Below are 57,671 nucleotides of genomic sequence, written 5' to 3' on the forward strand. Positions count from 1 at the left end.
ACAATTAGATTATAACAGGAAAAAGAAATGGAAGCTCAAAGCCTTGTCAGCCACCAGCATAGCTGGTGGTTTTCTTGTTTTTCTCTACGAGAAAAACTGGCTCGAAGCCATAATAAAGGAAGCCTCCTCAGCCGGAAGCTTCCTTTTTAAATTTTCTTACCCAATCTGACTGCCGTTTGGCACAGATGGATCGACTGTTAAGAGTGTTAATTTGTCACCATGTTCAGCTGAGAGGATCATGCCCTGGCTGAGCAAGCCCATCATCTTACGTGGCTTGAGGTTGGCAACGATTTGAACTTTCTTACCGACCAACTCCTGCTCATTCGGATAGTACTTGGCGATACCAGACAGGATTTGGCGGTCTTGTCCGTCACCTGCATCCAGGCGGAACTTGAGCAACTTGTCAGAGCCCTCCACCTTGGCCACTTCCTTGACTTCGGCCACGCGGATTTCCACCTTGTCAAAGTCCTCGAACTTGATCGCAGCTTTTTCGTTTTTGAGTTCCACGTCAGCTGGGTTCCACTCCTTTTCTTCCTCTTGGGAAATAGCAGAGCTGCCACCCATTTGGGCTTGGATATAGGCGATTTCTTCTTCCATATCGAGTCGTGGGAAGATAGGCGTACCTTTTGCGACCACTGTCAAACCAGCTGGAAGACCTGCAAAGTCAAGGTTTTCAAGGTCAAATGCTGTTCCCAAACCAAGTTGTTCCATAATAGCATTAGATGTCGCCATCATAAATGGTTGAATGAGGTGCGCCACCACACGAAGACCTGCTGTCAAGTGAGCCATAACCGCTGCCAACTTGTCACGATCAGCTTCTTCTTTTGCCAAGACCCACGGTGCAGTTTCATCGATGTACTTATTGGTACGGGAGATGATATTCCAGACCGCTTCCAAGGCACGTGGATAGTCAACAGCTTCCATATACTTGTGGTAGCTTGCCAAGTTGTCAGCTACTACTGCCGCCAAGTCCGCATCAAAATCAGTCACGTTAGCAACAAAGGTTGGTACCTGACCGCCGAAATACTTGTTAATCATAGCAACCGTTCGGTTGAGCAAGTTTCCAAGGTCGTTAGCTAGTTCGTAGTTGATACGGCCAACGTAATCTTCTGGTGTAAAGGTGCCGTCAGAGCCGACTGGCAGACTACGCATGAGGTAGTAACGGAGTGGATCCAAGCCGAAACGCTCGACCAGCATTTCTGGGTAGACTACATTGCCCTTAGACTTGGACATCTTGCCGTCCTTCATGACAAACCAGCCATGAGCGACCAAGCGGTCTGGCAACTTCATATCCAACATCATGAGCATGATTGGCCAGTAAATGGAGTGGAAACGAAGAATGTCCTTGCCAACCATGTGGTAAACTGTTCCATTCCAGAACTTGTCGTAGTTGGCTGTTTCTTCCTGACCATAGCCCAAGGCAGTTGCGTAGTTGAGCAGGGCATCAATCCAGACATAGACAACGTGCTTTGGATTGGACGGTACAGGCACTCCCCAGGTAAATGAAGTACGCGATACGGCCAAATCTTCCAAGCCTGGCTCGATAAAATTTTTCATGATTTCATTGAGGCGGCCGTCTGGCTGGATAAAGTCTGGGTGAGCCTTGAAGAACTCAACCAATTTATCCTGATACTTGCTGAGGCGAAGGAAGTAGGATTCTTCTGAAACCCAGGCAACCTCGTGACCGCTGGGAGCGATACCGCCTGTTACCTTGCCGTTTTCATCTCGGAAGACCTCTTCTAATTGGCTCTCGGTGAAGAATTCCTCGTCCGATACAGAGTACCAACCAGAATACTCTCCCAAGTAAATGTCGTCCTGCGCCAGCAATTTTTCAAAAACAGCCGCCACCACTTTCTCGTGGTAATCGTCGGTCGTGCGGATGAACTTGTCGTAAGAGATGTCTAGCAAGTTCCAGAGTTCCTTGACGCCAACCGCCATGCCGTCAACGTAGGCTTGAGGTGTCAAACCAGCTTCTTTTGCCTTCTCCTCAATCTTCTGCCCATGCTCATCAAGCCCTGTCAGATAGAAAACCTCGTGGCCCATCAGACGCTTGTAGCGAGCCAAGACATCGCAGGCAATAGTCGTGTAGGCTGAGCCGATATGAAGTTTTCCAGACGGATAATAAATCGGCGTGGTGATATAAAATGGTGTTTTTGTCATGTTTTTTCCTTTCAACTCAGGGCAAATGAAACCCTGTTCTTGATAACACCCCATTTTATCATATTTTTGTGCAAAAACAAAGCGACTTCCCGTCCACAATCCTTCTAAGATATGTTATACTAGAAGAAGTTATGAAAAAGAATGGGGTTGTCTATGTTTTCACCTAAAAATCTCTTAATCCATCTATTTTTTGTTATCATCATCGTCGGAATGCTCTTAAATGACGTTCAAAACACCAGCCTGATGTGGAATATGCTCTGGGCCTTACTGGCCTTGGACTTTGCCATTCTGGTCCGACAAAATAATCACACCGCCAGCAAGCTTTTGATTACACCATTTTGGCTCTTCTTCTACCCCAATACCTTCTACATTTTGACTGAATTGGTCAACCTTCAGTTCACCAGTACAGCTCTTTGGGAAAGTAATAGCCTGCTTCTCTTTATGCTCTATGTGCCAGCTATTCTTTTTGGTATCATGGCTGGAGTAGAAAGCTTGGAAGCCATCTTTAAGAGTTACAATGTCAAATTCTACGGACTACGCTTGCTGATTATTGGTAGTCTGTCCCTCTTTTCTAGCTATGCCATTTACATCGGTCGCTACGCCAATATTCGCTCTTGGGACATTTTCACGCGCCCCCTTGCCGTCCTCAATAATATGCTTGCGGCAATGTCTTGGGAAACCTTTCCCTTTGTCTTTGGCTTCACCCTCCTACAAATCATGGTGCTAGTCTTTGCAGTAGATGAATAAACTCAAAAGAAACAGGTCCGCTGTTTCTTTTTTCTATCCCAAGACTTAAGCCTATCTTAAAAAGTCTCTAACAATTTAATGACATACTCCTATTTTTTAAGACAATATGATATACTAGCTCTTATATTTTACTGAAAGAGGTCTACCATGTTTACAAAGAAAAATATTTTTATCCATCTTTTTTTCCTCATCATTGCAGTCGGACTAAAACGGTACGGTGTGACGGCACCTGACTTGACTTGGAATATGTTTTTAGCCTTGCTGGCGCTTGATTTTGCCATTCTCACTAACCACAGCAAGTCCAAAATCATAAAGATTGCTGCTGGGCTCCTCTGGCTCTTCTTCTACCCCAATACCTTCTATATGGTGACGGACATTGTTCACATGCATTTCGCCAACACAGTCCTGTGGCAACGGGAAAGCATGATTCTCTTCATGCTCTATGTACCGAGTATTTTCTATGGGGTCATGACTGGCGTGGAAAGTGTGCGGCTGATTTTCTCTGCCTTTTCTATCCAGTCCTACTGGTTCAGACTGTTTCTGATTGGCGGCCTTTCCCTGCTATCCAGCTTTGCCATTCACATCGGACGCTATGCAAGGCTCAATTCATGGGATATCTTTACCCGACCAAGCCTGGTTGTCAGTGAAATGATCGAAGTCGTTTCCTGGGCTGCCTTGCCTTTTATACTAGGCTTTACCTTTATACAAATCATGGTCTTGGTATTCTCCATTGACGAATAGCGAAAAAACGGAAACAGTTTTAGTCTGTTTCCGATTTTTTTATTCTATATGAAGTTGTTCAAATACAGCTTCCAAATCTGCTATCATTTCTTGATGAAAGTCCAAATAATAGGTTTTCTGGTCAGAGGCTGGTAATTTTTCAATGTCAGCTAGAATAGCTCGATAACGTTGAAGAATACTCTTGCCAGCTTCTATATCCTGCTCATTCATTTGCCCATGACCTGCCGCAATAGCATCCAAATCGTCATAGGCTAACAAGATAGTTTCAGTCCACTCACGCTTGTCTTTGTTGAGGGTGACAATCTTTTCAGTCAACCAGTCTTCATAGCTTTCCTCTTCTGTCAAGGACTGGCTCGCAGTAGCCTTAGGCTCTTGGTCAGCTCTACTTGAACGGAGATAGTTGCGATAAAACCAGATCGCAAATAGAATGACTGAAATGATATTGATTGGGAAGACAAAGCTAAGTACAAAGAGTACGGTCAGCCACAAGATTAACTTTATATTCCTAGCTTCCTTTTCAGCTCTGCTATTTCTCACTTCCCAATCATCCAGTATCGTTTGGGCTTGGGCAGTATAGGTTTCAACCAATTTTGCCAATCGTAGCTTTTTCTCTGGGTCGTCTTCCAGCTCCATAGCCAGATAGGCTTGGTTGGCACGGGCCTTGGCCGCTTCGTAGGTCTGGACAGTCGCCAAATATTCCGCATTGCTATTCATCTGATTCAGCAAGCGATCCGTCTGCCCTTTGATAAAAGTCCGATCTCTTGACGTTAATTTACGGTAAGGCATCATCCTGTCCCCTTTACATATACACTATCTATTCCAATTTTACTATAGGTCGCGCTATTTTACAATACCTCAAGAACATCATTTCCTTCTACCAAATAAAAGACTTAAAATGACGAAGCCACCTGCCAATGCAACAATAATCACTGGTGAAGCCCAGAGCAAAATCAAAAACCAAATCACGAGTTTATCCATCTAGCATACCTCCTATTTCCTACGAAAGAACGAGTAGGCGATTGCTATGGCGATAATGCCAACCAGATAACAAATGGCGAATGTAAAAAACAGAAACGCACCCATAAATATGCTCCTTTGATTTGGCTAATGGCTGTTATAGATTCAGTAACATAAACAGCTCATTTATTTTTTGATCAATCTCTTCCAATTCTACCACAAACCATTCATTTACTGAAATTTTTTTGCCAGTTGGAGAGATAGTTTCCAGTTGGACACGTTTATCGCTAAAGGTGTCATGTAGGTATTTTTCGAGCTTATTGGCAGAAACATTTTGAATGTCATAACTGGCTACTAGATGAACTGGCGCAAACAGATAGGTTGCTTCGTTTTGACTATTGGAAAGCCGTTTTTTGATGTCTGTCGCCACCCCAATCTTGTAGAGATTATCCAATTCTATAAATCTACTATCGTTTCCTGCGTATTTGACAATATAAATGTAGCCAGTCGTATGGTATGTGGGAGCCTCCTCACCGAGCATCAAAATACTGTCCAGAGGTTCTGTCACCAGTCTACCCGAACGTTTTTTATCGTACAGAGAAGAAATCAAACTCAAGAGCCAAACATGGTTCTCCGTCCCATTTTCATAAACGATATGCACTTTGTACTTACGATCAGTCGACTGGTTGACTTCGACATTTGTTTGAGGATCGTAAATTTTGGCAACATACAGCATGACACCATTATCAACATAGAAATTTCCCTGTTTGATGGGATTTTTTCGACTGATACGGTTTCCTTGACTGGCTTCTTCAATGGATTTTATGTGACGTCTACCGCTGGCAATATCCGCATGAACCTGAGTAAATAAGTTCCGATAGACCTCAAATCCCGTCTGAACACGTTTGCGACTACTGGACCTACTCGAAGCCCTGACGGTTCCCTGATAACGTTTGGTGCTAAATAAGGACTTATCTGTCTCAAAGTTTTCAAACAACTCATCATCATTTAAAATATCATCTAAGTTATCAATCATGTCCAACTCCTAGCAAATCCAGCTCATCATAAGCAATAACCAATGTCTTTCTCTCCTCATCCGAACGGATAGCTTTTAAGCGACTGAATAACTGCCGTTCCTTAATTTGAGTGCTTCTTTGTGGCTCTCGACCATGTTCCTTAACCCAGTGAATAATTTCCATAAATTTCTCAATCTCCGGGTGTAGTTTTTCTCCTTTAAGGACACGAATACCAGCCACAAGACTTTCAAAGGCTTCATCAGCAAAAATATCATCTAAGGTTGCAAAATTTTCAATCATTTATTATCCCTTTCACGACGGAGTTCGTCCAGTTTAGCTAAGGCAAAATAAAGTCTTTCTTCTTCTAAATCTGAAGCATTTCGCCTTGGTGAGCGTCCATGCTCAGCTTGGAATGCCTTGATTTGAGGATAGAGCATACGCAATTCATCCGTCGTAAAGTCTACTTTTTTAGCATCAAATACCCGTGCAATCAAGCTCAAGGTCCGACTATCCACATCTCTTGATAGCACCTCATAGGCACTTTGGAAAGGATTGACACTATCAATCAAATCAATACTCAAGTCATCAATGTTGATAAATTTATCCGCCATTTTTAAGAGTTTCTTATTCTCACTATCTTTCTTGGCATTGGATAAGGTCAAATCAGCTACCAAATGCTGACGAACTTCTTCAACCTCATTCTGTGTCAGGTCTGGATAACGGGTCGCAATCACCCTTGGAATCAACTGTTTATTGATGACCTTGCTCTCTGCACCCGCAGAAATTGCTGCCTGCACCACATCATCTTGCAAGACAGAAGCCTTTAAGTCAGTAATATCTTGCTCGATGATTTTTTGGGTGCGTTCCGTTGATGGCTTGGTCAGACCCTTGATAAAGATTTCAGCTCCCTTGGCTTTCTGAGCTTCACTTTCTTTTCGCTTAAACTTGAAAGATGGCGAGAGGACATTTTCCATCAATAAGCTGGCTGTGATGGCTTTCATGATATTGTTGACGGAGAATTGGACTTCCTCGTCTTCTGCATCAGGTTCTGCGATTAGATTAGTGAATTGGGCTCTGGTTTTATTTGAACTGTCCCGTGTGACCCGTCCGATAATCTGGACAATCTCTGTCAGCGAAGAACGGTAGCCGATGGTCAGGGCATATTCCGCAAACGGCCAGTCAAACCCTTCCTTGGCCATCCCTAGAGCAATAATCATATCTAGCTCATCTTCGCTGTCCATTTTTGCCAAATAAGTGCTGACCAAGTCACGACCATCTTCTGTCACCAAGTCCGCAATCTTCAGGATTTTACCTGTCTTAGAACGCAGATGAATAATCCCATGCTCATCTTTATGCAGGTAATCCCCTAGACAATCTAAAATCTCATCCACTTCTCCATACTTATCCTTTGAAGACTCGCCAGAATTGACATTTGGAATGTGAATGATGGTCTTCTTGTCAATGAACTCTGGCAATAAATCTGGAAAGGCATCCGTGTAGCGACCTCGATAAAACTTGTAGTTCATGACGAAGGATTTGAGGTATTGATAGCCCTCCAACTGTTCATAGTAGGTATAGGTCACACGCTCAAATCGTGCCTCATCTGCAGGATCCAAGATAGGTACACTATCTCCACGGAAATAAGAACCTGTCATGGCAAAGACATGGGCAGTTGATTTTTGCAAGACCTCCCGCAGGGCATTTCCCAAGACAGAATTATCATCCTGTGAGACATGATGAAACTCGTCAATAGCAAGCAGGCAACCATCAAAATCGCTTGCATCCAGTTGTTCAGAAGCAAAGCGGAGCGTAGCATGGGTGGCAATCAAAACATCATCCGATTCATCTGTAGACTTGATGAAGTTGATAAACTTTTCTACCTTGCTTTTGGCGGTGCCTGATGTGGTTAGGTTGTTCTCCTCTTTGACGATCCAATCCCAATAATAACCAAAGTCCGAAAGCTTGGTCGAACGGAAAGACTTGCCAATGGACTTTTCAGGCACGGCTATGATAGCCTTTTTCAAGCCTTGGCGTTTCAGCTTATCCAAGGCGACAAACATAAGTGCCCTAGACTTACCTGAGGCAGGCGGTGCCTTGACCAAGAGGTAGGGGCTATTTCTTTTTTCATAGACACGCGCCTGCATCTCACGCATGCCGAGTTCATTGGTATTGACGCTGGTTTTCTTCTGACCATAGGTCACTTCAAAAAGCTGGCTCATGACTGCTCCTTTTTATATGTTCTTGCTAAATATTTGAGAATAGAGTAGGTTTGGTCAAGTACAAAAATAACTTCATTTACCGATAATTCTGTCGGGACATCATGCTTAATATGTTCATTTTGAACTCTAGAATACTTCGCAATACTTTCCCAAACCATGTTCTCAATCTCATTTGGTACATTTCTTTCACTTAGCCAACGTCCTAAATCTGCCCTTTGATTTTCCAAAGACTTGCTGTTACCTAATAAAGATTTCAAAAACAACTCCACACATAATCTCGCATTATCAAGGCTCTCACGATATTGAAAGGACTGGTAGTGACTTTGGGATTTTTTCCATAGCTCCAAACATTCTGGAAAATCAGATAACAAACGTTCTATTTCTGTAGTCTGTTTCCGTTCTTCTACAGTTAAAGTCACAGCACCATAGGAATCAGCCAAGCGATATAAAGATTTTTGTACCACCTCTAGCTGTTTTAATCGTTCATCTTGTTCAGCTAAATAAGCAATTAAACCTGCTTGTTCAACACCATCAAAGCAGAAAAAGAGTCTCCGACAATAATCGGATTTACTTTCGAGATTCTTCTTCTGAAACAAGTCCTTTTCCAAATCGTATTTTATACAATAGTCCGAAAAATGACGCTTGATTTGCTGGGCGGTGAACACATCTCCAATCGCATAACTCAAAGATAGTAAAATATCATTGCTTAGTCTTGGCATTCTGTCATCTCCTTATATAACTTTATAAGATGATTTGTACGCTCTTCATCACTTGTAAATGGTGTTGACTTATAGGCTCTTTCAACAATTTCATCAATTTTAAGATGTGCTTCCTTCAATCGAGCATTCATCGGTTTGTTAGCTCCACCGTACAGTTGGGCCAAGGTTCCACCTTCTTCCTCTCGGACATCAAACATATCCAGAACTGCTTCCTCTAGCATTGCTTTACGTCTTTCTGATAATTCAGGTATTGGAAACGTATTATATACTAAATCTGCGGAATACCTAAATCGGCTATCTAATTTGCCACCAACTTCTCTTAGCCAGCAAAGATGCATTTTTGAGCCAAGAACCCCAACTAGCCAAATAGGAGCATCAAATAATACGCAATTTGAGTTTGTTGTGATAATGCCTGCTTCAAGATAATCTACCGGTAAATATTCCCTACTTTCAGATGAAGTTACAGGTAGAACGAGTGCTGGTAGCTCTTTATGTCTAATTTCTGAAAATCTCCATGGCTGACTCGCTAATTTTTTTGTCCCTGCTCTCTTCGACGTTTCTCTAAAATATTTTACCTGTTCAATTTTTCTAGCAATATCAGGAATCTTTATAGCTTCAGTCCAATTCGAATCATTAAGCCATATAACATATGAATAAGTGCCATTCATTAAATCCGTAGCATTGATAATTTTTTTCAAAAATCCAGATGCATTTGGAAATTCACTAATTAACTTTAAATATTGGTCCACAGTGAAAAATAAATTATCGCCCCCTAACTCAACACTACCTTTAACCATAGTGCCCGGCAGCTTACTAATTGGCTCCTTAATTTTTTGGATATTGAAGAATTCACCTCCCCTTAAATATGCATTAATCTTTGGAACCTCAATTAATGAGCCATTTTCATACAAATATTTCGATGAAGAGATTGGATTTTGTAACCCTACAATAGCAACTGTAACCCCTGCATTTCCTTTTGCACTATTTGACCATTTAAATGATGGATAGGCAAAGCTGATTTCAAGATTATTTAAAATGTGGGTAGAAAAGAAAGCTACTTGTTCTCCTTGGAAAATGGAGTTGGTTGTTACAAAAGATAAACTAGCATTTTTTCCCTTAATAAAGCGACTACCTTTTACAAACCACCCCAATATATAATCAATTTTCTTTGCAATTATTGGAAAAATGCTGTTCCGAAGATCTTCTTTTTGTTCTAAACTTTGTCCTTTTTTTCCGACTGCCCCAATATAAGGCGGATTACCTATCAGATAGATTTCATCGGTTGGGGTATGAGGAACGACTGTAGCCCAGTCAAGTCTAAGGGCATTTCCTTGAGTGATATTTCCAGCATCACGCAGAGGGAGAAAAGCAGATTGTAAATTGATCTCGTTTAGTGCTTCTAAATTCATTTGATATTCAGCAATCCACAGAGATAATCTAGCTACTTCATGTGCAAAATCATCTAATTCAATTCCATAAAACTGATTCAAGCTAATTTTCGACGTTTCGAAGAAATCAATTTTTCCATCTTGTCGTAGTTCTCGTAGTATTTTTAATAGTCTTATTTCCAAACGACGAAGCTCTTTATAGGTGATAATAAGGAAATTCCCTGAGCCACAGGCAGGGTCAAAGAATTTTATCTTGGATAGGCGTTCGTGAAGTGTGGACACTTCTTTCTCGTAAGCTACCCTATTCTCTCGCCTGGTTCTCTCGGTTATGTCCTTGTCTTCGTTCTCATTGATTTTATCTACGATAGCCTGAAAATTGGCAGTCAGTTCATCGAGAAAGAGCGGTTTGATGACCTTCATGATATTTTCAACAGAAGTATAGTGCATACCAGAGCTTGAACGGTGCTCGCTGCTAGCCACTGTCTGAATCATGGCCCCTAAAATATCCGGATTGATTTCATTCCAGTTGAGGAGCTCCCCTGCTTCCAAGATTAATTTTCTAGTTTTCTTATCAAAAACTAGATTGGTTGATGCATCTGTAAACAGTTTTCCATTGACATAAGGAAATTCCTGTAACCAGCTTTCTTGGCTAAAACGATTAGCAATATCTAAGCTAGCAAATATCTGATTAAAAAGAGTATTTAAATCACTGCCATCTTCTCGCGAGCGTGTTTTGATGGCATTTGTAAAGATACCCTTTTTCATGATTTCTGTATCTTCAGCAAATAACAGAAAGAGAAGTCGAATCAGAAACAGGTTAAACTCTTTTTCCTCTTGACTTCGGTCATCAAAATGATTGATTTTCTTTAATTCATCATACAAACGTGTGAACCGTTCCGCAGCCTTTATATCCGCAGGATTCTCCTTGGCATAATCTACCTTCTCGACGCCATTCCAAGCCAAGAAGAAATCAGCATAGGTCGGCAAATCCTTAAAAGGGATCTGTAAGGTATCGAATGTCTTAGTATCCTTGGCCGCAAAGTCCACAAAGTTGGTCACAATGATATAACGGGGTTGTGATTTTTTATCCTTGATTGCTTCTTCAATCTCAGCAACACCTGCCACAACCGACTTGTCAGTGGGAACAGTCTTGAAATAGAGCTTATTCTTGATTTCACCACTTTGTTCTTTACGGATACGGGTGATAGTCGCTTTTGGAATATCATAAAAAGACAAAAATTCATAGATAAAAGAAGCTTGGTCTAAACCAACTTCCAATAACTGCTGAATCTTGTCTTCGATTGTAATAATATCAAACTTTGCCATAATATCTCCTACTTTTTCCTAACACATTTGTATTAGTACAAAAGGAGCGTTTGATGAAAAAATAACCCACGTTATTATACTAAACACACCATTCAGTTTCCTAATCTTATTTTGTGATAGGACTGTTGTTATTAGGGTTTGACTGAAAGTCAAACCCATGGTATACGTAGTATATCATGGGTTTGACTGAAAGTCAAACCCATGGTATACGTAGTATATCATGGGTTTGACTGAAAGTCAAACCCATGGTATACGTAGTATATCATGGGTGCATTTTTATATTTGTTATTATCTGTTCACCCTCCTCACCATCTCCTCCATATCATAGTCAAAAAGCAGGTCATGGCAATCTGTAAAGAGCTGACGACGCTTGCCATCATCCACCACCGCGATATCCACTCCCCTATCGTCATAGCAATGATACAGAACCTTTTCCTTGCTAGATAGAAAGATAAGAGAGGCAGAAAGGTAGTGAAAACCACCATGGTCAGCCTTGATAATCTCCCACAACAGAGCTTCCAAATCTTGGTCAGCGACCGGGAAAAGATAGCGTTCAAAGACCAGCACTTCTCCCGTCCAGTCCTCCACTTCTATTAGCTCAGGCTCAGGACACTTGTTAAAGTTAAATTTCGATGTAAAATGCCAGAGGTAGCTGGCTATATCCCTTTCTTCCTCTTGAAGAAGAGAGAGAACCACATAGTCGTATCCTGAACTAGCCCGCTCCAAAAGCTCAACCGCACGCGCATAAGCTCGGTCCAGATAAACTTTCTTAGGAAGGGTTTCAGCCTCCTCTGCAGGACCAACTTCAAATTTCAAAGCGAGCGGGGTTGCATAGAAAAATGGACCTACCAATTGGTGTTCACCAAATTGAAAATCTCTTAGCCAATCCATTAGTTTCATAGATATTCTCCTTTTATACTTTTGTATCATTATATCACGCTTAACAAAATTCTGTCTAGTTTTCCATAGGAAAATATGATAGACTAGTACTAAACACAAACTAGGAGAAAAATATGAAAACAGCATTCATTTCAGAAAAAGCCAAATCACGCTTTAACCTCAATTTTATCCTATCGCCTATCGTGGGCATTATCTTGATGATTCTAGCGGAAATTATCGGCTATATAGTCATAATGACCTTATTTTTCAACTACATCTATGACCCATTTGTATCACTAAGTTTGGAATTATTTTCCTTTGCCTTTATCAGCCTCGCTGTTATCCTCTGGGCAAGATTTGTAGAAAAAAGTCCTTGGCTTGGGCTTGGGATGACAAAAAAAGGAGCCCTAAAAGACTTCCTACTGGGTTGGGGACTTGGAGCCGCTATGTTGACTGCCTGTGTTTTGCTCATGTGGGGATTTGGGGCTGTGCAATTTACTAGCTTTCACATTTCACCCGCCTTTCTGGGAGAATTTCTCATTCTGGTCTTGGCCTGGTCCGTTCAGGGAACGACCGAAGAATTACTCACTCGGGGCTGGATGTTTTCATCCCTTTCTGCCAAGCACAATATCCCTGTCGGTATCCTTATTTCCTCCCTCTTCTTCACCTTTCTCCACTTGGGAAATAATGCCATTTCCCTCATTCCTATCCTAGACCTGACCCTCTTTGCCATTCTGGCCTGTCTGGTCATGTTGAAAACAGGCAATCTCTGGGTGATTGGTGGTATCCATGCTGCATGGAATTGTTTCCAAGGAAATGTCTTCGCCTTTCCAGTGAGCGGTAACCAGGCTGGTCAAGCCTTTATTGCAGTAGAAACCTCTGGCCCAGACTGGTTGTCAGGCGGTGCTTTCGGTGTGGAAGGATCCGTTATCAGCCTCATCGTCCAAGGTCTTGTCATCGCTTGGTTGGTTTACGACCTCTACTTTAAAAATAAAAATACAGCTCAATAATGAAGAAAGACTGTCGGCTATTCACTAGCTGACAGTCTTTCTTTTAAATCCTGATAAAAAATAGCTCTGCTGATTTGATAATAAGGTCTGACATAAAAAGATAGAAGGTTGAGGGTCAGGCATTCACTGATAAACCAGACAAAAAATGCCAAGTCCAAACAGAAAGCTTTCCAATAAGCTCCCTTCATCAATAGCTGACTTTCTTGAAAAACAGCCCTAGGCTGATGGTAGCGGTCCTCTGTTAGTTGATCATATAAAACAAATACGGTCTGGGAGAAGCGATAATGGATAAAGAAATAGATTAAACAGCCCAGGACCAGAAGAATGAAGCCTGTCTGTAAGAATTGGCTTGGATGATAAAGTGCCAGCTCTGCCATTGCCCCAGGCGATAAAATCATCAAACTATGCAAAACCAAACCGGCGATGAGATGGCCAATACCTAGGACCAGCGGTAGCCCCGCTAGAAAATCAATCAAGTAATGGAAAATCAGGGTGATTAAGACTGGTTTTGTCCACTCCTTTCTGGGAAGGAACAGACTGCCCTTTACATTAAGCTTATCCACTTCTCCTTTGAGAAAGGACATGAGCTGAAGGCTTGCTAGACCAAGGAGAATGTGTGTGATAGCATTCAATATCGAGCTAGTGACCAGGGCCAGAGAGAGATGGGCTACCAAACGTTCTACAACCAGACTGCTATCCTGCCTAAGCAGAAGAAAGCCTCGCAGAGCAGCAAGTAAGCCCCCGACAAGATGACAAATAGACAATACCACTACAGGCGAAAAGGCGACCGTCATGCCCTGGGTTTCCTCACGGATTAGGGTAGCTTCTGCCATCTTCTCCTTCATCCACATCATCATCCCTCCTTTCAACTCCCTACTTGTTAACTCAACTATTCACTCTACTAAAGAAAAAGCTAAACTACCGACGATGACATAAACCGATTGCTTTCTGAGAAAAGACTTTTAAAGACAAGAGGATTTTTTGCCTTCAAGTCCTCATAAAACAAGACCCTACAGGTCCAATAATATGGATAAACATGGAAAGCTAGCAATCCCAAAGTCATGAAAATACCGATAAACCAGCCCAGGAAAGACAGGTCTAGCAAAAACAAACGCCATCTATTTCCTTTCATCAATTGCCAACTCTGTCTGAATAAGACCAAAGGTGAGGAGTAGGTTCCAATTTCCAGATGGTCATAGAGTAGAAATTCGACCAGACTAAAACTATAGCCAATAAAACTGGTCACTAAGCCACCTATGATGAGCAAGGCTAGCCCTAATTGCATACTACTAGAATGAAATAAGGCACCGATGTCTGGTAGTAGTCCAAAATAGATAGCTCCTAAAGCTCCCTCATCTAACAGCGCCCAAGTAATCAAGCTGGTTCCAATCAAAATCGGTAGACTGCACACAAAGAGCAAGGCTCTTCGAATGATAACCGTTAAAACCAGCGGGAAGATATTCTTCTCATCCAGTCGGTTAAAACAATCCATGAAAGTCAGACGGCAACCTTCTTTTCGAACAAGTCGTATGAGCTGAAAACAAGCGGTGATAATCAGGCATTCTATAGCCAGATTAAAAAATATGCTTGGTGGAGATAGGTGGATGTGAAAGCTACGAACACTTCCAAATTCCTCAACCGTTTTGTTAAAAATAGGGATACCAGCCCAGCCATAAGCAAACTTCAAGTAGGATGTAACCAGAGTAGAGAGGAAAGAAATCAAAATGGGGGGCATAAACAAGAAAATCATCCCATCTGTTGTACTTCTAATATCTCTTGCTTTCGCACGAATATCACTATTTAGCATAGATTACCCCTTTCGTTTAGCCTTCGGGTCTAAGACCAGCAAGGAAAAATCTCCTTGAGTTGATACCTACTATTGATAAACTAGCCTTTAATTATATATATTATACTATTTTGTACAAGAAATTTCTATAAATTCTATAAAAAAATTGCAAAAAATCCTAGTCTGAAAACTAGGATTTGATAAAATCAGATTGCCATCCTTTCTCTACTCGATGACATCAGTTCTGTTCTTCTATTCTGTATTCCAAACCATACTGGTCACGCGATAGGTAGCCATAATCTACCAAGTAGCGTCTTAAAATAGCATAATCATCATAGATCTCAGCTAGAAAGGCATTGACATCTTTTTCTGTAAATGTCGAGCCCTTCTTAGCCAATTCCTCCTGCAAGTAGGCAAACAAGACCTGCTTACTTTTTAATTTCTTCGGAATGACAAGCAACTTCCCATCTCGAAAAAATTTTTCGTGAATATCTTGAGTGTTCATACTTCCCTCCAAAAAATCCTAGCCCGCTGACTAGGATTTAGTAGTATAGTCTTTCAGTTTGCTTTTAGTACTAGCTCCAAAGGTTTGGGAAACCTTTGGAGGTCGGAAATAGAGCGAATAAAGTTCGCATCAAAAGCTGCAGATAGCTTGCACAGACTAACAGTCTGTGCAAGGCTGAAAATATTACTTGCGATAGCAAGTCACAGCTGTCGAGTACGGCAAAGCGAGTTCAAATAATCTGAAATTATTTGAAGTTGGAGATAAGGAAACGGAGTTTCCTCATACGTCGAAGTAATAAAAGATAAAATGAAAGACTAAAGTTTAACGAATTTCAGCACCAAGCGCTTCGAGCGACTTACTGATTTTCTCCATGTACTTAGCCACTTCCTCATCCGTCAGGCTGTCCGCAGGATTCTGGAAGGTCAGGTTGTAAGCCATAGACTTCTTACCAGCCTCAATATTGCTGCCCGCATAGACATCAAAGAGCGTCACCTTGGTCAAGCGTTTCACGCCAGCAGCCGCAATGGCATCCAGGACATCCTGATGTTTGACATCACTGCTCAAGAGCAAGGCAATATCACGGCTAACCGCTGGGAATTTAGAAATTTCGGTAAAAGGCTGAGCAGGCTGGAGAGCTTCCTCAATCGCATCCAGATTGATTTCAGCCACATAGGTTTCAGGAATGCCGTAGTCCTTAGCCGTTTGAGGGTGTACCTGACCGACAAAGCCGATAACCGCCCCATTCAAATGGATTTCAGCTGTCCGACCTGGGTGCAAGGCAGCAATCTCACTAGTCGCCACAAAGTCAACTGCCAACTTGTAATGACCAAAGATAGCTTCCAAGATGCCTTTGGCATGGAAGAAATCAACTGGTACAGCTGGTGTCTGGAAGTCCTTTTCAGCTACCAAACCAGTCAAGACAAGGGCAAACTTGTTGATTTCTTGTGGCAGGTCCTCTTTTGGATTGCCAGACTGTTCAAAGATTTTACCGATTTCGTAAAGAGCCAAGTTCTTGTTCTTACGAGCTACGTTGTAGGCCACTGTTTCCAACATACCCGACACCATGTTCTGACGGAGGGCAGAACGGTCAACGGTCATCGGCCACATGAGTTCGGTGACTGTGGTTGGACGAGCCGCAAACTCCACAGCCTTTTCAGGCGTTGTCAAAGCATAGGAAATGATTTCTGTCAGACCTGCACCTTCTGCCAGGCTACGAACTTGGCGACGGATATTCTGAGTCAGGGTTAACTCACCTGCTGTTCCGTCCTCTTTCGGAAGAGTGGTCGGCAGATTATTATAGCCATAGATACGAGCGATTTCCTCTACCAAGTCTGCTGGAATACGAATGTCCCAACGGCGACGCGGTACTGCTACTGTGAACTGACTTGCATCGCCAGTTGTTTCCATACCTAAACGACGGAAAATATCTGCGATTTGAGCATAGTCGAGGTTGGTCCCGAGCGAGCGGTTAACGTAATCAATGGTTGCTGTGACTGGGACGTCCGAAGTGTCCACGCTGCCCGCAGAAACGATACCAGACAAGACCTGACCGCCAGCCAGCTCTGCAATCATAGCAGCGGCTGTGTCCATAGCCTCCGTCAAAGTTGCCACGTTGATGCCTTTTTCAAAGCGAGAAGAGGACTCGGAGCGAAGATTGAGGCGACCTGATGTCTTGCGGATAGACTTGCCGTCAAAGAGGGCCGCTTCCAGCACGACGGTCTTAGAGCTGTTGTTGATTTCTGTATTGGCACCACCCATGACACCACCGAGGGCAACTGCCTTGTCCCCAACGGAAATGACGATGTCATCGGTAATCAAGTCACGCTCTTCACCGTCAAGGGTCACTAGGCTCTCACCCTCTTTTGCCTGACGAGCCACAATTTTCTTGCCGTCAAACTTGTCAAAGTCAAAGGCGTGCATTGGCTGACCGAAGTAGAGCAAGATGTAGTTGGTGATATCCACCACGTTGTTAAGCGAGCGAATACCTGCGTTCATGAGCAGATTTTGCAACCACTGTGGGCTTGGTGCGATAGTCACATTTTCAATGACACGGGCCGTGTAGGCAGTCACCTTGTCTGACTCAATAGCCACTTCAATCACATCGCTGGCCTTCTTGTCGCTTTCTTCCAAGACAACAGGCTTGAAGTTGACCTTGCTGTCATAGATAGCTGCCACTTCGTGAGCCACGCCACGCATAGAGAGAGCGTCGGCACGGTTTGGTGTGATGGACAGCTCGATAATCTCGTCGTCGAGGTCAAGGTATGCAAAGACTGGCTCACCCACGACTGCATCTTCTGGCAGGTGGTAGATACCGTCCGCATAGACCTTTGGCACCACAGAGTCGGACACACCGATTTCGCTCAATGAGCAGAGCATACCCAAAGACTCAACGCCGCGGATTTTGCCTTTCTTAATCTTGTAGTTTCCAGCGATACGAGCTCCTGGCAGAGCGACGATCACCTTGATGCCAGGCTTGACATTCGGAGCACCGCAAACGATTTGCGTGACTTCCTCACCCACATTGACCTGACAAATATTGAGGTGGGTATCTGGAATTGGCTCAGCAGACACAACCTGACCGACAACCAACTTAGAAAGGCCAGCACTCTTTTGCTCAACCCCTTCTACTTCAATTCCTGTTGTTGACATTTTTTCAGACAAGTCATGACTTGTCGCTTCAAAGTCAACCAGTTCTTTTAACCATTTATAACTTACTAACATATTATCCTTTCTGGTGCAAAGGCCGTTTTAGTAGCCAATCCACATCTATCTTATCACCGACCGCAAATTCATGCTGGCCAAATTTTTCAAATCCGTATTTGGAATAGAATTTCTGAGCCTTGTAATTATGTTCCCAAACTCCCAGCCAGACCCAATCACAGCTTGACTGCTCCGCTTTTTCCAAAGCAAACTCAAACAAGACCTTCCCAAGACCGCGACCTTGAAAAGCCTGCAAGAGATAGATACGCTGAATTTCAAAGGCATTGTCCAACTCCTGCTCCGTCTGGGCAGAACCTTGGTTGAGCTTAAGATAACCAGCCACCTGTTCATCAACCCTTAGAAAATAATGCTGGCAATTGGAGTCCGACAACTCACTAGTCAAGACCTCCAAGGAATAAGACTCCTCAAAGAATGCCTCCAGTTCCTTCGGGTCATTATCGTGAGCGAAGGTCTCTGCAAAAGTCTGCTTGGCCAACTCCTGCAAAACGGAAACCTCTTCCAAACGTATGGGATCAATCTGCATTTCATTGCCTCTCATTCTAACTGAGCTAGGAAAGTCGCGAATAGCGATTCCCACACCTTAAATAGTGCGAGATTACGACGTTCTAAGGTTGAAAACGACATTTTTTCAACCTTAGAACTAGTGAGACGATTAGACAGTTCGCCATAGCGACTGTCGTCTCATAAATAGGTGCTTCAGCACCATTTATGAGTATCGGATTAAAACTGCTCCGAGAATCGTACATCGCCTTGATAGAATCCGCGAATATCGTTGATACCGTAGCGGAGCATGGCAATACGTTCCTGACCAAGACCGAAGGCAAAGCCAGAGTACTTGGTTGAATCAATCCCACTCATTTCCAATACTTGTGGGTGGACCATGCCGGCACCGAGGATTTCAATCCAGCCTGTTTTCTTACATACGTTACATCCATCACCACCACATTTGAAGCAGGAAACATCCACCTCAACAGATGGCTCAGTGAATGGGAAGTAAGACGGACGGAGACGAATTTGACGCTCTTCACCAAACATTTTCTTGATAATCATTTCAAGCGTACCTTTGAGGTCACCCATGGATACATTTTCACCGACAACCAAGCCTTCAATCTGGTGGAACTGGTGGCTGTGGGTCGCATCGTCCGTATCACGACGGAAAACACGGCCTGGCGAAATCATCTTCAAGGCACCTTTTGAGAAATCATGCTGGTCCATGGTCCGTGCCTGAACAGGCGACGTATGGGTCCGCATAAGGATTTCTTCTGTGATATAGAAGGTATCCTGCATATCACGTGCTGGGTGGTCTTTTGGCAAATTCATGCGTTCAAAGTTGTAGTAATCTTTTTCCACTTCAAATCCGTCAACGATTTGGAAGCCCATGCCCAAGAAAATATCTTCGATTTCTTCAGAAGTCTGGGTCAAGACATGACGTTTCCCGACCTTGACCTGACGACCTGGCAAGGTCACATCAATGGTTTCTGAAGCTAGTTGCTGTTGAATTTTTGCGGCTGCAACCTTCTGAGCGGTTTCTTCAAAGGCAGCTGTCAGCACATCACGTACTTCATTGACCTGCTTACCAACGATTGGTTTCATGTCGTTAGATAGGTCTTTCAAGCCTTTCAACAAGTCAGTCAAGGACCCTTTTTTACCCAAAACTGCGACACGCAGGTCTTGTAGTTCTTTTTCGCCTTGGTGCTGGATTTCTTTTAACTTTTCAAGTGTAGTTTGGCTTAATTCAGCCAACTGTTGTTCAATGTTTGACATAATTCCTCCAATAAAAAAACGCATGACACCACTCGTATCGGAGCGTTGTCACGCGGTACCATCCGTTTTCATCTGCTAGGCAGACCTTAGTTCTAAGTCTTTGCGCGAGTGAATTCGACCAACTTTCACTGATTGAGCTTACAGTCACGGCTCAACTCCCTGGACAGTTTCCATAGGTGTACTAGTCTCACAGACTTCTATTCGATTAGTATTAGTTTACCAAAGTTTCTAGATTTTAGCAAGTTAAATACCGCCAAAGACTACTCAACTATATACTCAAAAATTGGCTTGTTACCAATTCGTGTTCCCCTCTGCACCTGAATTTGCGTTCCTTTTGGAAGAGTAGCTGCATAATCTAAATTAATATAGTCTTCTATAGTGGCATCTACATCAACTGTTTCAACAGCCAATTGAATTCCAAAGGAAAGTCCCTCTTCTTCAACTAACATCCGAAATAGCTCTTGCACTTCTTTCTTATCCTTTGATGCTACCGAATAAGTGCCGTCTTGATAATGTAAGTATTCTTTTAATGTTGAAAATCGTTGCACCAAGCTTGGTTTAGGGTGAGTGATATCTAGATTAGACTCTGAGATAGTGTAAATATACCAGTCATCTAAAGTAGCCTGAGCTTCTTCTTGTTTTTCCTTTGCCACTAGATTTTCTATCATTTCATCGACAGGATAGACTCCTGCTTCAAAACGGCTATTAACTAGCTCTGATCCAAACAAGTCCCACATTAACTCATCCGCAGATTCCGTACCTGTATTTGAATAAGTCAACCTCTTGCGTTGATTATCCTCTAAATCCCAGATTCGACCATCGGTGACATAGACATAGGTTTCAAAATGACCAGCTTCCGACCAGTAGGTACTCGCTGTTTCAACCCTAACAACTTCTATTCCTAAACGTCCTTCTAATGCCTCTCTAACATAGAGTTCCTCGTTCGTCCGAGCAGATTCTGGAACCATACAGGCAGTAAGTAAAAATGAAAAAACAAAGATTGTTGTAAATTGCAGTAACCATTTCTTATTCATTCACCATAATCTCCCCACTATGGTAGTTAATACTCAAGCCACTCTGTACATTTGGGACAAAGACATTGAACTCTAAGCTACCATCTGCTGCTTTGGCTTCTAGATGGCTTCCTACTGGAATCAAGTCATTGTTTTCTGCATAGATTAGGGTAACTCGGTAGCGGACACGCTTGTTCTTGTCCAAGGCTTTTCGGACCAAGGTTTCAAAGTAATTCTGACCTGTTGAGGTAGGATCATTGGCTTGATTAGACCAGGCTGTTTGAACCGCTATGTTTTTTGGATTGCTTGTTGAGGCATCGAATCCAGCTAGACCACCAATCAAAGCATAGCCAAGCAGATGTCCACGATCAACTGCATGATCATATTCCCCTGGCAAATCATGAATTTGGTGCCAGCCAGCAGGAGTCCATGATGTACGCCCATTACCAGTTGCTTCACGATCCTTATACTGACGTGTTGACTTAGCCAATAGGGCATTGGCTACGGTTGGAACCGTTTCTCCCTGCACAGTCTTAGTCTTATTATCCCCATAAGGTGCACTAGCGACCGAAGCATCTAAATCAGTCTTATTGCCGTTGATCAGAAAAGCTCCAGCTCCATTCCATTCAATGGAATTCCCAAGTTGTTTCCTTACTTTCTCCGTCAATACCGAACTAGCCAGCTCCTGGCTAGGTGTAAACTCGCTTGCTTGCGACTGATTGACATAATAAGAATAGTTTGCAGCATTGTCGTTGCTCGTATTATTTAAAAAGTAGCCACCACCAACTACAACAATAGTAGCTAACAAACTTAGTAGGCTCATAGCCTGTTTCTTTACATTTTTCTTCGCCATAAAATCCCCCATCAAAAAAGTAGGTTACCCTACTTTCCTGTAATTTTATTGATTAAATCCTGCCATTTTGCAGGGGATAGGACTGCAAATAAATTATCCCCATCACCAATGACACCATAGCCTACCATAAGTCCTAAAGCAAAAACCAGTAGGGCTAAAAGTGCTACGATAGCAACCAGAAGCAGATTTTTTCCAACATAGTTCAGATTTTCCTTAAACATTTTCACTTTCTCCACTTACACGTCTGATGTCAGCGCCAAGTCCTGCCAATTTCTCATGGAACCGATAATAACCTCGGTCCAAGTGGGACAATTTACCAACAATCGTTTCACCTTCAGCGACCAAACCAGCCAAAATCAAGGCTGCACTTGCCCGCAAATCCGTTGACATCACCTGGGCACCCTGCAAGGTCTGACCACCTGTAATGATAGCTGTATCACGCAAAATTTCCGAATGCAAGTCCATCCGACGCATCTCTTCTAGATGTTGGAAACGATTTTCAAATACTGTTTCAATCATGGTTGATTCCCCCTTAGCAACTGCCATAAGGGCTGTAAATTGAGCCTGCATATCCGTTGGGAAGCCTGGGTGTGGTAAGGTTTTTACTGTTACAGGTTTGAGCTTGTCCACTTGCGAACGAACTCGGATGCCTTCAGCTTCTTCCGTCACTTCAACTCCCATTTCCAACATCTTAGAGATAAGTGGACGGTTGTGTTCCCAAACGGCATCCTTGACTAAGACATCACCACCAGTCATGGCCGCAGCCACCATAAAGGTCCCTGCTTCGATGCGGTCTTGGACAACTTGGTGTTCTGCTCCATATAGTTGGTCCACACCAGTAATGGTAATGGTTTCTATTCCTGCTCCCTTGACATTTGCCCCCATTTTGTTAAGGAAAATAGCCAGGTCAACGATTTCTGGTTCCCGCGCAGCATTTTCCAAAACAGTCGTACCTTGGGCAAGGGTTGCAGCCATCATTAAGTTTTGAGTTGCCCCTACACTTGGGAAGTCCAGATAGATATGGGCGCCCTGCAACTTCTCAGCACTTGCCTCAATGTAGCCAGCACGTTGCTTAATCTTAGCACCGAGGGCTTGGAGCCCTTTCAAATGCAAATCAATAGGACGGCTACCGATGGTACAACCACCTGGCATAGAAACCTTGGCATAGCCATTCCGAGCCAAGATTGGACCAAGAATAACAATAGAAGCCCGCATCTGACTAACATATTTATATGGAGTTTCGTTACCCAGTCGACCAGTCGCATCAATGTCAATGGTCTTGGTTTCTTCATCAAATTTAACTCGAACCCCCAAACCACGAACCACATTGTTCATGGTATAAACATCAGAAAGAATTGGTACCTGAGTTAATTTGGTTTGTCCTTGACTTGCTAGGACAGTCGCTGCCAGCAAGGGCAGAACAGCATTCTTAGCCCCTTCAATTTCCACCTGACCCTTCAAGCCAGTTTTACTACCTTTTACAATAATTGTATCCATATACTACTCTTTTCTATTATTATCTATTAGCAAATGAACGCCCGACCACCAATAATTCTAAAAAGAAGTTGGAAACGAGATAGCCTAGAGCTATTGCTAGAAATAAAATTAGTAGGTTGATTTTCCGCTGATTATCACCTGTTACTTTTAGCCACCGTGACCAGTCAACTGTTGTCACCAATAGATGATGGGCCAGATAGATAAACAGTATGTGACTAAAAAACTGTAAGATTGAAATCATCATATTTCCATTATACCATGAAATGAAAAAATGAGATTGAACCAAGTCCAATCCCATCTCCTTTATTGTGTTAATGTTTACCAACTCGAATACGGTTAATGGCACGTTGGAGAGCAACTGTGGCACGTTTTTCCAAATCGGCATTGTGGGCATTATGAGCCTCTTCAAGCTCTCTTTCCGCACGCAACTTAGCCCGCTCTGCACGGCTAATATCGATATCCCGTTCACGCTCTGCCGAGTCAGAAATCACCGTAATCATATTCTTATTGATTTCAATGATACCACCGTTAACAGCAATCCAGTCCACGTGATTTTCATCATCTACACGACGGACCTTCATTTCATCGATTTCCAAAACGGCAATCAACTCTTCATGCCCAGGATAAATTCCCATCTCTCCTTCGACTGTCTTAACCAAAACAAAGGCTGCATGGTGGTCGTATTTCATTCCATCTGGTGTCACAATTTGAACAGTCATTTGTTCCATAAGCCACCTCTTAGAATCTCATTTTTGCAGCTTTTGCGACTACATCCTCAATCGAACCAACATTTCGGAAGGCATCTTCTGGCAGATGATCATGTTTACCATCCAAGATTTCCTTAAAGCCTTTTACCGTTTCAGCTACTGGCACATAGGAACCTGGCATACCTGTAAATTGCTCTGCAACGTTGAAGTTTTGAGACAGGAAGAATTGGATCCGACGGGCACGACCAACCAAGGTCTTCTCTTCATCAGACAATTCATCCATACCCAGGATGGCAATAATATCTTGCAATTCTTGGTAACGTTGAAGAACACGTTTTACTTCCATGGCTACTGCATAGTGCTCTTCACCAACGATTTGTGGAGAAAGGGCACGAGATGAGGACGCCAATGGATCCACCGCAGGGTAGATACCAAGCTGGGTCAACTTACGCTCCAAGTTGGTCGTAGAATCCAAGTGAGCGAAAGCTGTCGCTGGGGCAGGGTCAGTATAGTCATCCGCAGGCACGTAAATAGCCTGAATGGATGTAACCGAACCCTTCTTGGTTGAGGTAATCCGCTCCTGTAATTGACCCATCTCCGTCGCAAGTGTTGGTTGGTAACCAACGGCTGACGGCATACGCCCCAAGAGGGCAGATACTTCTGAACCAGCCTGCGTGAAACGGAAGATATTGTCGATGAAAAGAAGCACATCCTGACCTTCCACATCACGGAAGTATTCCGCAATGGTCAAACCAGTCAGAGCAACACGCATACGGGCACCTGGTGGCTCATTCATCTGACCAAATACCATGGCCGTTTTTTCAATAACACCTGATTCCTTCATTTCCCAATACAAGTCGTTCCCTTCACGAGTACGCTCACCAACACCGGTAAATACAGAAATACCACCGTGTTCTTGGGCAATGTTATGAATCAATTCTTGGATAAGAACGGTCTTACCAACACCGGCACCACCGAAGAGACCAACCTTACCACCTTTTAGATAAGGAGCCAAGAGGTCAATTACCTTGATACCTGTTTCCAAAATTTCGCTTGAAGTAGATAGTTCATCAAAAGCCGGTGCTTTCTTATGGATTGGCTCACGTTCAAAATCAGCTGGGAAAGGCTCATCAAGGTCAATGGTATCTCCCAAGACATTGAAGACACGCCCCAAGGTTTCCTTACCGACTGGAACAGAGATGGGACGACCTGTATCGAGAACTTCCATCCCACGTGTCAATCCATCCGTTGATTCCATGGCAATGGTCCGTACAACGCCATCACCAAGTTCCAAAGCAACTTCAAGCACAACTTTTTGCTTGGAATCATCATTTTTATATACAACGAGTGCGTTGTTAATCTCAGGAAGTTTATCTTCTGCTGCAAACGCAACGTCTACAACTGGTCCGACAACCTGAGTAATTTTGCCTGAACTCATTCTATTTCCTCTATTTCTATTACTCAAGGGCTGAGGCACCAGCTACAATCTCAGTAATTTCCTGAGTGATAGCTGCCTGACGAGCCCTATTGTATTGAATTGTCAAATCATTAATGACATTCTTAGCATTATCCGTTGCTGTCTGCATGGCCGTCATACCAGCCGCATTTTCAGCAGTTTTGGCATCCAAAATCGCTCCGTAAATGGTGGATTCTGCATATTGGGTCAACAATTGCTCCAGAATGACTTCACGGTTTGGCTCTAATTCAAAAGTAGATGTATAACCATCTGCTTCATTATGGTCCAAATCCTCAACAGGAAGCATCTGCTGGACACGCACCTGACTGGTCAAACTATTGACATGGTGGTTATAACAAACATACAACTCATCAAAGAGTTCATTCTTATACATTTCAACAGACTTAGAAATGATTTTTTGAACCTCTTCAAAGCTTGGGTTGTCCGCTAAACCTCGCAATTCAAAGACAGGATTGATACCACGAGCACGGAAGAAATCAGCTCCCATGCTACCAATGGCAATAATTTCATACTCCTCTTTTGAGTCATGGTCCTGTTCAATCATGCCCATCACAGCCTTCAAAATACTGGAATTATATGAACCTTTTAATCCACTGTCCGATGTGATGACAATATAACCAGATTTTTGAACTGGACGGCGAATCAGCATTGGATTGCTCGTATCTGATGCCATCAATTCTCCACGCAAGAGGTCCGTTGTAATCTGACGAACCTTGCTAGCGTAGATTTGAAAGGATTGCGCTAATTGCTCTGATTTGGCTAGTTTAGATGCCGAAACCATCTGCATGGCACCGGTGATTTGACTGGTTTTCTTAGTCGATGCAATTTTTGACTTGATTTCATTGAGAGAACCTGCCATCATTCACTCCTTTACTTAAAGACAGACTGGTCTTTGAAGGCTTGAATAGCAGCATTCAACTCATCTGTATCGGGAAGGTCTTTCGTCGTACGAATGACATCCAAAAGACTATCATAGTGCAAATCAAAATATGCGTATAGCTCTTCTTCAAATGCCAAAATGTCATCAATTGGCACTGAATCCAAGAAGCCATTTGTCAAAGCATATAAAATCAAGACCTGTTTTTCAACTGGAAGTGGCTTATGCAAGGGCTGTTTCAAAACTTCGACAGTACGACGACCACGGTTGAGTTTAGCCTGAGTAGCCGCATCCAAATCGGAACCAAATTGCGTAAAAGCTTCCAATTCACGATAAGATGCCAAGTCGATACGAAGGGTACCCGCAACCTTTTTCATAGCCTTGATTTGAGCCGAACCACCTACACGAGATACGGAAGAACCCGCATCAATGGCTGGACGGATACCAGAGTTGAACAAATCGTCCTTCAAGAAAATTTGTCCATCCGTGATTGAAATCACGTTAGTCGCTATATAGGCTGAAATATCACCTGCCTGGGTTTCGATAAATGGCAGAGCTGTAATCGATCCACCACCTAACTCATCTGAAACCTTGGCTGATCGCTCAAGCAAGCGGCTGTGCAAGTAGAATACATCACCTGGGTAGGCTTCACGACCTGGAGGACGACGAAGCAAGAGGGACAATTCACGATAGGCAACCGCCTGTTTTGACAAATCATCGTAGACAATCAAAACGTGCTTGCCTTCATACATGAACTCTTCTGCCATGGCAACGCCGGCATAAGGAGCCAAGAATAGCAATGGAGAAGGTTGAGAAGCAGATGCCGTCACGACGATTGTGTAATCCAAGGCACCATATTGGCGAAGGGTTTCAACCTGCGTACGAACTGTTGATTCTTTCTGACCAATGGCAACGTAGATACAAATCATATCCTTGCCTTTTTGGTTGAGAATAGCATCAATGGCTACAGATGTCTTCCCTGTCTGACGGTCACCGATGATCAATTCACGCTGACCTCGACCAATTGGAACCAAGGCATCAATAGCCTTCAGACCAGTTTGCAGCGGCTCATTTACTGATTTCCGTTGCATAACACCTGGCGCTGGGTACTCGATTGGACGGGTTTTAGTCGTACGAATGTCACCAAGACCATCCACTGGTTGCCCAAGTGGATTGATGACACGACCAATCAAGGCTGAGCCAACTGGCACTTCCATGATTTTACCAGTCCGACGAACAACAGAACCCTCACGGATATCTGTAAATTCACCAAGAATGATGATACCAACATCGTTGGTTTCTAAGTTTTGGGCCATACCAATGGTGCCATTTTCAAATACCAAAAGCTCTCCACTCATGGCATTGTCAAGACCTTGCGCACGGGCGATACCGTCACCAATGTAGGTTACGACACCAGTTTCTGTATAGTCAAAGTCAGGCTGAAAGCCTTCAATTTGTTGTTTTAGTAAAGCGCTAATTTCTTGTGCATTTATCAAAAGAACACCACTTTCTATTTTCTAAAGTTTTTTTCTAACATCCTTCAATTGTGTCCGAACACTTGCATCGATGACCTTGTGGTTAACACTCACAATGAAACCACCAAGTAGACTTTGGTCTAATTCTTCGATGATAGTTCGTACACGCAAGGAGAATCGTTCTTCCACTAACTGACGTAGTCGATCTTTTTGCACCTCAGTCAAGGGATAAACGGAAACCACATGGGCTTCAAATTCATTTTTAAATTTACTGATTTGTAAACGGACACGCTCTAGTGTTTCCAGTAGCAAGTCTGCATGCCCATCACGAATAATATCCTCAATCAAATCATTGATTTGCCAGAAACTTGATTGGCGAACGGTTCGTACGAATGCAGCTTTTTCCTCTCTTGATACCGTAGCAGACAACAAAAGACGATTAAGCTTGCTATCATGGATAATCGTAATCAATTCAGAAAGCTGGTCATACATTTCCCAAATTTCTGCATGATCACTGACTTTTTCAACAAATGATAGAGCGTATTTTTGCACAAGGGCATTTTCTCTAGCGTTCATCTACTTTTCTCCCAGCTTATCCAAATAACGATCAATCAAATTGCTGTGGGCTGCCTGGTCTAGGTCTTCTAAAATGATTTTACCTGCCAAATCAACAGCTAATTCAGCGACTTGAACACGCAAGTTTTCTTGGGCTTCACGCTTCTCAGCTTCGATTTCCATCTGCGCTTTTTGTTTCAAGCCTTGGATTTCAACTTCTGCCTGTTCAAGAAGTCGTTTTTTCTCTAGTTTCGCTCGCTCAATAGCGTCTTGAATGATTTTTTGTCCTTCAACACGACCTTGAACCAATTCCTGTTCCCGTTGTTGAACCAGGTTTGAAGCAGCAGTTAATTTTTCTTCTGCTGCATCAATATCATTGGCAATCTTATTGGCACGTTCTTCAAAAATACCTGTAATTCGGTCCCAAGCGAATACACGAATAAGGATAATCAATATCGCAAAAGAAGCCGTTACGAGAATAAAGTTTCCAAGAACAGTGCTAGATTGCATTGCTAAAATTGTTGCCATATTTTTCTTTCCCTTTCTTACTCACCATGACCGTGGATTTTTTTGTTCAAGTACATGGATACCAGCATGACAAATACATAGCCTTGCAAACATGAAATGAAGACAGAGAAGCCTGTCCAGACAATGTTTAGTGCAAATGCAACTGGATAAGCTACTGCACTTTGTTGCGATAGCTGTAAAAGAAGTGAAACCAAAACCTCACCTGCGTAAATATTACCGTACAAGCGCAAGGCAAGTGAAGCAAGGTTGGTAATTTCTTCTAAAATGTTCATCGGAGTCATTGCCAAAGGGGTCACAAAATCTTTCAGATATTGCTTAACCCCTCTACGGCGCATACCTTCGACATGACAAAAAACAGTTGCAATGGCTGCTAGTCCAAAATCGTAGGCCATGTTGGCTGTCGGAGATGTCCACAAATTATGACCTTCTGCTGTTTCCAACTTGGTCATCAAACCCAAGTTATTTGCTACCAAAAGAAAGGTGAAGACTGTGAAGAAGAACAAGGCGTACCTTCTAGCATCTTCATCTCCAAGATTTCCCTTAGTGAAATTGATGGTCAATTCGTACACGTACTCCAAAACATTCTGTTTTCCTTTTGGCTTCAGTTCCATTCGGCGACTAGCCCAAAAAACAAGTAAGAAAATAACGGAAATGGTTATGATAGAAACCAATACCATGGTCAGGTCAAAGGTTACGGGACCAAGGGTAAGGGTTGGACTTAAATGTTCTTCCAATGGAGGTTCCCCCCTTTTCTATTTCTCTATTTTCTACTATTTCAAGACAAACATCATAGCCAAGGTTACGAAGAACGTTCCCTCGATAAAGGCAACCCCCAAGAATACACCAGCCATTAACTTGCTTTGCATTTCTGGTTGACGTGCAGTCGAACTAAGGTAAGAAGCTACCAACAGTCCTTCACCAATACTTACACCAAGACAGGCCAAACCTAAAGCCAACGCGCCTAAATTCATAACGAATTCTCCTTTTAAAATTTAATACCATGTAAGGATACTCCTAAAACATCTATTTGTCAAGAAAATACCGCCTTTGAAAGCGTTTAATTCGCTATTGAAATAGAAAAAGAAAAGACCTGCTGTCTTTTCTTCCTATTTATATAGCAGAATCTATATGACTACTTTCTTCAATGAAACGTTTGGCCATATTTTCTCGATCGACCTGCTCCGTATCCAAGGTAATAGCCTCATCTGAAACCAAATCCGTATCCGCAAAAAATTCAATATGATTTTGAAGATTGTACAATTCAACTGGCGCATCTCCACCAAACTCTCCATCAAGATTGAGAAGAAGGCGGCTGTCGGAACTAAGGTTTTCGATAGATAAAGACCTTGTCTTGATATACTCAATTAAATCACTCTCGATATGCTTCCCACCATCTAAAACTTGACCAATTAACTGAAGGATTTCAAAGAGATTGCCTGTTTTTACCATTATCAGGGTAAAATTCCCATCATCCAACTTGGCATCTGGAACAATTTGCTCAAAACCACCAATAGAATTAGTTAAGGCGACAAATATCATGGAAATGGACCCTTCAAATACTCCCCCATCGTGCGTCACTCGTACAGGTGTAAATTGGACTTGTGGCAAAAGCTCCGCCCCCTTAACCACATAAGCCAAATAGCCAAACATGGTTTTGAGCTGACTTGGCACACTGTAGGTCAATTCTGTCAGAGTTCCTGCGGCAGCGATGTTAATGAAGTAATGTTCTTGATAAAGTCCATTTTTTTCATTCTTTGCCAAGCCAATATCCATCAAAATCGTCTGGTTTTTCCCAATCAGCTTGGCTGCTTCAATCGGGTTGCCACGAGGGACCTTGAGAGCACGCGCATAGTCATTGGTCGTTCCTGTTGGAATAATAGCCATCTTTGGTCTATTTTCAAGGGGAGCAATGCCGTTGACCACTTCATTGATGGTCCCATCTCCTCCTGCTGCGATGACTAGGTCAAAGCCCGCCTCCGCTGCTCTTTTCGCCTCATTCTTAGCAGAATCTTTTGCGGCCGTTGTCTGAAAAGCAGATGTTTCATAACCGAAACCTTCTAAAATTTCAAGTACGTCTGCCACATTTTTTTTCATGATTTCCTGACCTGAGGTAGGATTGTAAATCAATCTTGCTCGTTTGCGTTCTTCCATATCCTATTCCCTAAAGGCTTTCTAACCAAGCCTCATCTTTTATTTCAATTCCTAACTCTTGTGCCTTGGCCAATTTGCTTCCCGCGTCAGCTCCTGCGATGACTAAATTGGTCTTTTTGGAAACGGACCCTGCTACGTTGGCACCCAAAGCTTCTAGCTTAGCTTTGGCCTCGCCCCGCTTCATCCGTTCCAACTTACCAGTTAATACGACCGTAAGTCCAGACAAGGCAGCATTTTCATCCGCTACCTGTCCCAGATAAGCCAAGTTTACGGCATTTTCCTTAAGTTCAGCTAAAAGTTGCTGGGCACCTGAGCTGGCAAAGAAGCTGGTCAAGGACTTGGCTATTACCTGACCCAATCCTTCTAGGGAAGCAATTTCCTCCTGACTGGCTTGAGCTAGGGCTTCCAAGTCGCCAAAGTTTTCCAGCAAAATCTTGCTAGCCTTGCTACCGACATGGCGAATGCCCAATCCAAACAAGAGCCGTTCTGCTGAGTTGCTCTTAGAAGTTTGAATGGCTTGATAGAGCTTGTCAGCTGATTTTTCTTTGAAGCCTTCCAAGGTCAATAGGTCATCAACAGTTAATTTATAAATATCAGCAACATCGTGTACCAAGCCGGCTCCAAAGAGTTTTTCTACAATAGAAGATCCCAGACCTGCGATATTCATAGCATCACGGCTAGCAAAATGCTCCAACTTGCTCATCAACTGGCTTGGGCAAATGGGATTGATACAACGAAGGGCCACTTCATCTTCGTAATGCTGCAAGTCGCTCTGACAAGACGGACACTGGCTTGGAACAGGCATGACTTCTTGATCTTTTCGGTACTTGTCCACTACTTTCAGAACTGCTGGGATAATGTCCCCCGCCTTGTAGACAATGACCGTATCGCCAATACGAATGTCTTTTTCTGCAATGTAATCCACATTGTGCAGAGTGGCACGGCTAACAGTCGTGCCAGCTAACTGAACAGGGCTGAGGTTGGCTGTCGGCGTGACAACGCCTGTTCGGCCAACGGTCCAGTCAACTGATAGGATTTGCGCTTCTTTCTCCTCAGCTGGAAACTTGTAGGCCACTGCCCAACGAGGGGCCTTAACAGTAAATCCTAATTCCTCTTGGATAGCTAGGTCATTGACCTTAATCACGATACCGTCAATTTCATAGGGCAAATCTTCTCGCCGCTCTGCCATTTTTTCAATAAAAGCCCAAACATCGTCCATGCTGTCGGCCAACTGATAGCCGTGGTTGGTCACAAAGCCTAGACTATCCAGCTTTTCCAGTACTTGTGACTGGCTGGTCGCTTCAGACGGACTAGCCTCTTGGTAGAGGAAGGTAGCAAGACCACGCTGGGCCACAACTCCCGTATCCAGCTGGCGGAGGGTTCCTGCTGCTGCGTTTCGTGGATTGGCAAACTCTGCCTCACCTGCCTCCTGACGTTGTTGGTTGACGCGGTCAAAAGAGGCTTTGGGCATATAGCACTCGCCACGGACAGTAATATCAACTGCTTGAGGTAAGGTCAGGGGAATATCCGCCACACGCTTGAGGTTTTCCGTGATATTCTCACCGACACTGCCATCGCCACGGGTTGCTCCAACGACCAGGTTACCCGCTTCATAGGTAAGGGAAATGGACAGGCCGTCAATCTTGAGTTCGCAGATGTAGGTCGCCTGTGGAAATTCCTTACGAACACGTTGGTCAAAGGCATCCAATTCTTCACGTGAAAAGGCATCCTGCAAGCTAAAAAGAGGATAGACATGGGAGTATTTTTCAAAGCCGTCTAAAATCTTACCTCCCACACGATGGGTAGGACTATTTTGCAAAACCAATTCTGGATGGGCTGTTTCCAGTTCCACCAATTCTCGATAGAGTTTGTCGTATTCGGCATCAGACACGCTTGGTTTGTCTGTGCGATAGTATTCGTCGGCATATTTGTTAAGTAAGTCTACTAATTCTGATATTCTTTTTTCCATAAGACAATTATACCACGACTTAAGATGGCAACTGAAGATTTTAGTTTTGAATTAGGTTAGGAAATTTTAGATACATTTGAGCAAAAAAGGGTATAATAGATATATAAAATTTTGGGAGGTGCCTCATGGCTATTACATATAAACGACAAGACGATTTGGAAAAAATGCTGGAAGAATTTGCATCCTTTGACAAACTCGAAGAAGTTGAGTTTCCAGACCCAACAAACACTGAAAAAAATAAGCAGAAAGTTGACGATAAGTAAGGATGTTTGGATTTGAGCAACTGCCCTCTTCTGTTTTACAGGCGGGGGCTATTTTCCTGTCAATTATCATTGAAGCCCTGCCCTTTGTTCTGATAGGTGCAGTTATTTCTGGTTTCATTGAGGTCTTTATCACACCTGAAAAGGTGGTCAGATTTCTACCTAAGAATACCTTTTTAGCCATCCTCTTCGGGACCTTTCTGGGCTTTGTGTTTCCTTCTTGCGAATGTGGGATAGTCCCTATTGTGAATAGGCTCTTAGAAAAAAAGGTGCCTAGCTATACTGCTATTCCATTTCTAGTGACGGCTCCCCTTATCAATCCCATTGTCCTTTTTGCAACCTATACTGCGTTTGGAAATTCTTGGCTCCTTGCCACCTATCGTGTTCTAGGATCTATCTTGGTCGCACTCGTCCTTGGTCTGGTTCTTGGCTTTTTGGACAAAGAACCGATTAAAAACCAACAGACTACCTGCCAACCGACTCATGATTTTTCAGATAAAACCAACTGGCAAAAAGTCGGACTAGCTTTTATTCATGCCATTGATGAATTTTTCGATACAGGTCGATACTTGGTCTTTGGTTGCCTCTTTGCTAGTTTAGTACAGGTCTATGTTCCAACAGCTATCTTGACTTCGATTGCTCACAGCCCTCTATCAGCTATCTTGCTCATGATGGGACTTGCCTTTCTGCTCTCCCTTTGTTCTGAAGCAGATGCCTTTATCGGTGCATCTTTTCTATCCAGCTTTGGTCTAGCTCCCGTCATGGCCTTCCTTGTCATTGGACCAATGGTAGATGTCAAAAATCTGCTCATGATGAAGCGTTACTTCACAGGTAAATTTATTCTGAGCTTCGTTACTATTACTTTCCTGGTTATCCTTGGCTACTGCATCATTCTAGGAGGGCTTGTATGATTCGATTTTTAATTCTCGCAGCTTATTTTGAAATGACTATGTACCTCTATGTATCAGGCAAACTAGACCAGTATATCAATCTGCACTACACCTATCTAGCCTATCTGTCTATGATACTTTCCTTTATCCTAGCCATAGTTCAACTCTATGTCTGGGTAAAAAACATTGAAACACATAGTCATTTGACAAAAAAATCAGCCAAATTTGCTAGTATGTTTCTCCTAATCCTCCCGCTTACAGTTGCCTGGCTCTTTCCAACAGTTAGCTTAGATGCTACTTCTGTGGCGGCTAAAGGCTATCATTTCCCCCTAGCTGCTGAAAATGACACAGCTACTCAGGCTCAGGAGGGGACCAGCGTCCAATACCTCAAGCCTGATACATCCATCTATTTTACAAAGTCAATTTACCAATCTGAGATGCGCGCAATAGCAGACCACTATTTAGCTCAAGATGAAATAGAGGTGACAAGTGATAATTACATGGAGGTCATGGAGGCAATCTATGACTATCCCAATGAATTTGCCGGTAAAACAATTGAAATGGTCGGTTTCGTTTATAATGACCCAGACAAGACTGACCAGCAATTTCTCTTCCGTTTTGGTATTATTCATTGTATCGCCGATTCTGGTGTCTATGGTCTACTCTCTACAGGAGCTTCTCAGACTTTTCCTGACAACAGCTGGGTCAAGGCCAGTGGAAAAATTAAGATTGCTTACCATCATTCCTTAAAACAAAGCCTGCCGACACTGGAACTGGAGCAAATAGAAGAAATCCAGCAACCTGAAAATCCCTACGTTTATAGAGTATTTTAGAAAAATGAAGTCATAAAGTGAATTTTCTGACAATTTATGCTATAATGAGATTTATACTCAATAGAATAGGAAAGAATTTATGTCATCACATGTATTGTTTACCATTTTTGGTGCTAGTGGCGACTTAGCCAAACGCAAGCTATATCCATCACTTTTCCGTCTGTACAAGGCGGGACATATCAAAGAAAACTTTGCTGTTATTGGAACAGCTCGCAGACCCTGGACCAAGGAATTTTTTGAGCAAACTGTCATTGAATCACTAGGAGATTTGCCCGACACACCACGTCAGGCTCATGAATTTGCAAGTCATTTCTACTACCAAAGCCATGATGTCAACGATACGGAGCATTATGTAGCCCTTCGAAAATTACAAGATGACTTGTGTGAAAAGTACGATACCCAACACAACAAGGTCTTCTTCTTATCCATGGCACCTGAATTCTTCGGAACCATTGCCAAACACCTCAAGTCTGAGAAGATCGTTGACGGACAAGGTTTTGAGCGTTTGATTATCGAAAAACCTTTTGGAACAAGCCTTGCAACTGCAAGCAAACTCAATGATGAATTGGCTGCTGCCTTCGAGGAAGACCAAATCTACCGTATCGACCATTATCTTGGTAAGGAAATGGTGCAAAACATCTTCGCTGTCCGCTTTGCCAATATTATATTTGAACATATCTGGAACCGCGATTACATTGACAATGTCCAAATCACTTTCGCTGAGGCGATTGGGGTTGAGGACCGTGGTGGCTACTACGATAACTCTGGTGCTTTAAAAGATATGGTTCAAAACCATGCACTTCAAGTCCTTTCTCTCTTGGCAATGGATAAGCCAGCCAGCTTCAAAGAGGAAGATGTCCGTGCGGAGAAAATCAAGGTCTTCCAACACCTTCGTCAGCCTTCTGATGAGGACCTCAAACGCAACTTCATCCGTGGTCAATATGCAGCAGGTTCCATCGACGGAAAAGACTATGTTAGCTACTTGGATGAACCAAATATTGCCGAAGGTTCTCAGACAGAAACCTTTGCAGGAGGTGTCTTCTTCGTTGATACTGACCGTTTCCGTGATGTACCTTTCTTCTTCCGTACAGGTAAACGCCTGACAGAAAAGGGCACGCGCGTGACCATCACTTTCAAACACGCGGAAGATATTTTTGGACAACCTTCCGAGGCCAACGTATTGACCATCTTCATCCAACCAACAGAAGGCTTTATGCTCTCTATCAATGGTAAGGAAGTTGGTTCCCACTTCGCTCTTACTCCTGCCAAACTCAACTTCCGCCACAATGCAACGGCACTTGGTAATTCACCTGAAGCCTACGAGAAACTATTTTTCGATGTGCTAAATGGTGATTCTACCAACTTTAGCCATTGGGAAGAAGTTAAGGCAAGCTGGAGCTTGATTGACCGCATTGTTGATTTGTGGGCAAGCAACCAAGTCCCACTCCACACCTATCCAGCTGGAAGCATGGGACCACAAGCAGCCTTTGATTTGCTAGAAAGCTACGGTTGTAAGTGGGTATGGACTCCGGATGTCTGGTACCGTGAACGTGGCTTATTGAAATAAAATAGAAAAACTGGAGCAATCCAGTTTTTTTGGGAGATATTTATGACTGAATTAAAAACCATTCTCACCCAACTTGAAGCAGCCAGCCATGCTGGCACCCTCAAGCGTTATGAAAAAATTGGCGAAACCAAGCCCTATTACGGCGTTCCAATGGGAGCAATTTCTGGTATCGCCAAGGCCTATAAAAATCGACTGGACTTGTTTGCCCCACTCTGGCAAACAGGTATTTTAGAAGCTCAATACCTAGCTATTCAACTGGCTAAGACTAAGCCAGACCAGCTTCCCCAAGCTGACCTAGAAAACTGCCTCAATGAAGAGGTTTCTGTCAATGTCTTAGACAAGCTGGCTTCTATCATTCTCAGCAAACGCAAGGATAGCAAAGACTGGGAAGAATACTTACTCATCAAAGACCAAGCTATTTTTCAGCGACTTGGCTGGTTCCTCCGCGCCAAATACTTTGCGGGTAAAACGGCTTCAAATCAAGAAATTGAAGAAACTCTAGAACATATTCGCCTGCATTTACAAACCGTAGACCCACAGGTTCAATGGACCATGAACCAATGCTTGGTGGAGATTGCCGTTGCCTATCCTGACTATCTGGAGCAAGGTCTTGCAATCGGTCAGGAATTGGCAGTCTATGCGGATATGAAGGTGCCAAAAGGCTGTACTTCTGCCTATGCTCCCGACTGGATTGAGGCATTATTGAGGAGGAAATGAGATGCAACATAAAGGAACTCAGGTATTAGAAACAGAACGTCTGATTTTACGCCCTTTTCAAGCAACAGATGTTGAGTCCGTTTTCCAAAACTGGACTTCAGATGAAAAGGTCACCACTTATCTGACCTGGCCAACTCATCAGACACTCCAAGATACGGCAGACTATGTCCAGTTCTGTCTTCAATCCTATTCACAAGAAAAAGCATACAGGTGGGCTATTGAACTCAAAGAAAGTCAGCAACCCATTGGTGATATTTCCGTCGTCAATATGGATGAACGAGTACAGGCTGCTGAATTGGGCTGGGTGTTGGGCAGTCAATGGTGGGGACAGAACTATATGCCCGAAGCCCTTGAAGCAGTCACTCACTTTCTGCTGGAAGAAGTTGGTTGTTTACGGATTACGGCTGTCCACGATAGTGAAAATCGCCCTTCTGGTCGTGTCATGGAAAAAGTCGGCATGACCTATGAAGGTACCCTTCGACAAGCTGCTCGAAATAATCGTGGTATTGTGGACATCGCCATTTATTCACTACTGCATACAGATAGAAAAAGTCGCTAGTTCATTGAACTAACGACTTTTTTTCTATAGCAATCCTTCCAAGAGCCCACGCATGAACTCTTCAGACTTGAATTCTCCGATGTCATCGATTTTCTCACCAAAACCAATTAGTTTAACTGGAATATCTAGTTCCTGACGAATAGCAAGAACGACGCCACCCTTGGCTGTACCGTCTAGCTTGGTCAAAACAAGACCTGTCAATGGAGTAATTTTTGCAAATTCCTTGGCTTGACTAAGGGCGTTTTGTCCTGTCGAGGCATCTAGTGCTAAGAGGGTTTCATGCGGTGCATCAGGAAGTGTTCGTTTAATGATACGGCCAATTTTTTCCAGCTCTGCCATAAGGTTATCTTTATTCTGCAAACGACCTGCTGTGTCAATCATGAGAATGTCCACGCCTTCTGCCACGGCACGTTTGACCCCGTCAAAGACCACACTGGCTGGGTCTGACTTTTCAGGACCAGTCACTACTGGCACATCGACACGGCGACCCCACTCGACCAGCTGGGCTACCGCACCCGCACGGAAGGTGTCCGCTGCGACCAACATGACCTTTTTGCCAGCCTGCTTGTACTTGTAGGCCAACTTACCGATAGAGGTCGTCTTCCCAACACCGTTGACACCCACAAAGAGCATGACGGTCAAATCCTCTTGAAAATTGATTTGCTCGCTGAAATGGCCATCTTTTTCGTAAATATCCACCAATTTTTCGATGATAACCCGACGGAGTTCATCTGTCTTCTTGGCATTTTGTAGCTTGGCTTCATAGCGGAGCTCCTCTGTCAGCGTAGAGGCAACCTGCACACCTACGTCTGACAAAATCAGCATTTCTTCCAACTCTTCGAAAAATTCTTCATCAACCGAACGGAAATTGGCAAAGAATTCATTGAGCCTTGCCCCAAAGCCTGTACGCGTCTTTTTCAAGGTCCGCTGGTACTTATCCTGCTCGCTCTCCTGCTCTACTTGTACAACTTCCTCAACAGGCTCTTCCTTGACCTTGGTTTGAATAGCAGGGTCAAAGCCTTGTTCCTGCGCTTCCTTCACTCGAGCCGCAGCAGCTTCCTTGGCTGCATAATACTGAGCCATCATGTCTAGCGTCCGTTGTTTTTGAGCTTCTTGCTCGGCCGTCAAGTCAGTAGGTGCTGGACTGTCCTGTTCGTGACTAATTGGTTCTGTGTCAGATATTTCAGCGCCCTCGCCAGTAACCAACTGTTCTACTTCAATTTCCTCAACAACTTCTTCTCTAGGCTCTTCTTGAGCCTTTTGTCCAAACAATCGATCGAATAATCCCATACTAGCCCTCGTTCAATACATAGTGTTCAACTGCCCAGGCAATGCCATCTTCATCATTGGTCTTAGGCAAGACTACCTTGGCGGCAGCTTTTATCTCATCTGTGGCATTAGCCATAGCAACACCCAGGCCAGCCCATTCAATCATAGAAAGGTCATTGCCTTCATCGCCACAGGCCATGACTTCTGACTGGTCAATTCCTAGATGTCCAATCAACTTGGCCAAACCATTTGCCTTGTGGACACCCTTAGGGCTCCACTCTAGCAAGATATCACGCGATTTGAAAATCTCAAAACGCTCGTGCAGTTCCGCAGGAATTTTTGGAATTTGTGCATCCAGAAAAGCCGCATCTACTGCTGATACTGCCTTATTATACACAAAGTCTTCCGGCAATTCTTCATCTGTCACCTTAATTCTATTCAAAAGCGGGTTGGCAGTTAAATAGAGGGACTCATGGGTAGCTGGTAGCGAATAGACATCCCCACCATAGACTGCATCAAGTGGCAAATCTAGCTCATTGGTCACCTGACGAATGGCACGAACCTCCTCGACAGTAAAGCCAACCTTATCCAAAATCCGACCTGTATTTTCCTGAACCAGACCACCATTAAAGGTAATGGAGTACTGCCCCTCACCAAGCAAATCCAATTCCTCTAAGAAGGTTCCGATAGCTTGCAAGGGACGGCCTGTCGTCAGAACTACATAAACTCCACGCTCACGCGCTGCCTGCAAGGCTTTCTTATTTGCCTCTGAAATCCGTTTATCTGATGTCAGCAGCGTTCCGTCCAAATCTAGTGCAATCAACTTAATTGCCATTTACTAATTCCTCCATGTAGGCCAATACGGCCTCTTCGTTACAATGTCCAATCACCAAATCCGCTTGCGACTTGACCTCATCAATCGCATTTGCCGTTGCAACAGAAAATGCTGCCAGTTTCATCATTTCAAGATCGTTTTGGTTGTCCCCAAAGGCAATCAAATCCTTTCCAGACAAGCCAAGGTGCTTACATAAATGAGAAAGACCAATTCCCTTATGCACACCTGACAAGATAATATCAATCGATGTAAAACCAGTAGTCACTGCCGTCAGTTGTTGAAAATGGTGGTTTATCCAGTCCTGTGCTTCAGCACGAATTGCCTCATCAATATAAAGATTTAATTTAATGATGTCCTCAGAAATATCCTCAAAGCTTGGAAGCAAGACAATGTCTTGGTAATAGTCAGATAGGACTTGATATAGCTCATCTTCCACCGTATCCAGCATATAGCAGGCCTTCAAACCAGATAGGGTAATATGTTGGGATTGAACATAGCCACTCTTAACCAGTTCATCCACTAAAGATAAATAGGTTTTTGGCTGAATGGGGTCATCCATATAAATCATTTGATTTCTATAAAGAACGACCGCCCCATTTTCTGCAACCAGGGCAATATCATCTAAGAAATCCTCGAACAAAAGCTTTAAACCGGGCAGAGAGCGACCGCTTGCCGCTACAAACAGATAGCCTTTGGCTTTAAATTGCTCAAGTAAGCGGCGGAAACGCTCCTTGTCAAAATGATGGTCCTCTCGTAGAAAGGTTCCATCCATGTCCGTAGCAATTATTTTATGATACATCATACCACTTCCCCTCATTTCTTCCATTATACCATAGTTCCATCTAATTTCGAACCTTTCCTACAAAGTTCCTTTGCTTCACCAATCATTTTCTGCAAATGAAAAACCAGTGCTGTTTCACTGGCTTCTGTTATGAATTAACCCTTGACCGCAAAGTAATGACCGCTTGGGCTTGCAAAGTTAAAGTTAGGGAATGGTTCTGCATTGACAGGACTGCAAGTATCCGTCAAACCTGCAATACGTGCTTGAAGCCCATCAATGTCATCCGTTTCAAACAGGATACTTGGCTTCATATCAATCACTTCTGGTGATACCTGACGAATGAACTCATTTGCATAAACTGTTATGGTCGTCGTTGCCTCTGGATGCGGCTTCATGTCAAATGTTTCATACCCCATCATCTCAGCTTCATTGAAAATGGTAAAACCAGCAGCTGTCCAGAACTCCTTCTCAGCACCAACATCATCCACATAAAACATCAAGCCAAATTCTTTAGTAAACATCATTTCTCCTTCAATTTAGCAGGCAACCTTTGCCTTACTTACTTTGTTCTACCTTAGCAGCATTCTCTATGCTCGGTAGAACAGGTATTTCTGATAATTCCTTTTTCAAACTTTTGATTTCGCTCTTCAAAGATAAGTGCTTGGTCAGGCCAAGTAGGTACTGAATTGCCATACCCAGCAAGAGTGAGCCAATCATGACCAAAATCAAGGGCATTCTAAATTGTCCCAATAGATAATTGACAACAACCTCTTGACGATTGGCCAAAGAAAGAACCACCGTCAAAATAATGACAATCACTAACCCAATAAGCAATAATTTTCTTTTCATTCCAACTCCTTCTCTTTCTATGACAGTCTAGCATAAGAAGGCAAACATAGCAAGGGAGAGGGCTTATTTAAAAATACCACTCTGGACAAATTGATTGCCGGCGTTTCTCATCGCTAACCTAAAAAGGTCCAAAAAATGAATAAAAGGAAAGACCGTCTGCCGACGGTCCCTATTTCCGACCTAAAACAACCCGTCAGGGTTGGGGACAAAGAAAAAGCCTCGAAAGACTTTTTCTTTTCCTATTTCCAACCTAAAAAGGTCCCCCGGACCTTTTTAGCCACCCAGATATGCTTTTTTAACTTCTTCTGAGGCGAGGAGTTCTTTTCCTGTTCCTGAGAGGACGACTTTTCCTGTTTCTAGGACGTAGCCGCGGTCTGCGATGGCAAGGGCTTTGTTGGCGTTTTGTTCAATCAAGAGAACGGTTGTTCCTTGTTTTTGGATATCTTGGATGATATCAAAAATTTCTTGAATGAAGATTGGCGCCAAGCCCATTGATGGCTCATCTAGGAGCAAGAGTTTTGGTTGGCTCATCAATGCACGTCCCATGGCAAGCATCTGCTGCTCACCACCTGAAAGTGTGGCAGCATCTTGGTTCTTCCGCTCTTCTAAACGCGGAAAACGCGCAAAGATTTTTTTCAAGTTAGCTTGGTTTTCTTCACGGTTATTGCGAAGGAAGGCACCCATTTCCAAGTTTTCCATAACAGTCAAGCCTGCGAAAACATGACGACCTTCTGGAACTTGTGACAAGCCATCCGCTACGATTTTACGGGCAGGAACTTTTTGAATTTCATTTCCAAGGAAAGAAATCGTTCCAGCTGATGGACGGACAAGTCCCGAAATGGTACGAAGGATAGAGGTTTTACCAGCACCATTGGCACCAATTAAGGTTACAACTTCTCCCTCGTTGACCTCGAAACTGACATCTTTTACAGCCTCGATAACGCCATAGTTGACGGAAAGATTTTTAACTTCTAACATTGCCATTATGCTTCACCTCCAAGGTAGGCTTCAATTACACGCTTGTTATTGCGAATTTCTTCAGGAGTACCGTGGGCAATCAGACGACCGTATTCCAATACATAGATACGCTCCGTCACTTCCATAACCAAGCTCATATCGTGTTCAATCAAGATAATGGTGATACCAAATTCTTCCTTAATTTTACGGATGAGTTGGGTCAATTCTGCCGTTTCTTGCGGGTTCATACCAGCCGCTGGCTCATCCAAGAAAAGAATTTTCGGATCGGTCGCAAGGGCGCGAACGATTTCCAAACGACGTTGTTGACCGTAAGGAAGGTTCTTGGCCAGCGTATCCGCATCGCCATCCAAATCGAAAATTTTCAAGAGGTCAATCGCCTTGTTTTTCAACTCTTCTTCATTTTTGTAGAAGGCAGGCAAACGAAGAAAACTTGCCAAGACTTCTGCTTTACCATGATTACCAAGACCAATCAAGACATTTTCCAAAACTGTCATGTTTTTAAACAAACGGATGTTTTGGAAGGTACGACCAAGTCCAAGAGATGCTATTTTAGAAGGAGCCTTACCATTCAAAATAGTACCAGCAAGGGAGATTGTTCCCTCACTTGGCTCATAAACACCTGTCAAAAGGTTGAAAAGGGTTGTCTTACCAGCACCGTTAGGACCGATAAGACCGACCAATTCACCCTCATGAAGTTCCATGGTCACATCACCAACGGCAGTCAAACCACCGAAGTTTTTGGTTAAATTTTTTACTTCTAGCAATGCCATTACTTAACCTCCTTCTTCTTGAGCAGAGCTGCCACGCTAAATTCCTTAGTTCCCAACAAACCACCTGGACGGAAAATCATCAAGAGGATAAGGGCCAATGAGTAGATAATCATGGCAATGTCTGAGTAGCTCTTGAGAAATACGTTCAAGATACCAAGTACAATCGCTGCTACAAAGGTACCTGTGATAGAGCCCAAACCACCCAATACGATGATGATCAAAACGTTAACAGATGTCATGAAAGCGAAGTCTTTAGGAACGATGGTACCTACATAACCTGCATGAAGACCACCTGCAATAGCCGCTGTCATAGCACCGAATACAAAGGCAGATACCTTGACAAAGGTAGGATTAACACCAACTGATTCTGCCGCGATTTCGTCTTCACGAACAGAAATAGTTGCACGTCCCATAGGACTACGCAAGAAGTTTACCGTTACAAGAGTTGTGATAATCACAAAAATGTAAACCAAAGGCCAGCTAGTAAAGAGAGGAATAGACATGATACCAGCCGCACCGTTTGTTACAGTACCACCATTGATAATCAAAATACGGATAATCTCAGCAACACCAAGGGTCGCAATGGCAAGGTAGTCACCTTTCAAACGAAGGGTTGGCAGACCAACCAAGAGGGCAACAGCGCCCGCAAGCAACATACCAACAAGCAAGGCGATGGCGAAGCCACCATAAGTTGGCATCATCTTACCAAGAATACCCACTGCGTAAGCACCAATGGCCATGAAACCAGCATGACCTAGAGAAAACTGACCTGAGAAACCAACAATGAGGTTTAGACCCACAGCCAAGATAATTTGAATTCCGATTTGTTGTACAATCTGAATATAGTAGAAGTTAAGAATACCAGCTGCAACTAAGCCTTGAATAAGACCAAAACCAGCCAATAAGATAGCCAACCAGATTGCATTCACTTTAAGATTTTGCTTCATGGTTACACCTTCTCTTTCACGTTCTTACCAAGGATACCACTTGGACGAACCAAGAGGATGACAATCAATACTGTATACACAATTGCATCGCGGAAGGTATCCAAACCAATCACATAGGTAAATGTTTCAATAATACCGATAACGAAACCACCCAGAGCAGCACCAGGAATAATACCGATACCACCAAGTACCGCTGCTACGAAGGCCTTCAAACCAGGAGTCATACCCATCAAAGGCTCGATTTGGTTGTAGTAAAGACCAAGGAGAACACCTGCAGCACCAGCAAGTGCTGAACCCAGCGCAAATGTAAAGCTAATAGTACGGTTTACGTTAATCCCCATCAATTGCGCCGCATCGCTATCCACTGAAACAGCACGCATGGCTTTACCCATCTTGGTACGTTTTACAATCAATTGCAGAGCAACCATCAAGGTCAAGGCTACTCCTAGGATAATCAACTGGATATTGGTCACTGAAACTGGACCAAGATTGAAGGTCACGGCCTCCATAGCTTGTGGAAAGGCTTTTACATCAGCTGAAAATAATTTAATCATTCCATATTCTAAGAAGAAGGAAACACCGATGGCTGTAATCAAGGCCGCAATACGGGTTGAATTTCTCAATGGACGATAGGCCAAGAATTCAATGACCACACCAAGAGTAGCTGTTCCAACCATTGCCAAGACTAAGGCAACAAAGAAACGGAGGCTACCATCTGCAATAAAGGTTAAATTATTCAATAGGAAGTAACCCATAAAGGCTCCCATCATGTAGAGGTCCCCGTGGGCAAAGTTAATCAGTCTGATAATTCCGTACACCATGGTATAACCAAGGGCCAAAAGGGCATATACAGAACCAAGAATCAAACCGTTGACAAGTTGTTGAAGCATAGGTTCACCAATCTTTCTAAATATTTTTCAAGCTCAATAAGCATTGTTACATTATACAAAATTTTCTGAAAATAGGCAAGTTTTATTATATTTTTTAATCTTTTAAAAATAGGCTAGTCAATTCAAGGGAAAAAGAGGGAAATTCCCTCTTTAACTTGCTTATTATTCTGCTGAAATTGTATCAACTGATGTCTGCTCTCCATCTGTCAAACCAACAATGTAAACTGATTTCACAACATTGTGCTCTGCATCAACTGACATAGTACCTGTTACACCTTCGAAATCTTTCAAAGCTGCAAGGTTGTCTTTAAGAGCTTTTGAATCTGCTGCGCCTTCTGCTGCTTTTGCTGTCATATAAACTGCATCATAAGCAAGGGCTGCAAACATATTTGGCTCTTCGTTGTATTCTTTCTTATAAGCTTCGCTGAAAGCTTTCGCTTTATCACTAGCTGATGTTACATAACCTGAAAGGTAGTAAACGTTTGTTGCTGCTGAAGCAGTTGCCAATTCAGTGAACTGTGGTGAGTCGAAACCATCTGAACCAAGGACTGGTTGGGTGATACCTAGACCACGTGCTTGTTTAACGATTGTACCAGTTTCATTGTAGTAACCTGGCATAACAATAGCATCAAACTCAGCATCTTTCAATTTAGTCAAAGCTGCTTGGAAATCTTTATCGCCTGAAGCAAATGTGATTTCAGAAACGATTTCACCTGCGTAAGCTTTCTTGAAGGCTTCTGCTACACCCTTACCATAGTCAGAAGAGTTATCATAGTAAAGAACAACTTTCTTAGCTGACATGTTTTCTGTCGCATACTTAGCCATTACTTGACCTTGGTATCCATCTGTAAAGGTTGCACGGAAGAAGTAGTCTTGTACTTCACCTTTGTCATTTACAACCAAGTTTGTTTGTGTACCAGAAGGTGTAATCATTGGAACACCTGCTGACGTCAAAGCAGGAATAGAAGCTGCTGCTGCACCAGATGTTGCAGGACCAATCACAATGTTAGCTCCTTCACTTGCCAAACTAGTTGCAACAGTTGCCGCTTCTGCAGTTTCAGATTTGTTATCTTTAGTGATGACTTCAATCTGCTTACCACCGATACCACCAGCTGCATTGATTTCTTTAACGGCAAGGTTAGCACCTTTTTCTTCATTCTGACCATATGATGATACAGCGCCAGATAATTCCAAGTTATAACCAATCTTGAAAGTATCACCGATAGCAGCACCTTGTGCTGAGCTATTTGTTGATGAAACGGTACCACAGGCAGCAAGTAGGGCTGCTGAGGCAAAGGTAGCAAGTGCTACTGCAAATTTTCTTGTTTTCATGAAAACTCCTTAAATCTTTCTTAAATTTTGCGATGTATCTAATATACTGAATTATCAGAAAATTGTCAACAAAAAAAGAAAAATTTTAAAAAAAATATTTTTCCACAAAAAAGCGAGTAGACCCAACCTTGACTACTCACTTATTTCACCATTAAATAATTGGTTCCTCTTCCCGCCACAAGCTACCAACGAAATTTTGATCTAGCTCCTTAATATAGGAAGGAAGAACCTTCTTAACAAATTTTTCCTTTTTTAATTTTTGGATGATAAGCTCAGACTGATCCTTATCCATATAAATCAGGACATAACGCAATTTCTTTGAATGATAATGAATATCTCCGTACTGATTTAGTTTTCTAGCATCTCGATTGTAATGCAAATACACAGTCAGGCAGGTCCGTTCTCTCTTCTCAAACATGATTTCTCCTCTAAAACTTCTCTTGTTTTATTATACCTTTTTCAGAGGAAAATGAAAAGGTCAAACTTAGCGGAATGAAAAAAGGAGGCTCAAACGCCTCCTCATCAACTTATTTGGCTTTGGTATTGTCCATAATTTGGTCAATGAAGCCGTATGCAAGAGTTTCTTCTGCAGTCATCCAATAATCACGCTCTGCATCCTTGTGGATTTGCTTCACAGTCTTACCAGAATTGTCAGCCAAGATTTTTTCTAGCTTATTACGTGTTTTTAATAGGTGTTCTGCAGCGATGGCCATGTCTGTTTGTTGAGTACCACCACCAGTTCCACCCATTGGCTGGTGAATCATGTATTCTGCATTTGGCAACATGAACCGTTTGCCTTTGGCACCGCTTGAGGCAATAATGGTTCCCATGCTGGCTGCTGTTCCCATAACGATGGTTTGCACATCAGCCTTGATAAAGTTCATGGTGTCCACAATAGCAAGACCTGCTGACACAGAACCACCTGGCGTATTGACATAGAGATAGATATCCTTCGTTGGATCTTGGGCATCAAGGAAAAGCAACTGGGCAATGATAGAGTTTGCCATATTGTCCTCAACTGGTCCTGTCAACATGATAATGCGATCTTTTAGCAAACGTGAGTAAATATCATACGAACGTTCCCCACGGCTAGTTTGTTCAATAACTACTGGAATCATACGAATCCTCCTTTATTTCAATAACAAGTATGAACCCATTATATAGAATTAGTCAAAATTGGTCAAATAAAAACCACGATTTTCACAGTTGAAAAAAGAAACCAGCTAAGCTGATTTCTCCATTCGATTATTTTGTACCGAACAAGCGGTCACCAGCATCTCCAAGACCTGGAACGATATAGCCTTTTTCGTTGAGTTTTTCATCCAAGGCAGCAGTGTAGATGTCAATATCTGGATGAGCTTCTTGAAGAGCTTTCACACCTTCTGGAGCTGAAACAAGAGCAACAAATTTGATATTTGAAGCACCACGTTTTTTCAAAGAATCCACTGCAAGGATCGCCGAACCACCTGTGGCAAGCATTGGGTCAACGACAAAAATATGACGTTGGTCAATGTCTTCTGGCAATTTTACAAGGTACTCAACTGGTTGAAGGGTTTCTTCATCGCGGTACATACCAATGTGACCAACCTTAGCAGCGGGTACAAGGCTAAGTAGACCGTCAACCATACCCACACCTGCACGAAGAATGGGCACAATAGCCAATTTTTTACCTGCAATTTGCTTTTGAACCGTTTTGGTAATCGGTGTTTCAATTTCCACATCTTCCAGTGGCAAGTCACGCAAGACTTCGTAACCCATAAGCATGGCGATTTCATTTACCAACTCACGAAAATCCTTTGTAGAAGTCGATGTGCGACGAAGGATAGACAACTTGTGCTGAATGAGCGGGTGGGAAATGACTTGGAATTTACCCATGATGATAAAACCTCTCTTTTTTGTTTTTTCTATTTTACCAAAAAATCATGAAAAAAGCATGGGAAAAGAAAAGGAATTTATTTTTTGAGAACGATTGCCTCATACGGTCTCAATAATTGTCCAGCCAAAGATGCAGCCTCTTCGTAATTATGCATAAACAGAGAATATCCCTCGCTCGATACTTCGAAGGCTTGCTCATCACTGGTGAAATTCACCAGAATGATGAAATCATCCTGTTCATCATATTTACGGTAGGCCATTACTGAGCTATTACCTGTCTCTATCACTTCATAGTTTCCTTCAGACATACAAGGATACTCTTTCCGAAGGGCAATCAATTTTTGATAGGTATAGAAAAGCGATTGTTTGTCTGCAAGTACTTTTTCAACGTTGATGTCTTTGACAGTATCTCCCAAAGCCAGCCAGGCTTGACCTGTACTGAAACCTGCTCCTTCTGCTCCTGTCCATTGCATTGGACGGCGAGCATTATCACGACCTTTGGCATTTATAGAAGTAATCAATTCCTCTTTGGTGAAGCCATTTTCAATCCGTTCCGCATACATGCGACGTGTTTCAATATCATCCGCTTGGCTAATATCCGTAATCGGTGTATTAATCATACCAATTTCCTCACCTTGGTAGATATAAGGTGTCCCTGACATAAAGTGAAGATAAATAGCCAACATTTTACCACTTAGTTCACGAAATGCAGGTCGATCATCCCCGAAGCGAGAAATGGCACGAGGTAAATCGTGGTTATTCCAGAAAAGTGAGTTCCAACCTTTACCAACCAGTTCAGTCTGCCATTTGGATAGAACCTTATGCAAACGAGCTGGATCAAGCGGTGCCAAATCCCACTTTTCTTTCCCTTCCTGCTGATCAAGTCCTACATGTTCAAATTGGAAAATCATCGAAAATTCTTTTCGGTCAGGATGCGAATATAACTGAGCATTTTCTGGATTAGCACTCCAGGTTTCCCCAACAGTCACTAAATCGTAAGCACCGAAGGTTTTCTCATTTAATTCCTGAATAAGAGGATGGAGAGTCGGTCCATCGGCTGTAATTAATTTTTCAGGTTCTTTTCCAATCAAATCAATCACATCTAGCCTGAAACCACCGACACCTTTTTCAATCCAAAAATTGATCATGTCCCAGATTTCTTGTTTCAGAGCAGGATTTTTCCAGTTCAGATCTGGTTGCTTAACAGAGAATTGGTGGAGATAGTATTTGTTCAGATGTGGAACGTATTCCCACGCAGAGCCTGAGAAGGTCGAGCGTAATCCATTCGGTTCATCAGCCCAAACATAATAGTCATAATAGGGATTATCTGGTCCTTTGAGGGCTTCTTGAAACCAAAAATGTTCATCCGAGGTATGATTGAGCACCAAATCCATGATAATTTTGATATTGCGTTTATGGCCTTCTGCAATCAACTCTTCCATATCTTCCATGGTCCCAAATTCTGGAGCAATTCCTTGGTAGTCACTGATGTCGTAACCATTGTCATCCATGGGGGACTGATAAACAGGACTGAGCCAAATAGCATCAATTCCAAGCTCGTGAAGATAATCTAATCGGCTGATAATCCCTCGAATATCCCCTACTCCATCTCCATTTGAATCTTGAAAACTACGAGGATAAATTTGGTAAATGACGGACTTCTTCCACCAATCTGTTTTTTGTATTTCTGACATTTGATTAATCCTTTCCGCACAATCTTATTGAAGCAAGAAAAAGGGGGATCCCCTCTTTCTATATAATCATATTATAACTCAATTGTGGTCATTTTGCCCTCTTCTATTTCAACAATTTCAAAGGATTCTTCTTTTAGGTTTGCTGTTAGGCGGGCAGATACCCCTGCATCTTGATTATCCCAGAAAATTTCCATACTTGTTTCATCCAACATCTTAACAGAGAACTCTCCGTCGAAAGCTGGACTTGTATTGCGGAATTTAAGGAGTTTGAACAAGGATTGTACCACAGGACGTTGCACTTCCTGCTCAATTTCATCCAAATCATAGTAATGGCGATTGATATTGCGGCCTTCCTTACTTGATTCTAAAAGTTCAATATCATTTTCGCCTGCTAGCAAACCAACATAATAAATTTGTGGAATACCTGGTGCAAAACATTGGAGAACACGCGCTAATAGGTAAGCTTGATCGTTATTACCAAGGGCAGAATAATAAGTACAGTTAATCTGATAAATATCCAAATTATTGTAAGCTTCAGTGCTATAAATTTTCTTCACATTGGCACCTTGTGCATACAAGGCTTCACGCGTTTCCTCTGTCTCCTCATCCGTCAGCAAATCCTTAACATCCACAACACCGATTCCATCATGTGTATCAAGAGTTGTAAATTGCTTGCGAGGGCAAATCTCCATCCAGTGAACCAGACGATTGACATGACCTGAATACAAAGCGTGGAGAACCAGCATTGGCAAGGCAAAGTCATAAACATAATAATCCTGTTCCGCAATTTTTTGCTGAATGGTGTAGTGTTCATGAATTTCTGGTAAGATTTCTACATCTTTTGGTGCCAATAACTGACGTGGAAAATGGAGCATTTCCCAAATATCAGGCTCCACAAAGAAACAGTTGGTTCCTATTTTTTTATTGGCATAAGCAAAGGCGTCCAAACGAATGATGGAAGCACCATGTTCTGCCAACTGTTCCAAATTTTCTTGGATGAAACGACGTGTTGTCTCTGTAGTCACATCCAAGTCAATCTGCTGCTCATCAAAGGTACACCATACCTTCTCTTCACTACCATCAGCAAATGTGGCAATTCGATATGGAGCACGAGGTTTACGCTTATAGATCAAATCAACATCTTCTTGCGTTGGCTCACCATTTGGCCAAAAGTTTTTATAGCGAATAAACAAATCTGCATAAGCTGATTCATCTTTCTTTTCAAGGAAATCAAGGAAGTAAGGAGATTTTGCTGAGATATGATTGATCATAAAATCAAACATCAGATAGTAGTCCTTACTCAATGCTTCAATATCTGACCAATCTCCAAATGCAGGGTCCACCTTTTTATAATCCATTGGTGCAAACCCACGGTCACCTGATGATGGGAAGAATGGTAGAATGTGAATACCTCCCACAACATCCTTTAAAGGCCCCTCAAGAACTTTTTTCAAATCCTTGAGATTCTTGCCCAAACTGTCTGAGTAAGTAATCAACATAGCTTGGTTTTTAATTTTCATAGATATTCTCCTTTGTAAGCCTTTTCTTTTTCATTTTTTAGAAAAGGTTGAACAAGTCAACCTTTTTAATTATTTGACAGAACCACTTGTCATACCTGAAATAATATGTTTCTGGAAGACAAGGTATACCAGTAAGATTGGGATAATCCCCACCACATAGGATGCAAATGATGGGCCATAGTCACTAAAATACATACCTTGGTAATTGTATTGGAAAAGTGGCAAGGTCCACATGCTTTGATCACGATTCAAAACCAAGAGCGGTAAGAGAAAATCGTTCCAGACCCAGAGGGCATTGATAATCAAAACAGTTGCATGCATGGGTTTCATGAGCGGGAAAATGATTTTCCAGTACATAGTAAATTTATCACAGCCATCAATAGCTGCCGCCTCATCCATTTCTTCAGGAACAATGGTCTTAATATAACCGACGTAGAGGAAGAGGGCCTGAGGAACTGCATAAGTCAAATATAGAATAATCAAACCGACAATATTGTTCAAACCAAGGCTTGACATTAATTTGGTCATTGGGAGCATAATCACTTGGAAAGGTACAAAAATCCCAATAATCAAGAAAAAGTAGATAAAGTTAAACACTGTCTGACGTTTCATTTGACGGGCTACAGCGAAAGCTGCCATTGGAATAACAAGTAGAATCAAGCCAACAGCTACAATCGTAATCAAGGCAGAATTGCCAAAATATTGTACAATCCCATCATTAAACAAGCGTTCGTAGTTATTTAAGGTGAAATTTTCAGGAAGACCAAAGAAGTTGCTCGTGATTTCCTTGGTTGGTTTGAACGAACTTATAATCGTCACAAGTAGCGGAATAAACATGAAGAGAATACCGCTGAAGAGCACGAGATAAACCCACCAATTTTTCTGTTTTTGAGTATTCATGTCTGTCCTCCTAAATTTCAAATTTCTTCGAAATTCTCATCTGAATCAATGAGATGACAATAATGAAGATGAAGAGTACTACAGCCAAAGCATTGGCATAAGAGAATTTATTGTCTACAAAGGCATAGTTGTAAACGAGTAAACCCAAGGATTCTGTTTTGCCATCTGGGCCACCACTTGTCAGTGCAAAGATAAGGTCAAATGCTGTCAAACCTGACTTCATTGCCAAGATGAAAACCATACTGATAGATGGTAACAAGAATGGAAGTTCAATATTGAAGAATTGTTGAGAGCGTGTTGCACCATCGATTGCAGCTGCTTCTTTCACATCTTCTGGAATACTTTGTAAACCAGACAAGAAGATGATGACTGGCATCGCTAGCCCTTGCCAGAGAGCCACAAAAAGTACAGCTGGAATAACAGTATTTTCTTGTACCAATAAGTTTTCCATCAACCAATCGATATGAAGGATTTCTCCAATTTGTGTGAAACCATAGTTGAACAATTGGACAAAAATCAAGCCTAAAGTAACGGTTGAAAGAACTGCTGGGAAGAAATACCAGGTTCTAAAGAAACCAACAGCTTTAATCTTACGATTAAGGAGACTAGCCAACCAAATCCCTATAACAATTTCTCCAATGACCAAACCAATGGTGAAGATAATGGTAAAAGTCATAGACGTATAAAAATCAGGATTCTTCAAGATATCTAGATAGTTTTGAATGCCAATCAAGCTGAAATCTGATGTCAATCCATTCCAATCCGTCAGACTATAATAGATTCCCGTTAATAAGGGATTGAAGAAAAAGATTAACTGTAGACCAATTGGTATGGCAACAAATAGATAGGGCCAATATTTGGCAATAAAACCTTTTTGATTCATCATGATACTCCTTTTTTCTAAAATATAGTTGCTTAGGGTCAGTTTGAATGGAGTAGTTAGGGGATTTTCAAACCAACCCTAAGCAACTATAAAGAAGAGCTAGGCTAATCTAGCCCTCCTTATAGTTTTCTTGTCTTATTTTTTCATCGGATCAAAGAAAGCATTCAATTTCTTCACAAGTTCGCCTGAATTTGGATTTTTCACTGCTTCAACTGTGATATTCCAAAACTCTTCTTCTGATTCCCATTCAGATTGCAACCAAACTACATGTTTGTCAGTGAAAGCATATTGTGTAACTCCAGCTGTTTCTTCAAACTTACCTTCTGTATCTACACCTTCAACTGAAGTTGGTGAGCCATCTACATCATAGTATTTTTGCATCACTTCTGGACGAGAGAGGTATTCTAGGAATTTTTTAGACTCTTCTGGGTGCTCTGTATCTGATGAAATAGATAGAGCAAGGTCAGCTGCACCAATGGTATAGTCGCCACCTTCTTTATCACCAGGGAATGTAAACATACCATATTCAAATTCTGGTTCTTGTTGGTTTACAGCTGTAGCTGCCCATGTACCTTGTGGAAGCATGAGAGCATCGCCTGCTGCAAAGGCTGCCACCGCATCTGCATAGAGCGCGCCTGTTGCCCCTTTTTGTCCATTGTCTGTCAACAGTTGTAAGCGTTCTAGAACTGCTTTTGTAGTCGCATCATCTTGAATTGCGCCTTTGGCACTACGGATTAGAATATCTTCTGCGCCATCAAATCCACCTGCAACAGTTACCCATGCCAACTGATGGTAACCGTTCAAGGACCAAGCATCGTTCAATGAAAGGGCAAATGGTGCTGCACTGCCATCAGCCTTGATTTTGTCTACCAAAGCCACAAATTCTGCATAGGTAGTTGGAACTTCAAGACCCAATTCTTTGAACTTATCCTTATTATAGTAAATACCATAGGCATTTGCTGTCAAAGGAAGGGTGTAATTTTTTTCATTAACAAGATAAGGCGTTACAGCACCATCTTTTAGATGACTGAGACCTGCATCATCACCAATTTCTAGGAAACGTCCATCCGCTGCATATGCTTTGAAGTCCGCATTTTGTGGATAAATGTTAATCACATCTGGCGCTTCATTATTGGCCATACGGGTTTTCAAAACAGTTCCTGCATCTGGTACATTTGAAAATTTAACATCTATCGTAGGATTTTCTTTTTCGAAATCATCAATAATTTCCTGAAGAGTAGCCTGCATTTCAGGTTTTTGTGAGAAATATTCTATTTCTACCTTATCACTACCACCACTTGCGTTCCCACAAGCTACCAAGAAGCTGGCAAAGGCACAAACTGACGCACATTTTAAAAATGTTTTCATTTTCATATATAAAATCCTCCTAGATTTTGTTAAAAATATATTGTACACTAAAATAATCTTTTTGAACATGGGGCATGGTGAGTCCGATGTTCATTAATTCATCCCCGTAGAACGTTTCCCCTAATTGAGGGCATTCATACAAGGCGGCTGGATCTAGTCCTTTTAATTGAACCTGCAAAAGCGGCGCTTCTGATTGAGCCAGTATCTTAACAAATGTAAATACTGCTTGACTTTTATCTTTGTTCACATAGTTTGTAGCCCATGTATTGCTTGTTTTTTTCAAGCGATAAAGCAAGCCTTCTTGAATTGTTGAACGGATAGACTTGTATGTTTGAACTTGCTGACGAATCTCCTCTAGTTCTTCCTGATCAAGCTTTGTCACATCCAACTCATATCCAAAAGCTCCTCCCATCATGGCCACATTCCCACGTGTGGCAAGCGGGGTAATTCGACCGACTTGGTGGTTTGGAACAGCCGACACGTGTGCTCCCATAGAAGAGGCAGGTAAAATCAAACTCGTTCCTTCTTGGATAGAAAGTCGACCAATCGCATCTGTATTATCACTAGCCCAAGCCTGTGGCATATAGTAGAGCAACCCGAGATCATTTCGACCACCGCCACCAGCACAGGATTCAAATAAGATGTCTGGAAAACGCTTGGTTATAGTATCCAGCACTTGATAGAGGCCTAAGATATAGCGATGATGAAATTCAAATCGTTGATGATTTGCATAGGCTGGAGACATACTGGTGATATTGCGGTTCATATCCCATTTTACATAACGAATTGGAGCTGACTCCAATATACTTGAAACCGAAGCAATAATATAATCACAAACTTCTGACTTAGTTAAATCCAAAACCAGTTGCTCACGACTGTAAATTGGTTGTCTTCCGTCAATTTGAATGGCCCAGTCTGGATGTTCCCTATACAGATCACTATCAATTGAAATCATTTCCGGTTCAAACCACAGACCAAATTCCATACCAAGTTGGTTGATTCTATCTGCCAGACCATTTAAGCCATTTGGCAATTTCTCCAAATTGACTTTCCAATCGCCTAATGAACTCTCATCATTATTCCGTTTGCCAAACCAGCCATCATCCAGTACAAAAAGCTCAACTCCTACTTGGCTAGCCGTTTTAGCCAGTTCTACAATCTTATCTTCAGTAAAGTCAAAATAAGTTCCTTCCCAGTTGTTAATGAGAATTGGGCGTTCTTGACGACTAAACTTCGGAGTAACAATATGATTTTTTATGAACTCATGACTGTCTTGTGTCATACCAGTTAAGCCTTTATCAGTGAATGATAAGAGAACTTCAGGTGTTTGGAAACTAGAATGATTGCTTAACTCCCAACTAAATTGTTCATCATTTAACCCCATGCCCCAACGACATGTCTCTAGTGGTGTCACCTCTACAAATCCAGTGAAATTTCCACTATAAACCAATTGAGCAACATAGACACGACCACTATCTTCGGTTGTTGCTGGATCCGCCAACGCTAAGAATGGTGTTTTTGAATGACTTGAGGCTCCACGAATAGTTCCAATAGAAAATTTTCCTTTGGTTAATGGTGTTTGCGTCCACTCCTTTTCATAACCGTAACGACCAGCTAAGCTATGGACTGTAAAATCTTTATGTGGAAAATCGAGGGTAAAAGACAAAGCCTTTTCGATTTTTGTAGCATACCGACCAGTTTGAATGTTCGCAGAACGGCTGAGGTAATTCGCATTATCAAACACACAGTATTGAAGGGTAACTGTGATGTCTGTTAGCTGATCGTAGAGATCAATTTCCAGACTCTCCACCTCTTCCTCACTGCCAAAACTTGACGGCAAACCTTCTAATGTTGGTTTCCCTTTTTGAATGCGGTGTCCCTTGTACTTTAAATCCAAAGCCACACCAAATTCATTTCGCAAGTCAATTGCAGCTGTGCGGAAATCACCTAATCCATTACTAGAGTATTCCTGTTGTAAGGTATCCATAGAGAATGTCCTGTTGCCAGAAATCGGACTGGGTGAAAAAGAACGATCTAGATATGTGATTTTGTTTCCCGGACTAAAATGTTTAACCTTTTTTCCGAAATATCTATGAACCACATCCCCTGTTTCCAAGATTTGAATAATGTATGAAAACTCTCTCGTTTGTAGGTGGAACAAGCGATTTTCTTCTAAATATTGAATCATGTTCACGCCTCCTATCTCTTTTACATGTTTTATTCTACAAAATGTAAGCGCTTAAATAAATGGTTTTTTGTTATTAGGATATGGTATAATGTTTCCTAACAGGAGACGGAAACGAACATGAACATTTTGAATATCTATAATGAATTAGACAGTCATCATTTTGATTTGAATGTTGATCACTATGGTGCCGAACAGTGCGACAAGAACTACTCCTTTGGACCGACCATTCGAAATAACTATGTCCTTCATTTTATTACGAATGGTAAAGGGAAGATTATAATCAATGGTGAAACAACTGAATTAGCAGCAGGGGATATTTTTATACTTCCAAAAAATCAATCTATTTTTTATCAAGCAGATGGATTAGATCCATGGATTTATACTTGGGTGGGTTTCAGTGGTTCTAGAGCTGAGACGATCCTTTCTCAGACGCGACTACTAGAAAACTATTATTTACATTCACATCTTGAGTCAGATATATTAAAAAAAATGATTGATATCAATCAAACAGAAGTACAATCATTACCAATGATTACTGAGCTTATTCTCATCGGTCATTTGAATCAATTACTTGCAGCCCTAGTACAAGAGTTTCCAAACGAGTCATTGAAAGAATCCTCTACTCTCGCCAAGAATTACGTCCATCATGCTATTAAAATCATTCACTCTCAGTACAATAGCCCAATAAAAGTTTCTGAGATTGCTCAGCAACTTGCCTTAAGTCGT

General features: G+C 42.4%; 58 protein-coding genes (1 of these 58 running past the window's edge). 10 read left to right on the plus strand and 48 right to left on the minus strand.

Annotated elements, in window-relative coordinates:
* Nucleotides 1-156: 156 nt before the first annotated feature.
* On the minus strand, nucleotides 157-2,214 hold the full coding sequence (metG, locus tag C1G49_RS00300) for a methionine--tRNA ligase (protein ID WP_105124240.1): 2,058 nt from the start codon (nucleotides 2,212-2,214) through the stop codon (nucleotides 157-159).
* A gap of 99 nt (nucleotides 2,215-2,313) precedes the next feature.
* Here metG and C1G49_RS00305 point away from each other — a divergent pair, with 99 nt between their 5' ends.
* Both C1G49_RS00305 and C1G49_RS00310 read left to right on the plus strand, forming a co-directional pair.
* Nucleotides 2,314-2,907: a DUF1361 domain-containing protein gene (locus C1G49_RS00305; protein ID WP_105124172.1), complete on the plus strand. Its 594-nt coding sequence runs from the start codon at nucleotides 2,314-2,316 to the stop codon at nucleotides 2,905-2,907.
* A gap of 147 nt (nucleotides 2,908-3,054) precedes the next feature.
* A complete protein-coding gene (locus C1G49_RS00310) occupies nucleotides 3,055-3,648 on the plus strand; it encodes a DUF1361 domain-containing protein (protein WP_105124173.1) in 594 nt (197 codons plus the stop codon).
* 39 nt (nucleotides 3,649-3,687) lie between these two features.
* Here C1G49_RS00310 and C1G49_RS00315 read toward each other — a convergent pair whose 3' ends face one another.
* The 7 genes from C1G49_RS00315 to C1G49_RS00345 form a co-directional block, all read right to left on the minus strand.
* Entirely contained in the window at nucleotides 3,688-4,437 is a 750-nt protein-coding gene (locus tag C1G49_RS00315) for a hypothetical protein (protein ID WP_238595818.1), read from the minus strand.
* Between the two features lie 325 nt (nucleotides 4,438-4,762).
* Nucleotides 4,763-5,641 (minus strand): GIY-YIG nuclease family protein, encoded by an 879-nt coding sequence (locus C1G49_RS00320; RefSeq protein WP_105124174.1) that lies wholly within the window; start codon nucleotides 5,639-5,641, stop codon nucleotides 4,763-4,765.
* Entirely contained in the window at nucleotides 5,634-5,921 is a 288-nt protein-coding gene (locus C1G49_RS00325; RefSeq protein ID WP_105124175.1) for a hypothetical protein, read from the minus strand. Before C1G49_RS00325 ends, C1G49_RS00320 begins: the two co-directional genes overlap by 8 nt.
* A complete protein-coding gene (locus C1G49_RS00330) occupies nucleotides 5,918-7,840 on the minus strand; it encodes a DEAD/DEAH box helicase (RefSeq protein WP_105124176.1) in 1,923 nt (640 codons plus the stop codon). Before C1G49_RS00330 ends, C1G49_RS00325 begins: the two co-directional genes overlap by 4 nt.
* The gene (locus C1G49_RS00335) at nucleotides 7,837-8,559 is read right to left on the minus strand and encodes a hypothetical protein (RefSeq protein ID WP_105124177.1); all 723 of its coding nucleotides are present in this window, start codon (nucleotides 8,557-8,559) and stop codon (nucleotides 7,837-7,839) included. The genes C1G49_RS00330 and C1G49_RS00335 overlap by 4 nt, the downstream gene beginning before the upstream one ends.
* A complete protein-coding gene (locus C1G49_RS00340) occupies nucleotides 8,547-11,273 on the minus strand; it encodes a DNA methyltransferase (protein WP_105124178.1) in 2,727 nt (908 codons plus the stop codon). The genes C1G49_RS00335 and C1G49_RS00340 overlap by 13 nt, the downstream gene beginning before the upstream one ends.
* Before the next feature lie 288 nt (nucleotides 11,274-11,561).
* Nucleotides 11,562-12,173: a DUF3885 domain-containing protein gene (locus C1G49_RS00345; protein WP_105124179.1), complete on the minus strand. Its 612-nt coding sequence runs from the start codon at nucleotides 12,171-12,173 to the stop codon at nucleotides 11,562-11,564.
* Nucleotides 12,174-12,286: 113 nt separating this feature from the next.
* On the opposite strand from C1G49_RS00345, the gene C1G49_RS00350 reads away from it, so the two are divergent.
* On the plus strand, nucleotides 12,287-13,162 hold the full coding sequence (locus tag C1G49_RS00350) for a CPBP family intramembrane glutamic endopeptidase (protein ID WP_105124180.1): 876 nt from the start codon (nucleotides 12,287-12,289) through the stop codon (nucleotides 13,160-13,162).
* Nucleotides 13,163-13,179: 17 nt separating this feature from the next.
* On the opposite strand, the gene C1G49_RS00355 is transcribed toward C1G49_RS00350, so the two are convergent.
* The 21 genes from C1G49_RS00355 to ligA all read right to left on the minus strand — a co-directional run bounded on the left by C1G49_RS00355 (nucleotide 13,180) and on the right by ligA (nucleotide 33,040).
* Entirely contained in the window at nucleotides 13,180-14,019 is an 840-nt protein-coding gene (locus tag C1G49_RS00355) for a DUF975 family protein (RefSeq protein ID WP_105124181.1), read from the minus strand.
* A 56-nt stretch (nucleotides 14,020-14,075) separates the two neighbouring features.
* Complete coding sequence (locus C1G49_RS00360) at nucleotides 14,076-14,969, minus strand: DUF975 family protein (protein WP_105124182.1); 894 nt, start codon at nucleotides 14,967-14,969, stop codon at nucleotides 14,076-14,078.
* A gap of 217 nt (nucleotides 14,970-15,186) precedes the next feature.
* Nucleotides 15,187-15,453, minus strand: a complete 267-nt coding sequence (locus C1G49_RS00365; protein WP_105118056.1) for a DUF2087 domain-containing protein — start codon at nucleotides 15,451-15,453, stop codon at nucleotides 15,187-15,189.
* Nucleotides 15,454-15,774: 321 nt separating this feature from the next.
* Entirely contained in the window at nucleotides 15,775-18,174 is a 2,400-nt protein-coding gene (pheT, locus tag C1G49_RS00370) for a phenylalanine--tRNA ligase subunit beta (RefSeq protein WP_105124183.1), read from the minus strand.
* A 1-nt stretch (nucleotide 18,175) separates the two neighbouring features.
* Nucleotides 18,176-18,697: a GNAT family N-acetyltransferase gene (locus C1G49_RS00375; protein WP_105124184.1), complete on the minus strand. Its 522-nt coding sequence runs from the start codon at nucleotides 18,695-18,697 to the stop codon at nucleotides 18,176-18,178.
* Nucleotides 18,698-18,894: 197 nt separating this feature from the next.
* On the minus strand, nucleotides 18,895-19,938 hold the full coding sequence (pheS, locus tag C1G49_RS00380; protein WP_002939760.1) for a phenylalanine--tRNA ligase subunit alpha: 1,044 nt from the start codon (nucleotides 19,936-19,938) through the stop codon (nucleotides 18,895-18,897).
* Between the two features lie 260 nt (nucleotides 19,939-20,198).
* Nucleotides 20,199-20,972: a hypothetical protein gene (locus C1G49_RS00385; protein WP_105124185.1), complete on the minus strand. Its 774-nt coding sequence runs from the start codon at nucleotides 20,970-20,972 to the stop codon at nucleotides 20,199-20,201.
* On the minus strand, nucleotides 20,965-21,804 hold the full coding sequence (locus C1G49_RS00390; RefSeq protein ID WP_105124242.1) for a DNA/RNA non-specific endonuclease: 840 nt from the start codon (nucleotides 21,802-21,804) through the stop codon (nucleotides 20,965-20,967). Before C1G49_RS00390 ends, C1G49_RS00385 begins: the two co-directional genes overlap by 8 nt.
* 29 nt (nucleotides 21,805-21,833) lie before the next feature.
* On the minus strand, nucleotides 21,834-22,025 hold the full coding sequence (locus C1G49_RS00395; RefSeq protein ID WP_105124186.1) for a DNA-directed RNA polymerase subunit beta: 192 nt from the start codon (nucleotides 22,023-22,025) through the stop codon (nucleotides 21,834-21,836).
* Nucleotides 22,018-23,301, minus strand: coding sequence for a UDP-N-acetylglucosamine 1-carboxyvinyltransferase (gene murA, locus C1G49_RS00400; RefSeq protein WP_105124187.1), 1,284 nt, complete (start codon nucleotides 23,299-23,301; stop codon nucleotides 22,018-22,020). The genes C1G49_RS00395 and murA overlap by 8 nt, the downstream gene beginning before the upstream one ends.
* 19 nt (nucleotides 23,302-23,320) lie before the next feature.
* Nucleotides 23,321-23,542 (minus strand): DUF1146 family protein, encoded by a 222-nt coding sequence (locus tag C1G49_RS00405; RefSeq protein ID WP_419579744.1) that lies wholly within the window; start codon nucleotides 23,540-23,542, stop codon nucleotides 23,321-23,323.
* Nucleotides 23,543-23,612: 70 nt separating this feature from the next.
* On the minus strand, nucleotides 23,613-24,029 hold the full coding sequence (locus C1G49_RS00410) for a F0F1 ATP synthase subunit epsilon (RefSeq protein ID WP_105106449.1): 417 nt from the start codon (nucleotides 24,027-24,029) through the stop codon (nucleotides 23,613-23,615).
* A 10-nt stretch (nucleotides 24,030-24,039) separates the two neighbouring features.
* A complete protein-coding gene (gene atpD, locus C1G49_RS00415; RefSeq protein WP_105124188.1) occupies nucleotides 24,040-25,446 on the minus strand; it encodes a F0F1 ATP synthase subunit beta in 1,407 nt (468 codons plus the stop codon).
* A gap of 19 nt (nucleotides 25,447-25,465) precedes the next feature.
* The gene (locus tag C1G49_RS00420; protein ID WP_105124189.1) at nucleotides 25,466-26,344 is read right to left on the minus strand and encodes a F0F1 ATP synthase subunit gamma; all 879 of its coding nucleotides are present in this window, start codon (nucleotides 26,342-26,344) and stop codon (nucleotides 25,466-25,468) included.
* 11 nt (nucleotides 26,345-26,355) lie between these two features.
* A complete protein-coding gene (gene atpA, locus C1G49_RS00425) occupies nucleotides 26,356-27,876 on the minus strand; it encodes a F0F1 ATP synthase subunit alpha (RefSeq protein ID WP_161942060.1) in 1,521 nt (506 codons plus the stop codon).
* A 3-nt stretch (nucleotides 27,877-27,879) separates the two neighbouring features.
* Complete coding sequence (locus C1G49_RS00430) at nucleotides 27,880-28,413, minus strand: F0F1 ATP synthase subunit delta (protein ID WP_105113939.1); 534 nt, start codon at nucleotides 28,411-28,413, stop codon at nucleotides 27,880-27,882.
* Nucleotides 28,414-28,920, minus strand: coding sequence for a F0F1 ATP synthase subunit B (gene atpF / locus C1G49_RS00435; RefSeq protein ID WP_105124191.1), 507 nt, complete (start codon nucleotides 28,918-28,920; stop codon nucleotides 28,414-28,416).
* Between the two features lie 17 nt (nucleotides 28,921-28,937).
* Complete coding sequence (gene atpB, locus C1G49_RS00440) at nucleotides 28,938-29,654, minus strand: F0F1 ATP synthase subunit A (RefSeq protein ID WP_105124192.1); 717 nt, start codon at nucleotides 29,652-29,654, stop codon at nucleotides 28,938-28,940.
* A 36-nt stretch (nucleotides 29,655-29,690) separates the two neighbouring features.
* Entirely contained in the window at nucleotides 29,691-29,891 is a 201-nt protein-coding gene (locus C1G49_RS00445; RefSeq protein WP_105109681.1) for a F0F1 ATP synthase subunit C, read from the minus strand.
* 139 nt (nucleotides 29,892-30,030) lie between these two features.
* Entirely contained in the window at nucleotides 30,031-31,071 is a 1,041-nt protein-coding gene (locus tag C1G49_RS00450; RefSeq protein WP_105124193.1) for a diacylglycerol kinase family lipid kinase, read from the minus strand.
* A gap of 10 nt (nucleotides 31,072-31,081) precedes the next feature.
* The gene (ligA, locus tag C1G49_RS00455) at nucleotides 31,082-33,040 is read right to left on the minus strand and encodes an NAD-dependent DNA ligase LigA (protein ID WP_105124194.1); all 1,959 of its coding nucleotides are present in this window, start codon (nucleotides 33,038-33,040) and stop codon (nucleotides 31,082-31,084) included.
* 125 nt (nucleotides 33,041-33,165) lie between these two features.
* Here ligA and C1G49_RS11130 point away from each other — a divergent pair, with 125 nt between their 5' ends.
* The 6 genes from C1G49_RS11130 to C1G49_RS00480 all read left to right on the plus strand — a co-directional run bounded on the left by C1G49_RS11130 (nucleotide 33,166) and on the right by C1G49_RS00480 (nucleotide 37,866).
* A complete protein-coding gene (locus C1G49_RS11130) occupies nucleotides 33,166-33,303 on the plus strand; it encodes an SPJ_0845 family protein (protein ID WP_193433988.1) in 138 nt (45 codons plus the stop codon).
* Between the two features lie 2 nt (nucleotides 33,304-33,305).
* Entirely contained in the window at nucleotides 33,306-34,211 is a 906-nt protein-coding gene (locus C1G49_RS00460) for a permease (RefSeq protein ID WP_105124195.1), read from the plus strand.
* Entirely contained in the window at nucleotides 34,208-35,023 is an 816-nt protein-coding gene (locus C1G49_RS00465; RefSeq protein WP_105124196.1) for a TIGR03943 family putative permease subunit, read from the plus strand. The genes C1G49_RS00460 and C1G49_RS00465 overlap by 4 nt, the downstream gene beginning before the upstream one ends.
* A gap of 79 nt (nucleotides 35,024-35,102) precedes the next feature.
* Nucleotides 35,103-36,590: a glucose-6-phosphate dehydrogenase gene (gene zwf, locus C1G49_RS00470; protein ID WP_105124197.1), complete on the plus strand. Its 1,488-nt coding sequence runs from the start codon at nucleotides 35,103-35,105 to the stop codon at nucleotides 36,588-36,590.
* Nucleotides 36,591-36,632: 42 nt separating this feature from the next.
* Nucleotides 36,633-37,307: a DNA alkylation repair protein gene (locus C1G49_RS00475; protein WP_105124198.1), complete on the plus strand. Its 675-nt coding sequence runs from the start codon at nucleotides 36,633-36,635 to the stop codon at nucleotides 37,305-37,307.
* Between the two features lies 1 nt (nucleotide 37,308).
* The gene (locus C1G49_RS00480) at nucleotides 37,309-37,866 is read left to right on the plus strand and encodes a GNAT family N-acetyltransferase (RefSeq protein ID WP_105124199.1); all 558 of its coding nucleotides are present in this window, start codon (nucleotides 37,309-37,311) and stop codon (nucleotides 37,864-37,866) included.
* 24 nt (nucleotides 37,867-37,890) lie between these two features.
* Here C1G49_RS00480 and ftsY read toward each other — a convergent pair whose 3' ends face one another.
* The 19 genes from ftsY to C1G49_RS00575 all read right to left on the minus strand — a co-directional run bounded on the left by ftsY (nucleotide 37,891) and on the right by C1G49_RS00575 (nucleotide 56,945).
* Nucleotides 37,891-39,156 carry a signal recognition particle-docking protein FtsY gene (gene ftsY, locus C1G49_RS00485; protein ID WP_105124200.1) on the minus strand — a complete coding sequence of 422 codons (1,266 nt, stop codon included), beginning with the start codon at nucleotides 39,154-39,156 and terminating at the stop codon, nucleotides 37,891-37,893.
* A gap of 1 nt (nucleotide 39,157) precedes the next feature.
* Nucleotides 39,158-39,970 (minus strand): Cof-type HAD-IIB family hydrolase, encoded by an 813-nt coding sequence (locus C1G49_RS00490; RefSeq protein WP_105124201.1) that lies wholly within the window; start codon nucleotides 39,968-39,970, stop codon nucleotides 39,158-39,160.
* Entirely contained in the window at nucleotides 39,960-40,772 is an 813-nt protein-coding gene (locus C1G49_RS00495) for a Cof-type HAD-IIB family hydrolase (protein ID WP_238595819.1), read from the minus strand. The genes C1G49_RS00490 and C1G49_RS00495 overlap by 11 nt, the downstream gene beginning before the upstream one ends.
* A 134-nt stretch (nucleotides 40,773-40,906) precedes the next feature.
* Complete coding sequence (locus tag C1G49_RS00500) at nucleotides 40,907-41,272, minus strand: glyoxalase (protein WP_105124202.1); 366 nt, start codon at nucleotides 41,270-41,272, stop codon at nucleotides 40,907-40,909.
* A 34-nt stretch (nucleotides 41,273-41,306) separates the two neighbouring features.
* Nucleotides 41,307-41,600, minus strand: coding sequence for a LapA family protein (locus tag C1G49_RS00505; protein ID WP_105124203.1), 294 nt, complete (start codon nucleotides 41,598-41,600; stop codon nucleotides 41,307-41,309).
* 273 nt (nucleotides 41,601-41,873) lie between these two features.
* Nucleotides 41,874-42,584 (minus strand): ABC transporter ATP-binding protein, encoded by a 711-nt coding sequence (locus tag C1G49_RS00510; RefSeq protein WP_002937288.1) that lies wholly within the window; start codon nucleotides 42,582-42,584, stop codon nucleotides 41,874-41,876.
* Nucleotides 42,584-43,348 carry an ABC transporter ATP-binding protein gene (locus C1G49_RS00515; protein WP_105107888.1) on the minus strand — a complete coding sequence of 255 codons (765 nt, stop codon included), beginning with the start codon at nucleotides 43,346-43,348 and terminating at the stop codon, nucleotides 42,584-42,586. The genes C1G49_RS00510 and C1G49_RS00515 overlap by 1 nt, the downstream gene beginning before the upstream one ends.
* Entirely contained in the window at nucleotides 43,348-44,295 is a 948-nt protein-coding gene (locus C1G49_RS00520) for a branched-chain amino acid ABC transporter permease (RefSeq protein ID WP_105124204.1), read from the minus strand. The genes C1G49_RS00515 and C1G49_RS00520 overlap by 1 nt, the downstream gene beginning before the upstream one ends.
* Before the next feature lie 2 nt (nucleotides 44,296-44,297).
* A complete protein-coding gene (locus C1G49_RS00525) occupies nucleotides 44,298-45,185 on the minus strand; it encodes a branched-chain amino acid ABC transporter permease (RefSeq protein ID WP_105118804.1) in 888 nt (295 codons plus the stop codon).
* A gap of 162 nt (nucleotides 45,186-45,347) precedes the next feature.
* Nucleotides 45,348-46,517, minus strand: a complete 1,170-nt coding sequence (locus C1G49_RS00530; protein WP_105124205.1) for an ABC transporter substrate-binding protein — start codon at nucleotides 46,515-46,517, stop codon at nucleotides 45,348-45,350.
* A gap of 151 nt (nucleotides 46,518-46,668) precedes the next feature.
* On the minus strand, nucleotides 46,669-46,935 hold the full coding sequence (locus C1G49_RS00535) for a DUF2129 domain-containing protein (RefSeq protein ID WP_105124206.1): 267 nt from the start codon (nucleotides 46,933-46,935) through the stop codon (nucleotides 46,669-46,671).
* 109 nt (nucleotides 46,936-47,044) lie between these two features.
* Nucleotides 47,045-47,635, minus strand: a complete 591-nt coding sequence (locus C1G49_RS00540) for an ATP-dependent Clp protease proteolytic subunit (RefSeq protein WP_074389118.1) — start codon at nucleotides 47,633-47,635, stop codon at nucleotides 47,045-47,047.
* Nucleotides 47,636-47,762: 127 nt separating this feature from the next.
* Nucleotides 47,763-48,392 (minus strand): uracil phosphoribosyltransferase, encoded by a 630-nt coding sequence (upp, locus tag C1G49_RS00545; RefSeq protein WP_002937309.1) that lies wholly within the window; start codon nucleotides 48,390-48,392, stop codon nucleotides 47,763-47,765.
* 77 nt (nucleotides 48,393-48,469) lie between these two features.
* Nucleotides 48,470-50,086, minus strand: coding sequence for a glycoside hydrolase family 13 protein (locus C1G49_RS00550; protein WP_105124207.1), 1,617 nt, complete (start codon nucleotides 50,084-50,086; stop codon nucleotides 48,470-48,472).
* 71 nt (nucleotides 50,087-50,157) lie between these two features.
* Complete coding sequence (gtfA, locus tag C1G49_RS00555; RefSeq protein WP_105124208.1) at nucleotides 50,158-51,606, minus strand: sucrose phosphorylase; 1,449 nt, start codon at nucleotides 51,604-51,606, stop codon at nucleotides 50,158-50,160.
* Between the two features lie 69 nt (nucleotides 51,607-51,675).
* Entirely contained in the window at nucleotides 51,676-52,506 is an 831-nt protein-coding gene (locus C1G49_RS00560) for a carbohydrate ABC transporter permease (protein WP_009910491.1), read from the minus strand.
* Nucleotides 52,507-52,516: 10 nt separating this feature from the next.
* Nucleotides 52,517-53,389: a carbohydrate ABC transporter permease gene (locus C1G49_RS00565; RefSeq protein WP_161942061.1), complete on the minus strand. Its 873-nt coding sequence runs from the start codon at nucleotides 53,387-53,389 to the stop codon at nucleotides 52,517-52,519.
* Between the two features lie 135 nt (nucleotides 53,390-53,524).
* Nucleotides 53,525-54,763, minus strand: coding sequence for an extracellular solute-binding protein (locus C1G49_RS00570; protein ID WP_105124209.1), 1,239 nt, complete (start codon nucleotides 54,761-54,763; stop codon nucleotides 53,525-53,527).
* A 13-nt stretch (nucleotides 54,764-54,776) separates the two neighbouring features.
* Complete coding sequence (locus C1G49_RS00575) at nucleotides 54,777-56,945, minus strand: alpha-galactosidase (RefSeq protein ID WP_238595820.1); 2,169 nt, start codon at nucleotides 56,943-56,945, stop codon at nucleotides 54,777-54,779.
* A 117-nt stretch (nucleotides 56,946-57,062) separates the two neighbouring features.
* Here C1G49_RS00575 and C1G49_RS00580 point away from each other — a divergent pair, with 117 nt between their 5' ends.
* Nucleotides 57,063-57,671, plus strand: the 5' portion of a protein-coding gene (locus tag C1G49_RS00580) for an AraC family transcriptional regulator (RefSeq protein WP_105124211.1). Its footprint extends 264 nt past the window's final position; only the first 609 of its 873 coding nucleotides appear in the window; it begins with the start codon at nucleotides 57,063-57,065; the stop codon falls past the right edge of the window.

Source organism: Streptococcus suis (assembly GCF_002960625.1).
Lineage (GTDB): Bacteria > Bacillota > Bacilli > Lactobacillales > Streptococcaceae > Streptococcus > Streptococcus suis_T.

Excerpts from the sequence above, each read along its gene's own strand:
- C1G49_RS00430 (WP_105113939.1), bottom strand. The coding sequence starts at position 28,413 with ATGAACGCTAGAGAAAATGCCCTTGTGCAAAAATACGCTCTATCATTT.
- C1G49_RS00530 (WP_105124205.1), bottom strand. The coding sequence starts at position 46,517 with ATGAAAACAAGAAAATTTGCAGTAGCACTTGCTACCTTTGCCTCAGCA.
- C1G49_RS00480 (WP_105124199.1), top strand. The coding sequence starts at position 37,309 with ATGCAACATAAAGGAACTCAGGTATTAGAAACAGAACGTCTGATTTTA.
- C1G49_RS00395 (WP_105124186.1), bottom strand. The coding sequence starts at position 22,025 with ATGTTTAAGGAAAATCTGAACTATGTTGGAAAAAATCTGCTTCTGGTT.
- C1G49_RS00510 (WP_002937288.1), bottom strand. The coding sequence starts at position 42,584 with ATGGCAATGTTAGAAGTTAAAAATCTTTCCGTCAACTATGGCGTTATC.
- C1G49_RS00325 (WP_105124175.1), bottom strand. The coding sequence starts at position 5,921 with ATGATTGAAAATTTTGCAACCTTAGATGATATTTTTGCTGATGAAGCC.
- C1G49_RS00475 (WP_105124198.1), top strand. The coding sequence starts at position 36,633 with ATGACTGAATTAAAAACCATTCTCACCCAACTTGAAGCAGCCAGCCAT.
- C1G49_RS00520 (WP_105124204.1), bottom strand. The coding sequence starts at position 44,295 with ATGAAGCAAAATCTTAAAGTGAATGCAATCTGGTTGGCTATCTTATTG.
- C1G49_RS00330 (WP_105124176.1), bottom strand. The coding sequence starts at position 7,840 with ATGAGCCAGCTTTTTGAAGTGACCTATGGTCAGAAGAAAACCAGCGTC.
- C1G49_RS00315 (WP_238595818.1), bottom strand. The coding sequence starts at position 4,437 with ATGATGCCTTACCGTAAATTAACGTCAAGAGATCGGACTTTTATCAAA.
- C1G49_RS00335 (WP_105124177.1), bottom strand. The coding sequence starts at position 8,559 with ATGCCAAGACTAAGCAATGATATTTTACTATCTTTGAGTTATGCGATT.
- C1G49_RS00540 (WP_074389118.1), bottom strand. The coding sequence starts at position 47,635 with ATGATTCCAGTAGTTATTGAACAAACTAGCCGTGGGGAACGTTCGTAT.
- C1G49_RS00360 (WP_105124182.1), bottom strand. The coding sequence starts at position 14,969 with ATGCTAAATAGTGATATTCGTGCGAAAGCAAGAGATATTAGAAGTACA.
- C1G49_RS00565 (WP_161942061.1), bottom strand. The coding sequence starts at position 53,389 with ATGAATCAAAAAGGTTTTATTGCCAAATATTGGCCCTATCTATTTGTT.
- C1G49_RS00410 (WP_105106449.1), bottom strand. The coding sequence starts at position 24,029 with ATGGAACAAATGACTGTTCAAATTGTGACACCAGATGGAATGAAATAC.
- C1G49_RS00340 (WP_105124178.1), bottom strand. The coding sequence starts at position 11,273 with ATGGCAAAGTTTGATATTATTACAATCGAAGACAAGATTCAGCAGTTA.
- C1G49_RS00445 (WP_105109681.1), bottom strand. The coding sequence starts at position 29,891 with ATGAATTTAGGCGCGTTGGCTTTAGGTTTGGCCTGTCTTGGTGTAAGT.
- C1G49_RS00405 (WP_419579744.1), bottom strand. The coding sequence starts at position 23,542 with ATGATTTCAATCTTACAGTTTTTTAGTCACATACTGTTTATCTATCTG.
- zwf (WP_105124197.1), top strand. The coding sequence starts at position 35,103 with ATGTCATCACATGTATTGTTTACCATTTTTGGTGCTAGTGGCGACTTA.
- C1G49_RS00505 (WP_105124203.1), bottom strand. The coding sequence starts at position 41,600 with ATGAAAAGAAAATTATTGCTTATTGGGTTAGTGATTGTCATTATTTTG.
- pheS (WP_002939760.1), bottom strand. The coding sequence starts at position 19,938 with ATGTCAAACATTGAACAACAGTTGGCTGAATTAAGCCAAACTACACTT.
- C1G49_RS00450 (WP_105124193.1), bottom strand. The coding sequence starts at position 31,071 with ATGGAAGAACGCAAACGAGCAAGATTGATTTACAATCCTACCTCAGGT.
- atpF (WP_105124191.1), bottom strand. The coding sequence starts at position 28,920 with ATGGCAACAATTTTAGCAATGCAATCTAGCACTGTTCTTGGAAACTTT.
- C1G49_RS00350 (WP_105124180.1), top strand. The coding sequence starts at position 12,287 with ATGAAAACAGCATTCATTTCAGAAAAAGCCAAATCACGCTTTAACCTC.
- C1G49_RS00570 (WP_105124209.1), bottom strand. The coding sequence starts at position 54,763 with ATGAAAATGAAAACATTTTTAAAATGTGCGTCAGTTTGTGCCTTTGCC.
- murA (WP_105124187.1), bottom strand. The coding sequence starts at position 23,301 with ATGGATACAATTATTGTAAAAGGTAGTAAAACTGGCTTGAAGGGTCAG.
- C1G49_RS00420 (WP_105124189.1), bottom strand. The coding sequence starts at position 26,344 with ATGGCAGGTTCTCTCAATGAAATCAAGTCAAAAATTGCATCGACTAAG.
- C1G49_RS00355 (WP_105124181.1), bottom strand. The coding sequence starts at position 14,019 with ATGATGATGTGGATGAAGGAGAAGATGGCAGAAGCTACCCTAATCCGT.
- C1G49_RS00500 (WP_105124202.1), bottom strand. The coding sequence starts at position 41,272 with ATGTTTACTAAAGAATTTGGCTTGATGTTTTATGTGGATGATGTTGGT.
- C1G49_RS00460 (WP_105124195.1), top strand. The coding sequence starts at position 33,306 with ATGTTTGGATTTGAGCAACTGCCCTCTTCTGTTTTACAGGCGGGGGCT.
- C1G49_RS00575 (WP_238595820.1), bottom strand. The coding sequence starts at position 56,945 with ATGATTCAATATTTAGAAGAAAATCGCTTGTTCCACCTACAAACGAGA.
- upp (WP_002937309.1), bottom strand. The coding sequence starts at position 48,392 with ATGGGTAAATTCCAAGTCATTTCCCACCCGCTCATTCAGCACAAGTTG.
- ligA (WP_105124194.1), bottom strand. The coding sequence starts at position 33,040 with ATGGAAAAAAGAATATCAGAATTAGTAGACTTACTTAACAAATATGCC.
- C1G49_RS00525 (WP_105118804.1), bottom strand. The coding sequence starts at position 45,185 with ATGCTTCAACAACTTGTCAACGGTTTGATTCTTGGTTCTGTATATGCC.
- C1G49_RS00465 (WP_105124196.1), top strand. The coding sequence starts at position 34,208 with ATGATTCGATTTTTAATTCTCGCAGCTTATTTTGAAATGACTATGTAC.
- C1G49_RS00550 (WP_105124207.1), bottom strand. The coding sequence starts at position 50,086 with ATGTCAGAAATACAAAAAACAGATTGGTGGAAGAAGTCCGTCATTTAC.
- C1G49_RS00365 (WP_105118056.1), bottom strand. The coding sequence starts at position 15,453 with ATGAACACTCAAGATATTCACGAAAAATTTTTTCGAGATGGGAAGTTG.
- C1G49_RS00515 (WP_105107888.1), bottom strand. The coding sequence starts at position 43,348 with ATGGCATTGCTAGAAGTAAAAAATTTAACCAAAAACTTCGGTGGTTTG.
- C1G49_RS00305 (WP_105124172.1), top strand. The coding sequence starts at position 2,314 with ATGTTTTCACCTAAAAATCTCTTAATCCATCTATTTTTTGTTATCATC.
- atpD (WP_105124188.1), bottom strand. The coding sequence starts at position 25,446 with ATGAGTTCAGGCAAAATTACTCAGGTTGTCGGACCAGTTGTAGACGTT.
- C1G49_RS00320 (WP_105124174.1), bottom strand. The coding sequence starts at position 5,641 with ATGATTGATAACTTAGATGATATTTTAAATGATGATGAGTTGTTTGAA.
- C1G49_RS00390 (WP_105124242.1), bottom strand. The coding sequence starts at position 21,804 with ATGGCGAAGAAAAATGTAAAGAAACAGGCTATGAGCCTACTAAGTTTG.
- C1G49_RS00495 (WP_238595819.1), bottom strand. The coding sequence starts at position 40,772 with ATGATGTATCATAAAATAATTGCTACGGACATGGATGGAACCTTTCTA.
- metG (WP_105124240.1), bottom strand. The coding sequence starts at position 2,214 with ATGGGGTGTTATCAAGAACAGGGTTTCATTTGCCCTGAGTTGAAAGGA.
- C1G49_RS00490 (WP_105124201.1), bottom strand. The coding sequence starts at position 39,970 with ATGGCAATTAAGTTGATTGCACTAGATTTGGACGGAACGCTGCTGACA.
- C1G49_RS00560 (WP_009910491.1), bottom strand. The coding sequence starts at position 52,506 with ATGAATACTCAAAAACAGAAAAATTGGTGGGTTTATCTCGTGCTCTTC.
- C1G49_RS00375 (WP_105124184.1), bottom strand. The coding sequence starts at position 18,697 with ATGCAGATTGATCCCATACGTTTGGAAGAGGTTTCCGTTTTGCAGGAG.
- C1G49_RS11130 (WP_193433988.1), top strand. The coding sequence starts at position 33,166 with ATGGCTATTACATATAAACGACAAGACGATTTGGAAAAAATGCTGGAA.
- pheT (WP_105124183.1), bottom strand. The coding sequence starts at position 18,174 with ATGTTAGTAAGTTATAAATGGTTAAAAGAACTGGTTGACTTTGAAGCG.
- gtfA (WP_105124208.1), bottom strand. The coding sequence starts at position 51,606 with ATGAAAATTAAAAACCAAGCTATGTTGATTACTTACTCAGACAGTTTG.
- C1G49_RS00345 (WP_105124179.1), bottom strand. The coding sequence starts at position 12,173 with ATGAAACTAATGGATTGGCTAAGAGATTTTCAATTTGGTGAACACCAA.
- C1G49_RS00535 (WP_105124206.1), bottom strand. The coding sequence starts at position 46,935 with ATGTTTGAGAAGAGAGAACGGACCTGCCTGACTGTGTATTTGCATTAC.
- ftsY (WP_105124200.1), bottom strand. The coding sequence starts at position 39,156 with ATGGGATTATTCGATCGATTGTTTGGACAAAAGGCTCAAGAAGAGCCT.
- C1G49_RS00385 (WP_105124185.1), bottom strand. The coding sequence starts at position 20,972 with ATGAATAAGAAATGGTTACTGCAATTTACAACAATCTTTGTTTTTTCA.
- C1G49_RS00310 (WP_105124173.1), top strand. The coding sequence starts at position 3,055 with ATGTTTACAAAGAAAAATATTTTTATCCATCTTTTTTTCCTCATCATT.